The following is a 56,187-nucleotide window of genomic DNA, read 5'->3' as shown; positions in this document are numbered from 1 at the left end:
CTCGCCTTTTTCGCGGGCGAGAAACCGGAGGGCGGGCTGACGGAGGACGCCTTCGACCGAGAGAAACACGTCGAGGACCACGATGGGTGGAAGACCTACACGTACGACGTCTCTGAGATCGAGGGCGTCGGCACTCTCGCCGTCGGCATGAACGTCATCTGGGAAACCGAGGTCCGCCGGCTGTTCGACGACGTCCGGCTGGTCAGCGCAGACGACTGAGTACTGGCTGTTCCACCCCCGCACTGACACCTGACGACAGACCCACGTTGTAGCTGCGGTGGTTAGCGGCTGCGTGCCATCGACGGACCGCTTCGACGACGCAGGGTCTGAGATCACACTCGCAGCGAGCGGAATACCACCGAAACCGTTTTGTTCCGCCTCTGAGTTCCCGAACGAACATGATTCTGGGTATCGTGGCGGGGTTCGTCGGGCTCGTCCTGGTCGTGCTGTTGGCCGCGTACGTCGTCAGCATCTACAATCAGCTCGTCAGCCTCCGCGAGCGCGTCGACCAGGCGAAACAGAACATCGACGTACTGTTGAAACAGCGCCAGGACGAACTGCGGAAGCTCATCGACGCCGCCAAGGAGTTCATGGACCACGAGGAGCAGGTCCTGACCCAACTCACCGAGGCGCGCGAGGCTGCCGAGCAGGCCGAATCGCCCGCCGAGCAGGCCGCAGCAGACCAGCAGGTCCGCCAGGCGATGCTCGACTTCGAGGCCCGCGCCGAGGCCTACCCCGAGCTCCGCTCGCAGACGAACATGCTCCAGTTCCAGGAGCGCATCTCCGAGATCGAGTCCCAGATCGCGGACCGCCGGGAGTTTTACAACGAGGCCGTCACGCAGAACAACACCCGGATCGCGCAGTTTCCCTACGTGCTCGTCGCTCGCCAGTTCGGGTTCGAGGAGCGCGAGCTCTTCGAGGCCACCGCGGCGGAGACGGCGGACGTCGACGTCGGGTCGGCATTCGACGACAACTGAGGATGGTCCCGACGATCTCATCGCTGGCGCCGGCGATCGACGCGAGCGCCGCGGCCGCGTGGCTGCTCCAGTCAGGCTCCAGCGGCGACAGCGGCGAACTGTTCGTCTTCCTCCTGATCGGGTTCTTCGGTGGCCTCTACCTCGTCTACGACGGCTTCGGTACCTGGCAGCTCTCCCGGCTCGTCCAGGACACGCCGACCTCGCGGGTCCGGTCGATGTCCGTCGGGCGCGTCGAACTCGAAGGGATCGCACGCACCCACGAGGACAGCGTCACCCCACCGCTGGCCGACGAGGAGTGCGTCTACGTTGACTGGGAGGCCGAGAAGCGCGAGCGCCGCGTCGACGACGACGGCGACGTCCACTACGAGTGGGTGACGACCGCCCGTGGCACACGCGCGCTGGCCTTCGAGCTCGACGACGACACCGGCTCGGTTCTCGTTCGTGGCGATCGGGACGACCCGGAGTTCGACCTCAACGAGGAAGGCAACCGCCGTACGCAGACGTACGGCAGCGGCGAGCCAGCGCCCGAGGACGTCCGGCGATTCGTGTCGGCGAAGGGCGATCCCTCGGCTACCGGGGCGAGGGACCGATCTGCCGACGAGGCGGAGACCGACGGACTCCTCGACGATATCACCGGGTTCGCTGCCGATCTCGCGACCGACTCGCTCGACGATACCAGCAACAGGCGACGGTACAGCGAAACCGTCCTTCCGCTCGGCCGTCACGTGTACGTCTTCGGTAGCGCCGACTCTCGCGAGGACGCACGGATGGAGACCTCGGAAGCGGACCTGCTGGAGATCCGCCGCGATCCCGGAACCGACGAGTTCCTGATCTCCGACTCGACGGAGGGACGGCTGCAGGAGAGCTACGGCCGATGGGGCCCGATCGAGGCGATCGTCGGACTCGCGATCAGTGCCGCATCGCTGTTCGTCCTCCTCAACACGTACCAGCTCCACGAACTGCTGGGCTGAGACGCGCGCTACAGCAACAGCGTGAGGATGGCGAGGACGACGAAGATGATCACCAGCCACTTCGCGATCGCCATCGAGACGCCAGCGACGTTCCCCGCTCCCAGCACCGCAGCGACGATTGCGAGGACGAAAAACAGGATCGCGTACTCGAGGAAATCGCCGGTGAGCTGTGCTGGAACCGCGTCGAACGCGATCGCCTGTATCGTGGCCGGGAGGGTCAGGGCCATGCCGACGGCTTCGCAGTGGAGTCCTTTAGTTACAGAGGCCGTTCGAGTGGCGGTTCGGTGGCGGTCTCTGCGCCACACCGCCGGCTAGCGGTTGCCTACTCGCCGTCGGCGTCGATCGCACGCTGGAACGACGCGGTGGCGTCCCGCCATGCCTCGATCAGCTCGTCGTCGGCCTCGCTGTCCCAGGGATCGACGTCGTCGTGCTCGTCGAGCCACTCGACGGTCCGCCGGACGCCCTCTTCGAAGCCGATGGTGTACTCGAAGCCGAGGTCGCGGCGGGCTTTCGCGTTGTCGAACACCGTCGAGAACCGGAAGTGGTCCATGAGCATGTCCGTGCGGTCCGGCATGGCCGCTCGGAGCTGATCGACGGGAACGTGGACGAGATCGGGCTCGGGCGCGTCGATTGCGGCGGCGACGGTCTCGTGGTACTGATTCCAGGTGATGACCTCCTCGCTGGTGACGTGGTAGGCCTCGCCGTAGGCGTCGGCGTTGCCCACGGCACCGACGAACGCCCCGGCGACGTCGTCGCGGTGGCAGGGGCCCCACAGCGACTGGCCGGAGCCGTGGACGAGAATCGGCTTGCCCTTCCGAATCCGGTCGACGTAGTACGTGCCGACGCCGAGGCTGTGGAGGACGGGGCCGCCCTCTCCGTAGGTGCTCCAGGGGCGGATCACGGTCGTCGAAAAGGCGCCGTCCTCGTGGGCCTCCATGAAGACGTCCTCCGCGGCAGCCTTGTTGGCGCCGTACTCGCTGACGGCGGGCTCGCGCGGTGCGTCCTCCTGGACGGGGTTGGTCGCAAGCGGGCGATGGTAGACGTCGACGGTCGAGCAGAAGACGTACTGCTCGACGTCGCCGCCGAAGACGTCGACGGCCTCCCGGGCGGTGTCGGGATCGAAGAGGATCATATCGATCACGACGTCGGGATCGATCTCGTCGCGGGCCATCGCGAGCTCGTCGGGATTCGAGCGATCGCCGTGGACGAACTCGACGGTTTCGGGGACCTGCGCGTCGCTCTCGCCGCGGGTGAAACACGCCACGTCGTGCTCGGACTCCACGAGCTGGCGCGTGATGCCGGTGCTGATGAGCCCGGTGCCACCGAGGAGAAGTACCTGCATAACCGTTGGCGGATCGCACGCTACAAAACACCCGCGCCCCCGGCAGTGTAGCCGCAGCAAGTGGAAGCGGGAAAGAAAGCCAGTCGCTCGTGGATCGAACGTACGGAAAGGGGCAGGCGCGGAGTGGGCCGGGACGATGTCAGTTGCCGTCCGGGAGCGGCAACGTGACGGGTGCGAGCGCCTCGCGTTTGCTGCCGGTTCGACGTGAAAAGCGCCGTGTACCGGCATTTACAGGTAGTGCCTCTCGATACTTAAAGGGTGGCACCGGAACGGGTGCCAGTAGCGTCAATACCGGTGCAACTACTGCCGAGCGGCGCCGTTCCCGTCGCAAAACGGGCCAGTTTACCGTCCGCCGTGTGTCCTCTGCCGTTCACTGTCCGCTGTGTGCCCCTCTCCCGTTTGCCATCTGTGCTCACCGTCGGCTACGATCTGCGATCGTCCAGTACCGGGAACTCCTCTCGAACCTCGGCCACCCGCTCCGGATCGACGGACGCGGTGACGATCGTCGGTTCGGGTCCGGCGGCCGCGATCGGCGTTCCCCACGGGTCGTACACCGTCGAGCGGCCGACGAGTTCGGGTGCCTCGCGGTCGACACCCGCACCGTTGACTGCCGCAACGTAGAGCTGGTTCTCGATCGCGCGGGCCCGCGGGAGCGTCTTCCAGTGCTCGACGCGGGGCTGGGGCCACGCAGAGGGGACGAGTACAAGCTCCGCTCCGGCGTCGACCAGTTCGCGGTAGCGTTCGGGGAACCGCAGATCGTAGCAGGTCGTGACGCCGATCTCCATCCCGGCGACTGCCGCAGTCTCGAGCCGCTCGCCAGCCACCAGGAGCTCGGCCTCCTGTGACTCGTAGCCGAAGAGGTGGTGTTTGCGGTAGACGAGCCGGCGCTCGCCCGCCGAATCGAGGAGAACCGCGGTGTTTGCGAGCCCCGACTCCGCCGGCGTCGGAGCCGCCGTCTCCGCGGCGGTGGCGCTCAGGTCCTCGACGATCGTTCCGGCGAGCACCGCCACGTCGTGCTCCTGGGCGGCCTCGGCGAGCGTTCCGATCGTCGGCCCGTCGACCGATTCGGCGGCTCGCTCGTAGGCCTCGAAGGCAAAATAGCCGAGATTGAATATCTCCGGGAGCGCGACGAGATCGGCGCCCCGGGTTGCCGCGGTTTCGACGGCCTCCACGGCCCGATCGACGTTCGCGTCGACGGCCCCGTCCTCGATCGCGAGCTGTGCGAGCGCGAGCTTCATGACTCGGCCCACCGGCCACGCGCCCAGATCGCACCGCGATGTATCGAGCGCCGTTGCACAGTTGACGGTCGTCGCGGAGCAGCCAAAGACGTTCCGGCGCTCCGGCTAGTCGCCGGGAGAACGACTCTCGTAGCGACGGAACGTTGAAGTAGCGCTCAGTCCTCGTCTCCGGCAGTTCCGATGCCCGCCGTGCTGTAATCCGGCCTGGATAAAGCAGGCCCACGATCGGTCGCCTCGACCGACAGCAGCGGCGACGCGGCGCGACCGACCGTTCCGACCGACGGCGACACCCGATGGTTCCGACCGACGGCGCCACGTGCCCGGTCGGTTCGCTGGCCTGCCTCTCCTTTCTGATCCACGTACGGCGAATCGCCAGAGCAGCCGACGAACCACAGCCGGAGCTGCAGACGCACCATCGCCAGAGTCGCCCTCCCACCGATCTCCATCGAATGCGCACGTCCGAACGCACACCTTCCGATCGACCGCACGCCAGTGGCCAGTCGCCCACCGTTCCGGGCGAACGGCCACACTACATGTCGAATAGCGACGAAGCTAGCTCGAGCAGTCACGCAACTGAGGCGGGCACCACGTGACAGACGAGACCACCGACCGATCGAGCCGGTTCACCGAGGGGCCGATCGTCTGGCCGCTGCTCGCTCTGGCCGGGCCGCTGACGATGACGCAGCTTCTGCAGGTGGCCTACAACCTGACCGATACGTTCTGGGTCGGCCGCCTCGGTACGGATCCGGTGACAGCCCTGTCGTTCGCGTGGCCGATCGTCTTCCTGCTGGTCAGCCTCGGTGCCGGGATGACCAACGCGGGGACGATCCTGGTGGCCCAGCATGCCGGCGCCGGCAACGACGATCGGCTCGGTCACGTCACCGGGCAGACGATGGCGTTCAACGCAGCGCTCTCCGTCGTCGTCGCGGCGTTCGGCTTTGCGTTCGCTCCACAGCTGTTGCAGGCAATTGGCGCCACGCCGGGCACTGCGGTCCACGATCAGGCGACGACGTACCTCAGAATCATCGTGCTCGGGATGCCCTTCACCTTCGGCTTCCACGTGTTCATGGCCATTCTCCGGGGCTGGGGCGATACGAAGACGCCGATGTACCTGATGGTGTTCAGCGTCGGACTGAACGTCCTCCTCGATCCGTTCTTCGTGCTCGGGTTCGCCGGAAACCCACTCTTTGGCTGGCTCGGCCTCGGCGGACTCCAGGCGACGCTCTACGGCGCGACTGGTTTCGGTGGCCTCGGGGTCGCTGGCGCTGCGTTCGCGACGGTTCTCTCTCGGGGACTGGCCGCGATCGCCGGTGCGTGGCTGCTGTTCGGCGGCCACGTCGGACTCCGGATTGCTGTCGCCGACCTCTTGCCAGACCGTGCGACGATCGAGACGATCGTTCGGATCGGCACGCCGGGCGCGATCGATCAGAGTACCCAGTCGATCGCGGCGATCGTCATGACGGCGCTCGTCGCGACCGTCGGCGCGGACGCCGTCGCCGCCTACGGCATCGGCAATCGGTTCGTCTCCCTGGTCTGGCTCCCGATGGCAGCGATGGGAATGTCCGTCGAGACGGTCGTGGGCCAGAATCTCGGTGGTGGGCAGCGAGATCGCGCAAAGCGGACGGTCTACGTCGCGATCGCGATCCTGGGCGCAGTCTTCGTCGTCGCGAGCGGCCTGACGGTCGTCTTCGCGGAGAGGATCGTCGACGTGTTCATCACCGGCGAGGGATCGGACGCAGTGGTCGACTACGGCGCGACCTTCCTCCGGATCGTCGCGCCGACCTGGGCGATCATGGCCGTCTACCACATGATGAACGGAGCGTTCTACGGTTCGGGCTCGACCCGTCTGGCGATGATCGTCGGCGTGACCACGCTCTGGGGCGTTCGCGCCGTGGCGGCCGTTCTGTTCGTCCTCGTCCTCGGCGTGGGAGCAACTGGTGTGTGGGGTGCGATCGCGCTATCGAACGTCACCGCGGCGATCGCCGGTTCGTACGTCTTCTTCGAGGGCTGGTGGCTCGGCGACGTGATCGGTGGCGCATCGACGTCGGACGAAGCGGCTGCATCCGATGCGGACGATGTGATTGATCCCGACGCGGACGGTGTGAGTGCCCCCGACGCGGACGATGCGAGCGCCCCCGACACGGACGGTGCGAGTGATCCCGACGCTGACGAGTTCGACTGATACGGGCGGAGCGGGAGTGGCTCCGCTTCGGCGCTCGTCAGAACGCTTAACCCACGGAACGGCGTACGTATGAGCGGTAGAGAGAGTCCGGCTCCCGCGCGTCGCAGACGCGACCGTGAGGAAAGTCCCCCCACCGATCGGGCAGGCGACCGGGGACAACCCCGGGGCGGGAGACCGCCGGCGCTGGAACAGAAACGACACGTCTCCGCGTGACCGATGAGGTGCGCGACCCCGAAGCGAGCAAGTCGCGGTCCGGACGTGGGGTGACCCGCGTGCGGCCGTCGGCGATTCAAGCGACCGGCAGTGAACCCACCGAGGTGCGACCGCGGAGGATCGATGGAACGGCGAATCCTCGCCGGTGCAAGTCGACGGCCCGATGGTAGCCCGGACTCCCGTGAGGGCGGTCGTCGACGCCGAGCCGAATGCCGGAAAAACAGAAGGGGGCTTACTCCTCTCTGCCGTACTTATTCGCCGAGCGACGGCACCGCCCGACACTCTGAGACGTCCTGAGCGACGCTACTGCCGTACAGTTCCACTCGTCAGCCCAGCCAGCGTGCCCGTGCGGGTCCACGCCGGCGTTTCCAGCCTCAGCACGCTCTCGGCGTCGACGTCGACGAACCGGAAGGAGACCTCGAAGCTGCCGTCGGCGGCGACCTTCGCGGGCTCGAGCTGGCCGGTCGACTCGTGGCTGAGATTCACGAACTCGCCGGCGTAGGACGGATCGACGGCGCCGGTGACGAACCGCTGCTCGGCGAGGGACACCGCGCCGCTGGAGCTTCGCATCGGGTACTCCCGCTCGAACCACTCACCGAACCCCTCGTCCAGCGCGAACACCGCCTCGTGGCCGTTCGCGATCAGGCTCGAAGCCCGCTGGGAGGAGAGGTGGTGCGGACAGCCACAGTAGGTGACGATGCGTTCGGCCTCCGGCCAGGCGTCGGTAGGGTCGGCGTCCTCGTACCCCTTCGGCGCCGGGCTGAACACGGCGCCAGCGACGTGGGATTGCTCGTATTGTGCCATCGACTTCCGCGCGTCGACGAACCGAGCGTCGCGGCGGCGATACCAGTCGTATGCGGCGTCGATCGGGAGCAACGGGACCGCTTCGGCGTTGGCAGTGTTCGTCTCGAGCTCGTCGACCTCGACGCCCGGTGCGGCAACGTCCCCGGTTTCGGGGGCGAGCCCGGCTTCGGTGACGGATGGATCGGGTGCAGTGCCGATCTCGACGTCTGCCTCCGCGTTGCCGCCGTCACCCTGGCCGCCGACGCAGCCTGCCAGAAGTCCAGCGCTCGTAGCGACTCCCGTCGCGAGGAACGACCGTCGGTTCATGGAAGATTCTGGGGGTCGCGCTGCAAAACGGTGCCGGAACCGTCTCTATGTGACCGCCGCCCTGCACGGCCCGATGGCCGACCCGCGTTGCAGATCTCTCGACCGACGGAGGGTGCACCAGTGGTCGACGTGAATGACGCCGCGAGGCAAGATCGTTGTGCCCCAGATTAGGGGTCTGCGCGAACGGGTTCCCCTCCCGACGATTCCCCCAGATCCGGGAGGTGAACGATCACCTCGGCGCCGTCAGAGTCGGTCGCTGTGAACTCGAGCCGTCCGCCGAGCTTCGTGACCGCCCAGCGAACGAGCCAGAGGCCGATGCCGCTCCCGTGAGCAACGGGCGTCTCCGCACCATCGAGCAACACGCGCTGTTCGTGCTCGGGGATCCCGGGACCGTCGTCGCGAACCGCCAGCGTCCCACCAGTTCCAGTGGTATCGACGGCGATCCTGACCGACGGCTCGTCCCGGTGGCTATGCTCCAGCGCGTTGTCGACCAGCTCGTCCAGCACCAGCCGGACGAGCTCCGGGTCGGTGTGTAGCGCCGCTGGGCCATCAGCCGCGGTCGCGACGGTCGTCTCGTCGTGAGGCCGGGCCGCAGATTCGGCGAGGGTGCAGAGATCGCACCGTTCGACGGTCAACGGAGCGTCCGACAGCACGCGACCGGATCGCTCGACGGCGCTCGACAGCTCCACGAGATCCGTCGCCAGGTGCTCGATTCGCTCGAACTGGTCACTGGCGTCGTCGGGATCGACTGCGCCGTCCCGGATCGGCTCAGCGAATCCTCGTATCGCGTCGAGGTCGTTGCGGAGGTTGTGGCGCATGAGTCGGTTGAGGACCGAGAGTCGCTGTTCGCGAGTTTGTCGGTCCGTCACGTCGTGAAATCGGTACGTGACGCCCAGTGGGGCGTCGTTCGCGTCGTCGATTGCGTTCCGACTGACCGCGAACTCCCGGCGGCCAGCCGTCGTCCGGATCGACACGGTGCCTTCGAGTTCGGTGTCCTCGGTGACTCCGGCGACCTCCGACAGTCGCTGATCACGAACGTCCGAGCGGTCGACGTCGAAGGTCGCCGTCGCGGCCGCGTTCGCGTCCAGGATCCGATGGTTGCGATCCGTTACGATCACTGGGTCGGACAGCGTCTCGAGGACGGTCTCTCGAGCGAGGTGTCCCGCGGTCGGTGCCTGCTCGAATAGTCCTCCGGACCGTTGCAGGACGCCACATAGGGCAACGATGCCTCCGAGCTGCACGAACGCGATAGAGAACGTCGTTCCTTCGCCGAGCTGTTGCCCGATCTGGACCGAGAACGGGAGCGTCGTGACGAGGAGGCCGACCGCGGCGAGCGGTCCACCGTGACGAGCAGGCAGATCGTCGTAGGTCACCGTTGCGTGTGCGATCGACACTACCCCGAGCAGGCCCAGTGAAAACACGGCTATCTGCAGGAGGAACGTGGTGAGGTAGGAGGCCGTGCCGACTGTTCCGACGTCGATCCGTCCGATCTCCTGCAACCACGTGATCGTCGTGCTCGCGACCGTCGTACAGCCCAGAAGTACGAGGACAGCAGCGCGAGTGCGGGAGATCCTCGGCCCACGCCCAGTGTACTCCGCGACGAACGCGAACCAGCACAGCGACGCGAAGACGAATGCACCGAGTAGCGCCATCCTCGCCGTCCCATCTCCGACACCGGTCGCGGTCGTTTGGGCGATCGAAGCACCCGCAGCGACCGTTCCCAGGAGCACCACCAACAGGATTGCGGGGCGTCTCGCCTGATGCCCCTCACTCCCGTCGAGGTCGCGGGCAACGGCCACCGATCCGGCCGCGACGAGGAGCCCCGCGAGGGGCCAGGCGATGGTCACGATTCGTCCTCCACGGTCGGAGAGTGATCTCCGGTTTCCGGTGTCCCGTCGCACGCCGACGCAGTCCGGTCACCTGTCCACGTGGTCCTGTCTGGCGTGGCCGTGCGGTCGTTTCGAGGGGCGCTGTCGACCCACCCCGCGTCGGTGTCCACAGGTGGAAGCTCGATCGTGACGCATCGGTGGGTGTCGTCCCGCTCGGTCGTCGAAACCGTTCCGCCGGCGTGTTCCACGGCCAGTCGCGTCACTGGTATCTCCCGACTCTCGCTGCGGCCTGCTACGGTCGTCGCATCGCCCTGGTATCGGTCGTCACATACCCGAATCGTCGGCGGGTCGCCCGTCACGGCGGTGATGGTTATCTGCTCCCGTGCCTGCTGGCGTGCGTCCTCGAGCAGCGTTCTGAGAACGGTCTCGAGCAGCGGCTGTGAAACCCCCGTTCGAAGACGGGACTCGGGGAGATCGACGGCCACCGCGGGCGCGTTCTCCTCGGTGGCTGCGTCGGCAACGGTACGAATCGTGTCCCGGAGATCGGCCTCGCTCGGCCGTTCGGTCTCCCCCGTCGTTTGCCCTATCGCACGTTCGACGTCCCGGGCGCTTGCCACGAGCGTCGCCAGTGTCGTCGAGCTAGTCCAGATGCGGTTCGCTCGCGCTGCGGGATCCCTGTCGTCGTCCTCTCCCGTTCCGCTGGCTGCGGATGTGGCGACCTCGTCCATGCGAGTTCCCACGGTGTCGACGACGAACCGACGAAGGATCTCGAGGCGTTCCTCCCTGCTCCGCCGGTCTGTCACGTCGGTACACACCACCAGCGTCCCGAACGATCGGCCTCCGTGCCCCTCGATGGGGCTCCCCGTCAGTTCGAGCGTCGTCCCTCGTTCCGTGGTGAGTGTCGCGGGATCGCCGGCCGCTGCGACCTCTTTGGAACCGACTTCGATCCCGGGGAGGGTTCCGAACGGTTCGCCGAGAACGGCTTCGGCGTCTACGCCAAAGAGCGACGCTGCTCGCTCGGTACAGTCCCGGATTCGATCGTCACGATCGGCGACGATTACCCCCGCTGAAAGCTCCTCGACGACGCGATCGCGCCCGGCGACGCGTGCGGCGGGGAGCGTATCGAACGTCGGGTATCGAACGACCGTGGCGAGGAAGGAACCGCTGGCCAGGGCTATCGTCGCAGGAAAGAGCCACGGCTGCTCGAGTAGTTGCGCCAGGAGGATCCCGGACAAGAGCGCGACGACACCGACGGACAGCAGGAGTGGCTCGACGCGCGGGAAGGCGTTCTGCTGGCCTGCCGCACGGAGGAGCAGCGAGACGCCGACGGACGCTATGAATGCCGTCACCGTGAGGATCGCCGCGATTCCATCGACAGTGGCCGATGAGAGCCCCACGTTCACGGCCCTGATCGCGAGAAAAGCAGCGCTACCGACGAGCAGTGCAACACCAGCTGCGAGCCCGGCGAAGAGCCCTCCACCCCTCCCAGTGTACTCGAAGGCAAACAGCGTCCACAGTCCAGCCGCCGTCACTGTCACGACTGCTCCTTGTATCACCCACCAACGATCGCCGGGGACCTGGCCGATCCGGTCGACTCCCAGAGCGATTCCCGCTGGATCGACGATCAACATGTGTCCGACGGCCCCGATCGTCAGCACGGCAGCAACGCCGAGCAGTGGACGCGCGGCCGCACGATCCCACCGTGGACTGAGATACGCGACGAGCACTGTTGACGCGCAGATGGCGATGAGGGCAACGGCGAGTCGGCTGGCCGTGACTATCTGATCCATCGTGCGTGTCTCTGGCGTTGATTGCTGTGGCGCCGGCCGCTGTCTCGCATCGAGGGGTTCCTCGGTCGGATCGTTCTGGCCGATTCTCGGCCCGCAGACGTTCGCGTACTCGCGGCGGAGTCCCGTTAATTCTGCGTAGTTCCTCCGCCTGCTATCTGTCAGTCGTTCAGCGTCGCGGCACCCCTGCCCCGGGCTGGCGATGGCGTGTGATCGGCGTCGACGGTCACGTCGAGGTCGTCGCCGAACGTGACCGAAACCGAGTCGACCACGAGATGGTACTCCTTGTGGTGGTGACCGTCGTCGGCGTCGATCCTGTGTTGCACCTCGAGAAGTCCGATATCGGCCAGATCGTTGAGTCGGCGGAACGCCGTCGGCTTCGACATCGACGTCGCGTCGGCGACCTCCGTGCCGCTCATCGGCTCGTTCCGGATCGCCTCCAGCACCGACCGCGTGTACTCGTCCCCGAGCACGTCGAGCAGGTCGTCCGGGGTCCGTTCCTCCAGCGTCTCCGCTCCTGGCCGGTTGAGGGGTGACTCTGGTCCGGCCGACCTCGTCCCTCCCGACCGATAGCGTTGCTTCGGCATGTGTGAGTGAACCCAGTGGCGCCCGTCCCGAAGCAGGGAACGCTAACTATCACGACGCACGGTCGAACGATCATCTAGCTATACAGATGGCGGCTGCGCGACGGGGTCGCTACCGTTCTGTCGGCCGATACGAGCGTGCCGTCGTGGTAGAGGAGTGGATGGGTGCATCGGTGCGGGACACGGCTACCGTCACGGAGGATGGCTATCGGTTGGGCGAGCTCATGGCACGCTGGGCGATAGCCTCAGCGTCGATGCAGTGTACCTGGGTCGAACCAGTGACGGGCACGCTGGAACGCGGAACGACAGCAATTATGCGAACGCATCACTGAAGGCCGGTAGGAACGATGGCCGAGGACCGCGACGACCGACCGGAGGGAGCACGTCCGCGCGCACTCGTCGTCGACGACGAGCGGGAAGTCGCGGACGCGTATGCGCTTCGCCTCCGAGAGCTCTACGACGTCGAGACGGCCTACGGCGGCGACGCAGCGCTCGAGGCCATCGACGAGGAGACGTTCGACGTCGTGTTGCTCGACCGTCACATGCCCAGAACCTCTGGCGACGACGTGCTGGCGACGCTCGAGGAGTCCGACTTCCCCGGTCGGGTCGTGATGGTTACCGCTATCGACCCGGGGTTCGACGTCATCGACATGCCGTTCGACGACTACCTCTGCAAACCGGTCGACCGCGAGGACCTCCGGGCGGCCATCGACCAGCAGTGTGAGATACTCGGCCACGAAATGATGGGTGAGTATTTCGGTATCGAAGCGAAGCGGCGGGTGATTGTGGCGGAACTCCCCGAATCCGAGCGCGCGGACCACGAGGAGTATCGGACGATCGAACGGCGTGCCAAGGAACGACGCCGGCGTGCGCAGCGGCTCCTCGACGATCCGGCGGAACTGCTCGACTCCTTCGACGGGATCGACCGCGAGCGAAACTAACCGCGGGTTCGTGAATCGATCCTCGGGCCCACGTGGTCTCACACTCTCCCTGGAACACCTGTCGTGGGGTCGGCTTCTGTATAGCTAGAGTTCACCCATTTATGGACCGTCTCCGAACGTGCAACCGGATTCAGAGATGACGGACGACGGTACCGACGTGCAGGCGATTTCGTTGCAGGAGTTGCCGTCGCCGGTCTGCCACGTCGCGTGGGATTCGGAGGCAGAGAGGTGCGGCGCCGACGAACAAGCGGTCGTAACGACGGTGAACGATTCGTTCGAGTCGGCCTTTGGACCGATCACGGCCGGCACGTCGGTCGTCGAAACCTTGCGGTCGGTGGGAATCGAGAGCGAGGCCATCCCGTCGGACGTCGGCGAGTTCGTCGACAGTAACGAGCGTCGACTCGTCCAGCGATCGATAGGGCAAGCGGGCGACCGAGCCACCGAACCGTATCTCCTGCGGGGAATTTCGTCCGACGACCGGACGGGTGGCTACGTCGTTCTGACGTCGCTTCCTGCACGCGGTCCGCGGCCTCGTCCGTCGTCGAACGTCGGGCTGGACGACGTGGCGAGTATCATCAGCCACGATCTCCGGAACCCACTCGACGTCGCGAAGGCGCGGCTTCGGGCCGGCCGGGAACTCGACGAGGACGAACAGTTCGACCACGTCGCACGGGCCCACGAGCGGATGGAGCGTATCATCGACGACGTGCTGACACTCGCCGACACCGCGAGCGCCGCGACGTTCGATTCCGCGAGCAATGCGCCGGCCGAACGAACGAGGGCTGTAGAGATCGATGACACCGTTCATCTCGGCGACGTCGCCAGCGCGGCCTGGGACACCGTCGAGACAGACGAGGCGTCCTTGCACACCGTCGCGGATCTTCCACCAGCGGTCGCCGACGAGGATCGTCTCCAGCGACTGTTCGAGAACCTTTTCAGAAACGCCATCGAGCACGGATCGACAGCCCCTGGCTCGCCGACTCGTCGGGACGCCGAGGAGTACGGTTCCACGAGTCCACCGGTGGACTCGCAGCATACCGTCGCCGAAGACGGCGCCAACAGCTCGCGAGCTGCAACTGCGGACGCCGATCGACCGCCCGCCGCCGAGAATACCACGGACGGTGCGGGCCTCAGCGTGACCGTCGGTCGGCTCGGCGGCGATCCGCCGGTGGGGTTCTACGTCGCCGACGACGGACGGGGAATCCCGGCCGACGAGCGCGAGCGGGTGTTCGATCCGGGCGTCAGTTCCACGGACCACGGCACCGGTCTCGGACTCGCGATCGTCGATCGCATCGCCGCTCGACACGGCTGGTCGCTCACCGTCACTGGCGCCGACGACGGCGGTGCCAGATTCGAAATCGACGGCGTCGAGTTTGCGACGACGTCGTAACCGACGACGAGGAACAAGCGTTTACAAAGACACCCTCTCCAATCAACGCCAATGGAAGAACCCCTCGAGCGTGCGCCAGTGGGCGTCGTGGAAGTCTCCACCGAGGGGTGCGTTCGATCGCTCAATTCAGCCGCGGCAACGCTGCTCTCGGTCGACCCGGACGCGAACGCCGGCGAACCAATCGACGACGTCGTCCCGCCGTCCGTCGACGATACCGTGCCGGGGGCGTTCGAGTCGCCGCCGGACACCGAACAGTCCATCGAGGAGTACTACCCGGGACTCGATCGATGGATCTCCGTGACGATCGTGCCGGGTGCGGAGGACGTCTATCTGTACCTGGAGGAGACGACCGAAGCCCACCGATCACGACGACGGCGGGACTCTCTGGACGACGAGGTGTCCAGGCTGACCGTGACGAACGAATGCATCGCGGACATTCTCGGGGCGCTCGTCGACGCTTCGACGCGGACCGAGATCGCGACGACGATCTGTGAACACCTCGGCACCACCGAGCTGTACGACTTCGCGTGGGTGGGCGAGCGCGAGCCCGGATCGGGAGACGTGGTCGTCAGTGCGGCTGCCGGAACCACCGACCGCACTATCGAAGCGATCGAGGCCGCTCTCGAGGAGGGCGCGAGCGTTCCGGAGCGTCGGGCGATCGAGAGCGGGGCGGTCGAGGTCGTCCAGTCACTGGGTGACGACGATTCGGTGCCGGAGTCGATCCGCCGGGCCGCCTTCGCCGACGGGCTCCAGTCCCTCCTCGCGATCCCGCTCAGGTACGGGTCCAGCGTCTACGGTGTCGTCGGTCTCTACACCTCCGAGCGCGGCGCGTTCACGGAGCGCGAACGGAGCAGCTTTCGCACGGTCGGGGAGATGGCCGGCTTCGCCGTCAACGCGACCCGGCACCGATCCTTGCTTCGCTCGAGCACAGTCGTCGAACTGACCTTTGCCCTGGAGGCGTCCGATACGCCGCTGTCCGCGGCCGCCGTCGAGACGGGCGCAGCACTGACCGTCGAGGGCGTCGTCGAGCGCGACGATCAGCTCCTCTGCTACGTGAGCGTCGAGGGGGAACCACCCGACGCTCTCGCTGCCGTGCTCGATGCACGCGAGGAAGTCGACGCCACGCGGATCGTCTCCGACGGCTCTGACGCCGGATCGATCGAACTAACGGTCGGGGGTGACACCCCGATGGGACTGGTCGCCTCGCAGGGCGTGACGCTCCAGTCGGCGGTCTTCCGCGAGGGACACCACCGAATCGTCGTCGTGCTCCCGCCAGATGAGGACGTTCGTCGTATCGCGACCGCCTTCACGCGACGGTTCGACGCCGACGTGGTCGCGAAGCGCGAGCGCGAGCGTGAGCGACGGTCCGACGTCGAGTTCGAGAGCGATCTCGCCGAGCGGTTGACCGACCACCAGACGGACGCCCTCAGAACTGCGCTGCTCGCCGACTACTTCGAGTCACCACGGGGGAGCACCGCCGAGGAGGTCGCGTCTGCGCTCGGGATCACCGGACCGACGCTCCTTCACCATCTTCGGGCGGGCCAGCGGAAGCTCCTCGGGGAGTTCTTCGAGGTGGACCGAGAGTGACCGTTGGGCGTCTCCCGGCAGACGACGGCGATGGCATCGTTTCAGACACTGAAACAGTGCGTGGCCCTCTCCTTGCATGGGCAGGTAGCCATCGGTGCCCGCGATGCGGATGGCGGGCACTGCGACCTGACTCTGACAACGTCACGATCCCCATCGGTTCCCCGATTGCTCGATTCGACCGTCGTCGCGGGAGGACGACCGCGTTCCGGCGCGGTCGTCCCTTCCGCCATTCCGCCGTCGACGCGGTTCTCCTCGGCCCATCTGGAATCGTCACGGCACCCAACCTGCCGCGTTCGACGGCGGCCCCATCCCCGCCGATCGCCGAACCACAGCCGCTTTTAGTACTATGAATCCGTACGTGGAGATACGACCGATGCCGGTATCGATCGACCGAATTATTTCGGGTCGCTTGGCGTCCACCGACCACGACAGATGACGTCGTTCGATCGCCGCAGCTTCCTCCGGCTCGGCGCCGCCCTCTCGGCCGCTGGCGTCGCCGGCTGTCTCGAGGGCGAGGAGGATCGGGAGGACGCTCCCTTCCAGAAATGGGTGCCAGCCGAGAGCGAGACGATCGTCGCCGCCCACGTCGATCTCGGCGTCGCCGAGGGTTCCGCAGACGAGACCGAGATCCTACCCTTGATCCTGCCATCTGGCGGAGACGGAGAACCAGTAGAGTACGCACCGCAGATCGAAGGACTCACCGAAATCGACGATCCGCTCCTGACGGTACCACTGGCGCTGGGCGGGCGGATCATGGCTGCAACGATCGGCTTCTATGCCGCCGGACTCGGCTATCTCGTCGATCCCGAGCAGTCGGTGGACGGTCCGTCGGATCTGTTCTACGTGAACGGGGTTGTGGGGGTGACCGGTGATCTGGACATCGATCGTGCCACGGAACAGCTCCGCTCCGGTACCGATGGGGCCGTGTTCCAGGATACATTCGAGCGGACGGGCGAGCACGGCGGGTTCGAGCTGTTCGAGCCTGTCAGCGATCGCAACGAGTCCGTCGTCGCGATCGAGAGCGCCGGGGCGCTCATGGCGACCACCCGGGCCGAGCTTCTGCCGGTGATCGACGTTGTCAGCGGCGACGCGGCCCGAGCGGTCGAGACGCGCGACCGGTTCGAGTGGCTCGTCGACACCGTCGGGGACGGTCATTTCTCCGTCGGCTGGGTCGACGACCCCGATCTCGAGCGGTTCATCTGGGGCAACGCCGACGAGCAGCTTCCCATCGAGTTCGTGACCGCCCACGATGCAATGTTCACGTCACTCACGTTCGATATGGACGACGGGACGAACACAGCACGCCTCGCAGCCCAGGGAATTTCCACCGACGCGGCGAGGGACCGTATCGAGGCGAGGCTCGGAGCAGCCAGCGACGATCTGGACGTCTCCTTCGAGGACGATCGCGTTTCGGCGACCGGAACCTACGGGAGCGACGCGCTCGACGTCGAGTTCAGCAAGCGGGGAGACGGCGACGACGGCGAGGCGGTGGATCCGGAGGTGGATCCGCCACAGGCCGTCTCGGACGCCGTTCCGGCGGACGCTTTCCGTTTCGAGCACGTTCCATCGGAGAACCTCGTCGAAGTCCACGTCGAGACGTCGTTCGAGGCGGACGAACTCACCGTCCGGACGACCGAGTCGGGCTCCGCCCGGTCGGTGTCGCCGGTCGAAAGCGTGCGCTACCTAACGGTCTACCTCGACCCGGATGGCGACCAGGTGGTCGTCTCCGTGACGGTTGGCGACGAGAGCGGTGTCGTCGCAGTGCGGGAGTTTCCGTAGCGATCGAGTGTACTCCCACGGCGCTATTCGTCGCGGCCGTCCGTTCGATTATCACAGGCAACCGATCGAGCATCGCCGGAGCACCCCTCGATCGTCATCGACCTGCTCAGGTCCGAACGACTGCAGTCCCACCGACGCGATCACCGAGCCGGTTCCTCTCCTCGGAGACGGCTATCAGCACGATCCCCAGCAGGTAGAACAGCGGGAGCCAGTCGACGATTCTGAGGAGGTTCCGGACCAGCGAGGACCCGAGTGAGAGCGACGTATCGTCCTCCTCGACTACTTTGATGCCAACGAGGTACTTCCCGAGGGTCTTCCCGGAACGCCACTCCAGCAGCGCGTGATAGCCGATGCCCAGTGAGAGCCAAACGAGCAGTCCCACAGTTCCCAACGTTCCCTCGAGCTCCGCGTTCGTTCCCTCTGGCGTCGTCTCGACCTGTCCAGTCGCCGCGGCGATGGCGTACGTCGAGACGAAAAACAGCGCGAACCAGACGACCGAATCGATCGCCATGGCCACGCCGCGAATGCCGATTCCACACCGTTTCAGCCTCTCTGTCTCGGTCATCGTAGCCCACTGTCAGACGAGCATCGAAAAAGATCGTTTGCGGTGTTTCAGTACGGGAAACTGTGGGCGGGCTTCAGGGCACATCGGCTCTTCGTTCCACTGGAGCCACCACGGCTTCGAACACACCATGAACGCAGAGGAGTTTTCTGCCGCGTACGAACCGACGGATAGCGACGCGCCGTTCCGGCGCGAGAACAGCTACGCGATCGCTGTGGACGTCGACGGAACGACGATGGCGAAGGCGGACTCGATGGTCGCCTACACCGGCGATCTGACCTTCAGCGGGAGGGCGTCGGTCGAGGGCGGCGTCACGGGCTACCTGAAAGACGCGGTCACCGGCGAAGGTACGCCCATCATGGAGATCGAAGGGCGGGGAACCGCCTACCTTGCGGACACGGGGAAGAAAGTCCAGCTTCTCGACCTCGACGCCGGCGATAGAATCACCGTCAACGGCGAGGACATCCTCGCCTTCGAGTCGGACCTCCACTACGAGATCACGACGATCGATAGCCTCAGCGGTGCGCTGGCAGGTGGGCTGACAAACGTCGAAATCGAAGGGCCCGGTCTCCTCGCGCTGACCACGCACTGCGACCCGATCGTCCTCGAACCGCCGGTGACGACCGATCCGAAAGCAACGGTCGCGTGGACCACCGCCGAGTCGCCCTCGATCGGGACGAACAAGAAACTCGAAATCGGTCAGACCTCCGGCGAGGCGATTCAGATGAAGTTCGACGGCGAGGATGGGTTCGTCGTCGTCCAGCCCTACGAGGAACACGGCGGAGCGTAGACGGGCTGAGTTTCAGCGTTTCGACGGGTCAAGATTCGAACGAACTGGAGGCGAGTCGATCCTCTGGAACTGACTCCACGACGAGGAGTCAACCGTGGAAAGTGGGCCCGCTGGGACCGATCGAATCCGCCGGATTCGCGAGGGTCAGCGGGCACACGACGAGGAGCGAAGCGACGAGGAGTGGGCCCGCTGGGATTCGAACCCAGGGCCACCCGGTGTCCCACGGTGCCGCCAGTGACGACGCCGATATGAGCCGGGCGCTATAACCGGACTAAGCTACGGGCCCTCGGGCGTGTGGTTTCGCTGGCCGACACATTAGGGTGTCGGGTCGATGGGCCGTGTCTCCAGTCCCGTCGTCGACGGTCGCGCGCGGTATTACCGCCGTTCCTCCAGCTCCGCCCGCAGATCCGCGAGCTCCATGTCGTGCATCGAGAGCAACACGAGCAGATGGTAGACGATATCTGCACTCTCGTGTGCGATCTCCTCGGTATCGTCGTCTTTCGCGGCGAGCACCAGCTCCGTCGTCTCCTCGCCGAGCTTCTCGAGTACGGCGTTCTGGCCCTTCTCGTGGGTGAACAGCGACGCCGTGTAGGAATCCTCGGGCAGCTCCGCCTTGCGATCCTCGATAACCGCGAACAGCTCGTCGAGCACCGGGTCGGTCATGGACAGGTGGAGGAGGGGAGGGGTCAAAAACGCCTCGCGTCGACCGCCGTCGTTTAGTTCATCGTATCGGCGAACTTGTCGCGTCGGAAAAGATCGATCTCGGAGACGCCCGAGCGTTCACGGGTCGCGGCGAACCGAATGGCCTCCGCTATCTCGATCGGTTCTGTGACGCTCCCCCGCTCGAACCGCTCCGCGAAGGACGCTCCCTCGGCGCCGCCGAACTCGGTGCGGACCTCCGAGGGATTCACGACGGAGACGGCGACGCCCTGATCGCCGACCTGTGCGCCGACGCTGTGGGCGAATCCGCGGACCCACCACTTCGTCGCGGCGTAGACCGGGTTGAACGGCCGAGGGTACTGTCCGGCGAAGCTCCCCACGAAGACCAGATGCCCCTCGCTCTCGACGAGATGTGGGAGCGCGGCGCGCGTGGCGAAAAACACGCCGTCTTCGTTGGTCTCGGTCATCGTGCGGTACTGTTCGGTCTCCAACTCGGCCACCTCGCCGCCCCGTGCCAGCCCGGCGTTGTTGACGAGGACGTCCAGTCCGCCGAAGCGCTCGACGGTGGCCTCGATCAGTGCGTCGACGGCGGCTTCGTCGCGCACGTCCGTGGGAACGGCGACGGCGTCGACGCCGTACTCCTCCTCGAGGTCGCCGGCGATCGATTCGAGGCGCTCCTCGCGTCTGGCCGCCAGTGCGATATCCAGCCCTTCGTCGGCCAGTTCGTGGGCGGTCGCTTCGCCGATGCCCGACGACGCGCCAGTGACGACCGCAGTTCGTGGCATGGCCGTTGTAACGGCAAGCGACGGCTTCGTCTTTTGGATTCTGGCCGGACAGTCGGCGGATGGTGAGCACCGGAGGGAATGGAGAGCCGATCGGCGCTGACGGCACCAGGACGTCACGACTCACGAACCGGCACCGCGTCGGATGCGGAGTCAATTCGTGTAATACTATTTATTGATGCGGTTACGAAGGGAATATAATCCGAAGGTATCTTCGCGGAGATATGGAGCGAAGGCGACTGTTGCGCGGGGTCGGCGCCCTGTGTGCGACGACGATCGCTGGATGTTCGTCACTGTCGGACGGCACCGGTGGCGACATGGGTGAACTCGGCGAGTGGGCGATTCCAGTTCCGGACGATCACGAGCAGTACAGCTACGGCGTCCACGAACTCTCACTCGATCGACTTCGAGAGATTCGCCACGCCAGCCTCGAGGAGACGACGCTTGGGCAACTGGACTGGGCCAGACGGCTCGGTCTCGACGATGCCGTGCTGCGGAGATTCGAGACGCAACTCTGGATCAGTTCGAATGCAGGGGACGATCACCGGAACTTCGTCGTCTACCAGGGTGACGTCGATCGGGACGAGGTCGTCGAGGCCATTGGGCGCCCCGAGCACGCAGACGCCGGGACTCTGGGATCGTACGAAATCATGCCCACGGATGCAGGCCCGTGGATGGCCGTACAGGACGGTACGATCGTGGCAAACAGGTCGGGGCTGAGGAGGAGCCCGCTGACCCCGAACCCGGAGACTGTGCGAGATGCGGTTCGCACCTCGACCGGCGACCTCGAGAGCCATTTCGACCGCGTGGACGGGTTCCTCAGCTTCGCCGAGGCGGTGCCGAGGGGAGCGGAGCGACTCCTCAGCGAGTATCGGAACGTCCCTGCAGAGAATCTTCCCGACGCGCTCACCGAACTCGATGGGATCGTGTTCATGGGTGAGAGTAGGGACCGCGAGGGGTCAAGCAGCGTTCGACGCGAGTACTACCAGTTCGAGACGGCGGGGGCCGTCGAGACGACGCCTTTCGACGCGTACGTCGAAACCGAGTCCCAGGAGTCGGACGGCTCGGTCGAGTACGACGTCGACGGCACAACGGTGGAAGTGACGAAACGATATCCAGTGGAGTAGTCCGACGGGCCCATCGAGCCCGCCCGAGTGACTCCGAACCACCTAACCCGCCTCACCGCCTCGCTTCGGCCATGCACGGCGAGCCAGAGGTGGCGGTGCTCCGACTCGGCCACCGCCCCGGTCGAGACGACCGGATGACGACCCACGTTGCGCTGACAGCTCGCGCGCTCGGCGCGGATCGCGTTCTGCTCCCCGACAATGCCACCGACGCCTACGACACCGCGACGGACGTTACCGGCCGGTTCGGCGGTCCCTTCGCCGTCGAGTCGACGGAGCGAACGGTCTCGCTCCTCGAGGAGTGGGAGGGATCGATCGCCCACCTCACGATGTACGGCGAGCCGGTCCAGACCGTCGAAGAGGACGTTCGTAGCGCCCATCGCGAGGAGCCGCTGCTGGTCGTCGTCGGCGCTGAGAAAGTCCAGTGGGACGTCTACGAACACGCCGACTGGAATCTCGGCGTGACGAACCAGCCCCATTCGGAGGTCGCGGCGCTGGCGGTGTTTCTCGATCGGCTGTTCGAGGGCCGGGAGCTCGACCGAGAGTGGGCGGACGCAGAGCGTGCCGTAGTGCCGAAAGCCGAAGGAAAACTCATCGAGGAGCTCGAGGACGAGGAGTCGTAGGAAGACTCGCCTGCCGGCGGCCCTGCCATCGTGACCGCTCCGGTGGGTTTAAACGACTCACGCCCCCAAAATCGACCAATGGCTTTTGAGGATCTACTCGAGGACCCGGTGATCCAGAAGTACCTCCACGAGCTGGTCGGTCCGAAGGGGATGCCCGTCGCCGCGGCACCGCCCGACGGCGAGGTGACCGACGAGGAGCTCGCCGAGGAGCTGGACATGGAGCTCAACGACGTCCGCCGCGCGCTGTTCATTCTCTACGAGAACGACCTCGCGACGTACCGTCGGCTCCGCGACGAGGACTCCGGCTGGCTGACCTACCTCTGGACGTTCCAGTACGACAACATCCCGGAGAACCTCGAGGAGGAGCTCTACCGACTCCACGACGTGCTCGATGAGCGCGAGGAGTACGAGCGCAACCACGAGTTCTACCTGTGTGAGGTCTGTTCGATCCGCTTCGAGTTCGGCGAGGCGATGGAGTTTGGCTTCGAGTGTCCGGAGTGTGGCTCCCCGCTGGAGACGATGGACAATGACCTCCTGATCCAGGCGATGCACGAGCGGATCGCGTCGCTCCGTGACGAGCTCCACATCGAGGGTTCGGACGCATAATGGCGGCGGTGGTCCTGGCCCGCAAGTGCTACGTCGCCGGTGACGCCCGGGAGCGAACGCTGCGCAGTCTCAGGGGGCTACTCGGCGACCGACTGAGCGATCTCGACGTCGACGTCGAGATCGAGCTTCGCGAGGACGACTTCCCCGTCGTCACGCTCGACGGCGAGGACGAGGTCGTCGCGCGGAACCTGCTCGCCGAGGAGTTCGGCGAGATTCCGGTCGCGACGGACGGAGACGGCGGCCCTGGCACGTTCGAGCCTGGCGAAACCTACGTCGGCACGCTCGAATCCTGGGACGAGGGCGGGTTCGTCCTCGACGCCGGACAGCCAGTGCGGATCCCGCCAGATGGCATCGACCTCGGCCCCGGGAACCCCGAGCAGATCGTCGAGCGGTTCGGCCTCGTCCAGCATCTCGCAATGGAGTTTGTGGTGCCAGAGTCCGATGCGGACGCCGACGATCGCGATGGTCAGATCGTCGCAGACCTCGCCGATTCCGAGCGCGACCGTCTCTACGACTGGCAGCGTGGATCCGGGCGCGTAACCGTCAACAGCGCGACGCGCTCGGAGGTCCGCGCGACGGTCAACCGCGCCGGACACGCACAGGACATCGTGACCGTCGAGCGCCTCGGGATGCTAGAGCAGTCGATCGTCTGCAAGGACGGAACGGACCCGCCGGGGCTGATCGCCTCGATCGGCGAGTATCTGCCGGCACAGCTTCGCGCCGTCGTGTAAGGATGACCTCGAACAGCTCGACTCGCCGCGTCCTCGTGCTCCTGGCCCTGCTGGGGCTGATCGCGCTCACGGGCTGTATCGGGCAGTTCGGCTCCGGAATCTCCCAGGACGAACTCGCTCAGAACAACACGTACCAGTGGGACCAGGACGCCACGATCGAGGAGTGGCCCTCGAACGTCACGGTACAAATCGAGATCAAGCAGGCCGGCTTCTTCGCCACCGACAACTACCGGGCGATCTACACCGGCAACGAGACGCAGTTCACGCTCTCCGAACGGGGGTTCACCCGACCGCACTCCATCGACATCCGCGCGGTCAAATACCAGTATCCTAACGGCACCATCGTCGGGCCGCAAGCGGTCGACGTCGATCAGAACGCCCGCCGCACGCGCGTCAGGCTGCCGGAGGGGCCGGGCCGCTTCGCGTTCACTGGCGATCGCCGAAACAAGGAGCTACACCTCCCCGCGTTCACGGGCGGCAACTACACCGTCACGCTCCCGACGGACCACAGCGTCGGCGACCTCTTCCTCTCGGACGTCTCGCCGCGCAGCTACAGTACGAGCACCGTCGACGGACACACCGTGCTCCGGTGGGAAGGCGTCAACGGTGACCAGACGATCCTCGTCCGGTTCTACCGTGACCGGGACTTCTTCCTCTTCTATGGACTCGCCGGAGTGCTTTCCGTCGCTGGCGCCGGGGTCTTCGTCTACTACAGACGCAAGATCCGCGAGATTCAGGCCTGGCGCGCCGCCCAGGGGCTGAATCTGGATCGCGACGACGATGACGACGATAACCGTCCCCCGCCGGGGATGGGATAGCGGAACGCGGTCAGCGGGTACCGGATCCCGCGACCCTTTTGCCCCCGCCAGCGCAAGAGCATGCATGAACGTCGCAGTGGTCACCGTCGGCGACGAGTTGCTCGCCGGCGATACGGCGAACACGAACGCCACCTGGCTCTGCGGCGAGCTGACCGACCGCGGCGTGGACGTCCGTCGGGTCATCACTCTCCCCGACGTCGTCGGTGACATCGCCCGCGTGGTCAACGAGTACCGCGCCGAGTACGACGCGGTCGTCATAACCGGCGGGCTCGGCCCGACGCACGACGATCTGACGATGGAGTCTGTCGCCGCGGCCTTCGGCCGTGAGGTCGCCCACGACCAGGCGGCCGAGGACTGGCTCGTCGAGCACAGCGGCTACGCGGCTGCTGACCTCGACCCCGGCACCACCGCGATTCCGCGCGGTGCCGACCCGCTGCACAACGAGGTCGGCGTCGCCCCGGGCTGTGTCCTCGAGAACGTCTACGTCCTCCCCGGGGTTCCGACGGAGATGAAAGCGATGTTCGCGGACGTCGCCGAGAATTTCAGTGGGCCACAGCGGTACGTTCGCCAGATCGCCGTCGACGAGCCCGAGAGCCACCTCGTCGATCGGTTCGACGACCTCAGGGAGCGCTTCGACGTGGCGGTGGGGAGCTACCCCGGTGACCACGTCCGGGTGAAGCTGTCCGGCACCGATCGCGACGCCGTGGACGCTGCGGCGGCGTGGCTCCGCGAGCGCGTCGACCTTCTCGAAGAGTAATTTCCACCGATCGCTGCCCTACCTCCGGTTGCTGCCCTTCCACCGATTGCTGCTCATCATCCGGTTGCTGCTCCTCCCTCCAATGGCTGTTTCTGCCGCTAGCTTCTGCTCCCTCGCCTACCGATTCAGAGTGTGAATGGCTTCCCCACGAGCGTTCTCGCAGGCCTCCATCACCGCTTCCGCGAGCGTCGGATGCGTGTGGATCGTCGACGCGACGTCCTCAAGCCGGGCGCCGAGCTCGATTCCGAGCGCGATCTCGGCGACGAGTTCGGAGGCGTCGGGGCCGACGATCTGCCCGCCGAGCAGGAACTCGGTCTCGGCGTCGGCCACGACGCGGACGAACCCGTCGGTCTCGTCGGCAGTCAGCGCCCGGCCGGACGCGCCGAAGGGAAACTCGCCGACGACGGGGTCGAACCCCTCCTCGACGGCCTCCTCCTCGGTGAGTCCGACGGTCGCGATTTCGGGCTCGGTGAACACCGCTGCGGGGATCGCCTGGTGGTCGAGCGCCGCGGGCTCGCCGGCGATCACCTCGGCAGCGACTTTCCCCTCCGCGGAGCCCTTGTGTGCGAGCATCGGCTCGCCGGCGACGTCGCCGACGGCGTAGACGTCGTCGACGGCCGTCTCGGCCCGATGGTCGGTCTCGAGGACGCCCTGCTCGGTGGGTTCGAGGCCGATCGCGTCGAGATCGAGCGTGTCGGTGACCGGCTCCCGGCCGATCGCGACGAGGACGGTTTCGGCGACGAACTGTTCGGATTCGGTGGCCTCGTCGGCTGCCTCGCCCGCTTCGGCCGCTTCGCCTCCGTCAGTGGCCGTCCCGCCGTCCTCGGGCGTCTCGCCGTTGGCAGCCGGTCCGCCGCCGTCCATCGCCGCCGCGGTGACGGTCACGGTGCCGTCGCCGTTGTCGGTCCACTCCTCTGCGCCGACGCCGAAGTGGAACTCCACTCCGTGGGACTCGAGACGCTTCTTCACTGGCCGAGCGAGTTCGTCGTCGTAGGCTGGCAACGCCGAGTCCAGCAGCTCGATGATCGTCACGTCGGTGCCGAGCTTCGCGAACACGCCTGCGAGCTCCATGCCGATGTAGCCCGCGCCGACCACCAGCATCGAGTCGGGCACCTCCTCGAGCGCCAGCGCCTGCCGGGCGTCGAGGATCGGCTCGTCGGCGAAGTCGAACCCTGGCAGCGACATCGCACGCGAGCCGGTCGCGACGATCGCGTGCTCGAAATCGATCGTCTCCGAGCCCTGCCCCTCGCCGCCGTGGGCGACGCGAGCGCGGCCCTCGCCGGCGAACGTCGCGGTCCCCTCGATCAGGTTCACGCCGTTAGCCTTGCAGAGCTTCTCGACGCCGCTGGTCAGCTGATCGACGACGCCGTCCTTCCACTCGGTCATCGCACCGAGATCGACCGCGGGATCGGCGTGGATCCCCATGTGCTCGGCGTCGCCCGCGCGCTCGGCGAGATCCGTCGCGGTGATGAGCGCCTTCGAGGGGATGCAGCCGTGGTTCAGACAGGTGCCACCGTAGGCTTCCTTCTCGACGAGCGTCACGTCGAGATCGAGCTGTCCCGCGCGGATCGCCGCGGTGTAGCCCGCGGGCCCGCCGCCAATGACCAGTACGTCCGTGCCTGTGGAGACGTCGCCGACGACCATGTTACTCCAACCGAGGGCGCCCGTCGTGATAAATGTCGCAGGAATTTCCGAGATTCCACTGGATTCGTGTGGCGCTCAGCGCCCGATGTTGTTCACTTCGGAACGTACGCGAACGGGTTGTGCCGCCACGCAGGATACCGATCGTCCTCGCCCGCCACCGACCAGACGCTCCGGGGCCAGGTGCCCAGCACGTCGTGGATTCGCTCGTGTGAGAGCAGGCTTTCGCCGTCGAGCACGGCCTCGAACCGGTCGGCGAATCGCTCTGGGTCCCACGGCGAGTCATCGTCGAGGTGTTCGTGTGGATCTGCGGCGATCTGCCGGAAGTGGGCCTGGGCCAGCGCGTTGTGGTACGTGAGAAGGAGGTTGCCGCCCGGCGCGACGGCGTCGTAGCCGCCGACGCTCACGTCCGGGTGGCGCTCGGCAACTGCAAAGGGGACGGTCCCCGTGCCACAGCCGACGTCTGCCAGTGATTCGACGCCGCTCCGGTCCTCCAGAAACGCGAGCAACGGTTTCAGCAGCAGCGTCTTACTCGGACTCGCGTCGGCTCGGTCGCGCTCGTCTGCGTCCGCCCAGTACTGCTCCCAGTCGATGGTCGCCTCGAACGCCCGGTCGGATCTCGGTTGCGTCATCGATGCAGGATCAGCGGAACAGCTCCAGGTCCTTTCCGGGGCCGCCCTTCGGCTGCTCGATTCCCGCGGGGAGTCCATCGAACCAGCCCGCACGCCAGCCGTCCGAGCCGGCTTCGGCACTGCGTTTGCACTCCTGAATCTCGCCACCCGTCGGCGACCCCCCGAATACGATCCCGTCGTTACTGGCGTGGGGGTCGGACTCGCCCTCGAGGACGTGGTCGATTTCGCGGACGTGCTTCACGTCGTCGAGGACGATCTCGATGCCGGTCTGGCCCTCAATCTCGCGGCGGGCGACGGCCGCCCAGTCCTCGCCGCCGTCGACGGTCCCGTGGGGAAGGAGTGCGATCCCGAGCTCGTCGTTGCAGAGTAGCAGGAGTTGGTCGTCAGCGTCGGTCACCCCGACGGCGATCCGGCCGGCGATATCGGTCGAGCAGTGATCGAGGCCTTCGTGCTCGACGGTGTGTGATGTAACCGGTACGTCCGCGCGCTCGTGGAGCGTCGCGGGGTCGGTAAGCGAGTCGATCGGGCCGTCGTGGGACGTCTCGTCCTGGTCTGCAGGTCGTGTCATGTATCAGATTGTTCGTCCGGTCACAGCAGTCGCTCGTCGTGAACGCCGATGTGAATACGGGTGGGAACGGTGTCGAGCGGACTGCTGGCTGTACTACTGTGGCGTTCGGAACGAGCGAGCCGCTACGGAAAAGAGTTATGCGAAATCCGTAACTTACTCTTCACTTACAAATTGGTTCGCCGGGGATAAAAACCTTCCTCCGGACTGCCGGGCTAGAGCGGCCTTCGCGACGGGCCGCGTGACCGATCCTGTAGCATGTCCACCAGTGCAGCCCGATTCGGCCCCTGCTCGAGCTCGCGCGCGGACGGTCCGTCCCTCAGTATGCGTCGAGAGTCAGCCCGTCGAACCGTTTGACGGCGTACCGGTAGCCGAGGACGCCGCTCGCGGCGAGCGTCGGGAGGAGGATCCCCCATCCGACCGCGAGCAGACGCGCCGACGACCCGCCGATCGTGGCGAGAACCAGCACGACGGCGACGCTGCCGAGGACCAGCGCTCCCAGCAGGAAGGGCATGGTCGCCATGCTCGAGGGCTGGATCGTCCCGCCGTCCTCGTTCGGCTCGTACGACGGGACGGCTGCCCCGAACCCGAGTGCGGTGCCGACGCTCGCGAGGAAGAGGACGGGTGCGAGAGCGAGGAACCCCGCCACGTCGAGGAAACGGCCGTCGAGGAGCCCGACGCCGAGACCGAGCGCCAGCACGACGCTCGCCAGGACCATGCCGGCGACGCCGCGGGCCCGCAAGAGCGGCCGAAGCGTCGGACTCGCCGTCAACACCAGCGAATGCTGGTCGCGATCGTCGCCGAGCGGGTTCAGGCAGTAGGCGCCGCCCGCGACCGCAGTTGCGAGCACGACCCCGACCTCCGGCGCGTACTGGATCAGGAGCGACGGGTTCGTGAGCGCCGAACCACCGACGCTGACCAGCATGATCAGCAAGAACATGAGGTGAGAGAACCGCGATGGGTTCCGAATCCCGAGTACGAGGTATCGCCAGCCGAGTCGGAGGCTCGGGCGCGAACCGATCGCTATCGGCACCGATCGGCTACCTGCGCTGGCGCTACGCTCGGGCCGCTCCCTCGCGTCGTGTGCGATCTCGACCCGGACGACGATCGCCGTCGTCGCCAGGACGGCGAGGAGGACGCCCAGCGCGAGCACCGCGTCGACCGGCGTCGCGGACACGCCGACCGGCACCAGCAGCGTCCGGGCGTAGGCCTGCAGCGGCCCGATCGACGTTATCGAGAGCAGGTTCGACGCGGCGTCCCCGATCCGCTGGGCTTCCACGACCTGCAGCCACCAGATCACGGCCCCGAGGGTCAGCCCGCCGATCACCAGGCCCCGCACGATCCGGGCGCCGGGCACGCGGCGATATGCGGTCTGGATCGTGAGCCCGGCGAGGTGGCCGACGAGCAGGCCTCCCCAGAGGAGCGGGAGCGCACCGACGACGAGCACCAGTGGTACCAGTGGAGTGGCCGCCCCGGCGCCGATTGCGAGGAGTGGGAGCGCGACCAGCCCGCCCAGCAGACCCAGCAGTTTCAGGTACTCCGCCAGAGTCTGGCCGAGGACGACGGACCGCGGGGCTACGGAGGTCAACAACAGTGGACGCACGCCCGCCGAGTCCGATCCCGTCGATAGCTGGTGGATCCCGCTATAGATGCCGACCGCGAGCAGCCCCGCGAACGCGCCTGCGACCGCCTCGATCGGTGGATCGCTGGCGACGAGCGACTCGCCGACGTCGAGCGCCTGCCAGACCGTCGTGATCTGCATCTGGACGACGAACAGCGCCATCAGTCCAAACGCGGCGAGCTGCCTGGTGTTGTCCAGGACCGCCCGGACGCCGGTCCGGATTTCCGTACGTGCGATCACCGCAGCAGGATGACTGGCGGATATCCAACCACGCGATCCGGTCAGGCGCGCCAGCCGATCCCGGATCATTGCGGCGCCGGGTCCGGCGTTCCGGTGATCGAGAGAAAGGCGTCCTCGAGGTCGCCGCCGACGTCTGTCGAGAGCTGTTCGGGCGGCCCCTCCGCGACGATCCGCCCCTCGTGGAGGACGCCCACGGTGTCGGCGACCTCTTCGACGAGCGAGAGAACGTGCGTCGAGAGGAACACGGTGCCGTCCTCTGCGTGATCGACGAGTAGCTCCCGGACCATCGCAGAGACGCGCGGATCGAGATTGCTCGTCGGTTCGTCGGCGAAGAGCACTGCGGGATCGTGCTGGAGCGCCTGCACGAGCGCGGCCTTCTGGCGCATTCCCTTCGAGTACTCCTCGATGCGCTGGTCGAGGTCGTCGCGGAGAGCGAGATCCGCACACAGCGACAGCGAACGGTCGGCGACGGTCTCCCAGTCGAGGCCGCGCAGGTCGGCCGCGAACTGCAGCTGCTCGCGGCCGGTCAGCTTTTCATAGAGCGGCGGCGTTTCGGGGAGCAGCCCGATCTCCTCGACCAGCCGCTCGCGATCGGTGCAGTCCACGCCGGCGACGTGGGCGGAGCCAGTCGACGGCGTGACGAGGCCGGTCAGCATGCGCATGGTCGTCGTCTTGCCCGCGCCGTTCGGTCCGAGAAAACCGTAGACGCAACCGGCGGGGACGTCCAGATCGACGCCGCGAACGGCCGTGGTCGAGCCGTACTGCTTGACCAGGCTGTCGGCGTATATCGCGGTGGAGGGTGGCATTCGTCGGCGTCTCGGTGCACGCGGGCGAAAAAGTTCTGATACGAAGCGGTCAGCGGGGATCTCCGGTTCCTCGACGCTGGGGTCGGCAGCCCGAAGCGGACGACGATCGCTCGAAGCGGGGTCGGTCGCTCGGAGAGGAGGACGGTCGCTCAGAGGGACGTCGACTGCTCGGGGCGGGTGGTCGCTTATTCGACGCGGGAGACGACGTTCTCGTACTGGCTAGCGACGTTGTCCCAGTCGACGACCTCAAAGAAGTTGTCGACGAAGTCGCCGCGGGCGGGGCCGTAGTCGTGGTAGTAGGAGTGCTCCCAGACGTCCAGCGCGAGGATGGGATGGGACCCCCAGAGCGCGCCCTGGTCGTGCTTGTCGACGACGAGATTTCGGAGCTGCTTGGCGACGGGATCGTAGACGAGGAGCGCCCAGCCGCCGGCGCCGGAGGCTGCGGCCTCGAACTCGCCTTTCCAGGCGTCGACGGAGCCGAAGTCCTCCTCGATGCGCTCGCGCAGGTCGCCGTCGGGTTCGCCACCGCCGTTGGGGTCCATGTTCTCCCAGAACAACGTGTGCAGGTAGTGGCCCGATCCGTTGTGGGTGACGTTGCGGATCGCTGCAGCAGAGCCGTCGAACTCGCCCGCTTCGCGGTTCTCGGCGAGGGTCTCCTCCGCGCTGTCGAGACCGTTCACGTAGCCCTGATGGTGGGTGTCGTGATGCCACGTGAGGACCTGCTCGGAGATGTGCGGTTCGAGTGCGTCGTAGTCGTAGGGAAGTGCCGGCAGTTCGGGATCTGATCGTTCGGCCATAGCATCTCCGTCGTTCGTACGAATAACGGATAACCGTTCCCTGAAGCGTGTTTTTGTAGGACTGCTGAGCATTCGAGACGTGAGCAGCGAGCAACAAATCGGGAACGGGCGCGGAACTACTCAAGCAGCAGGAGTTCGGGGTTCTCGAGGTACTCCATTACCTGATTCGTGAACCGCGCCGCGATCGCGCCGTCGACGATCCGGTGGTCGATCGAGAGGGATAGCGGGAGGATCGAGCGTGGTTCGATCGACTCCTCGGGAGCGCCGTCGCCACGTTCGCGTTCCACGACCCGCGGCTTCCGGCTGATCTGCCCGAGCGCGAGGATCCCGACCTCGGGGTAGTTGAGGATCGGCGTCGCGTACTCGCCGCCGATGGCGCCGACGTTCGTGACGGTGAACGTCGAGCCGCGAAGCTCCTCGGGGGAGATCGTCCGCTCGCGCGTCTTCTCGACCAGCTCGTCGAGCTCGGAGGCGATCTGGAGGATCCCCTTCTGGTCGACCGCCGGTAGCACCGGCACCATCAACCCGGCGTCGGTCGCGGTCGCGATGCCGAGATCGTAGTACTCCTTGTACACGATCTCCTCGCTCTCCTCGTCGAGCGCGGCGTTCATCATCGGGTACTCCTTCAGCGCCGCGGTGACGGCCTTCAGCACGAACGGCATGTAGGTCAGCTTGATCCCACGCTCCTCGGCGCGCTCGGCGAGGCGCTGCTTCGTCTCGACGAGATCGGTCACGTCGACCTCGTCGTGGTGCGTGACGTGGGGTGCGGTGTACTTCGACTCCGCCATCGCCTCGCCGATCGAGCGCCGGACGCCACGATATGGCTCGCGGTGTTCGGGCCGTTCACCGTCGCCCGTCGTGGGTGCGGCCGCGCCGCTGCTTGCGGATCCACCGGACGCAGCGCCGGTCCCGTCGGCGCTGGACTGGGCCTCGGCGCCACCGCCGGACTGGACGGCGTCCACGTCGGCGGACTGGGCTTCCTGCTGGCGTTGGGCGTACTCTCGGACGGCCTCCGGCGTGACGAACGGCTCGCCGTCGCGTTCCGTCGTCGCCGGGACGGCGTCGAGATCGACGCCTTCCTCCTCGGCGATCCGTCGCGTTGCTGGTGCGGCGAGCGTCCGCTCCCGATCGACGGACGCTCCTGCAGAGACCGCCGCGCCTGTCCCCTCCTCTGCCGAACTCGTCGCCGTCGACTGGTCTGCGACGCCTGCGTCGACGGCGGCCTCGATGCCACCTGATCCACCGCTCGACGCGTCCGCTGCGCCACCGGCCGCTTTGGCTGCTCCGCCATCGCCCTCCTCCGGCGCTGGCTCGGCCTGCGCGGCGGCGCTGACGTCCTGCTCCGTGACGCGACCGCCCGGGCCGGACCCCTCGATGCCGTGGATGTCGATGCCCAGCTCGCGGGCGAGCCGTCGGGCGGTCGGCGCGGCAAAGACGCGGCCGCTGTCGCCGGCGCTTGCGGCCTCGGCTGCTTCGGGCGACCCAGCGGGTGGGATGTCCGACTCGGACTCTCCGTCGCCGGTGTCGTCGCTTGCTGCCGTCGCCTCGGGTTCACCACCTGCCGAAGCGTCGGCACTTGCATCCGCGTCGCCGCCCTCGGTCTCGCCGGCTGCGATCGCGTCGTCGTCCTCGCCCTCGACGTTGAACACCACCAAGACGTCGCCAACTGGGACGACGTCGCCCTCCTCCCAGCGCAGCTCGCGCACGGTTCCATGAAACGGCGAGGGGACGTCGACGAGCGCCTTGTCGGTCTCGACCTTCGCGATCGGCTGATCCTCGGCGACGGTATCGCCGGGTTCGACCAGCCACTCGACCAGCTCGCCCTCGTGGACCCCTTCGCCGACGTCGGGAAGTGTGAACTCGCGGGGCATGATTAGAACTCGAAGGCCGTCCGGATACCGTCGGCGATGCGAGCGGCCTCCGGCAGGTAGTAGTCCTCCAGCGCGTACAGCGGGAACGGCGTGTCGAACCCGGTGATGCGCTCGACCGGCGCTTCCTGGTACATCAGCGCTTCCTCCTGGATCGTCGCGGCAATCTCACCGGCCAGCCCGCCGGATTTCGGCGCCTCGTGGACGACGGCGGCACGCCCCGTCTTCTTGAACGACTCGACGATGGCGTCGGTGTCCAGCGGCGAGACGGTTCGCAGATCGACGACCTCGACGTCGATTTCGCCCTCCAGGTCCTCCGCGGCCTGCAGGGTTCGCTGTGCCATCGCACCCCAGGTGAACACGGAGACGTCTGTCCCCTCTCGCCTGACGGCGGCTTCACCGATCGGAACCGTGTACTCCTCGGTCGGGACCGGCTCGCGGAACGCCCGGTAGATCAGCTTCGGCTCGAGGAAGAGCACGGGATCCGACGAGCGAATCGCGCTCGCGAGCAGCCCCTTCGCGTCGTACGGTGTCGATGGCATGACGACGTTGAGCCCCGGCTGGTGAGCGAACATCGCCTCCGTCGACTCGGAGTGGTGTTCCGGCGCGCGGATGCCGCCGCCGTAGGGCGCCCGAATCACGAGCGGTGCGGTGAACCGGCCGCGCGATCGCGTCCGGAGCCGTGCCGCGTGGGAGACGATCTGGTCGAAGGCAGGGTAGATGAACCCCATGAACTGGATCTCGGCGACGGGCCGGAGCCCGTAGGCCGCCATCCCGATCGAGGTGCCGACGATGCCCGATTCCGCAAGCGGCGTGTCGATGACGCGGTCCTCGCCGAACTCGTCGTAGAGCCCCTGCGTGGCGCGGAACACGCCGCCGTTCTCGCCGACGTCCTCGCCGAGGACGAGAACGCTGTCGTCTCGTTGCATCTCCGTCTCGAGACCGTCCTGGACGCCCTGGACGAGGGTGAGATCCTCCGTCTCGACGGTCTCGGGATCGGGGGATACCGTCCAGTTCGATCGGTCTGGGTCCTGTACGCCTGCGTCTGTCCCCTGGGCACCGTCGTCGGTCTCTGGGGTGGATGGGTCCGTAGCCATGGTCACTCGAGCAGCGTCTCGTCGCCGTGATCTGCGCGCAGTCGTTCGAGGTAGTCGAGCTGTTCCTGGAGTCGCTTCGGCATGTCGGCGTAGACGTCCGCGAACATCGCCTCGGGGTCGGGTCGCTCGACGGACTCGGCGGTCTCGATGGCCTCCGCGACGCGCTCCTCGACGCGGGCCTGGATGGCGTCGTCGCGCTCGTCGTCGAGCAGCCCGTGCTCGCGCAGGAACGACTCCATGCGCGGGATCGGATCCAGCTTCCGCCACTTCTCGACCTCCGCCTCGTCGCGGTAGACCGAGGGATCGTCCGCGGTCGTGTGGGCGCCGTAACGGTACTGGACCGCCTCGATCAGCGTCGGGCGGCGTGCGTCGCCGATCGCATCGGGGTCCGCGCCGTCGTCAGTTCCGCCGCTCCGGGGTTCGACGGACTCGGGGTCCTTCGCCTTCTTCACCGCGCGGCGGGTCTCCTGGTAGACCGCCAGCGGATCCATCCCGTCGACCTGCACGCCCTCGAACCCGTACGCCGTCGCCTTCTGGGCGAGCGTCGCGCTCGCGGTCTGGCGCTCTCTGGGGACCGAGATCGCCCACTGGTTGTTGTTACAGAAGAAGACGTTCGGTGTGTCGAACACCCCTGCGAAGTTGAGTCCCTCGTGGAAGTCACCCTCGCTCGTCGCGCCGTCGCCGAAGTAACAGAGGAAGGCACGATCCTCTTCGTCTTTCAACTTCGAGGCCCAGGCGGAACCGGTGGCGTGGGGGATCTGGGTCGCGATCGGGACCGCCGGGGTGAACACGTTCGCGTCCTCGGGCATCCTGCTCCCCCGCTCGCTACCCATCCAGAAGAGGAGGATGCGCTCGAGGGGCACGTCCCGAATCTCCAGCGTCGCGTGCTCGCGGTAGCTCGGGAAGATCCAGTCTTCGTCCTCGAGGGCGAACGCACTGCCGACCTGGGCGCCCTCCTGCCCCGACAGCGGCGGATAGGTACCCATCCGACCCTGGCGTTGCAGGCTCACCGCGCGCTCATCGAAGTGGCGCGCGAGCCGCAGGTGCTCGTACATCTCGACGAGCTGGTCGTCGCTCAGGTCGGGGACCTCCGCACCTTCGACCACCGACCCCGACTCGTCGATCACGCGTTTGCGATCGTCGGGCGTGGGCTGCAAGACGCTCAAAACGAATCCCTCCGAAGCATATCCGGTACGTCGGCCGCTCGGCTAATAGTGCTTTCGTCATCATTGTTCACGACGAACGCACGACGGCGGGTAGAGGGGGCTTCTGTGCCGTTGCTGCCGCCGGAATCGTACGTGCATAGTTCGAACTTGGTCTATGATGGACGAATGATTACACCGGTGCGAACGCCGAGCGGTCGATCGGCCTACGGTTCTCCGCCGATCGATGTCGCTTTCTTCGCTGTCCGACGTCGGTAGTGAGACTCTGCGTGTCAAGCACGTGCGTCACTCAGGTGGGCGCTCGATGCACACTCACAGCTACAAGTAGACCTCTCGTGACCTGGCCGCCGTCACTCTGCGCTACCGGACTGTGCCGCCCCGACCGCCGTTCCGTCGCGAGCGGCCGCTCGCGCCTCCTCGAGATCGACGTCCTCGCGCTGGAGCGCCTCGACGAACAGCTCGCCGGCCCGATAGGAGGAACGGACCATCGGCCCCGACGCACAGTAGAGGAATCCAAGCTCCGTCTCTGCGACCTGGCGCCAGGTATCGAACTGCTGCGGGTGGACGTACTCTCGAACTGGCAGGTGGTCGCGAGAGGGTCGGAGATACTGGCCGAGCGTGATCACGTCGACGCCCGCTTCCCGGCAGTCCGAGAGCGCCTGATACACCTCGTGATCGTACTCGCCGTGGCCGAGCATGATCGATGTCTTCGCGTGCGCGTCTGAGTCGCGGGCGACCTGTTCGAGCACGGCCAGGGACTGCTCGTAGCCGGCCCGCGGATCCCGGACCCGCGTCTGGAGGCGCTCGACGGTCTCGACGTTGTGCGCGATGACGTCGGGTCCGGCGTCGACGATCTTCCCGACCAGTTCTGGATCGCCCTGGAAATCTGGGATGAGAACCTCCACGAGCACACCCGGATCGCGACGTTTGAGCTCCCGGATCGTCTCCGCGAAGTGTGCCGCGCCCTGGCCGTCGAGGTCGTCGCGATCGACGGAGGTCAGGACGACGTACTCGAGCCCGATCTCGGCGACCGCGCTCGCGACGTTCGCCGGCTCATCGGGGTCGAGTGGCTGTCCGCCACCGGTGTCGACGTCACAGAAGCCACAGCTTCGCGTACACTGATCGCCCATCAGCATGAACGTCGCCGTGCCGCCGCGGTTGCCACCGGCCCCCGCTGCATCCGGACCGGCGGCCGCTCCGTTGCCGGTGGCGCCCGAGTCCGCGGCCGCGGGACCGCCACCCTCCGCGCCCGACCAGCACTCGCCGAGGTTCGGGCAGTTCGCCTCCTCACAAACGGTGGTGAGGTCGTGCTCGCGAAGCGTCGCCTTGACCCGGGTGAATTCCTCGCCCGTGGGGATCTGTGACCGGAGCCACTCGGGCTTCCGCGAGCGGGACATGTAGACGGCTCCGGGAGCCAGCGTGAAAACCGATGTGGTCGCGGGAATCACAGCCGCCGGTCCCCGTGAAACCCACCACGGCGATCGAAGAAAGGTCGCCGTACCACAGAATACGGCCGCTCTCCCCTCGACTACGCACGTCCTACTAATCCACCCCCGGACGCTGCTACGGGATACGCTCATGCAACAGCGATACGACGACGCCGTGTGGCTCGACGACGGCGACTGGGCGGCCGCCTTCGATCGTCTCGACCAGCAGGGTGGCGGCGTCATCCGCGTGCCCGCCGGAGTCACTGCCAGCGAACCGACCACGATCGACCTCGCAGAGTACGACGACCTCCAGAACAACGTCTCGATCCGCGGCGCCGGCCTGGCCGCGAGCGTCGTCGATTTCGGAAAGGGTCCCGGCGACGGGCTCTCGATCGTCGCGACCGACGGCGACGGGGAGGACGGTCGGGCACACGTGTTCTACACCGAGGTTACCGGCGTCGGATTCCAGGGCCATCGCGATGGAGTCCTCTTCCGGCTCGGCAGCGACGACTTTCAGGACGCGTTCAACAGCTGCGACCTCCGGTTCGCGACGAACAACGGCTCGCCGGACGCCACCGCAGCGTGTCGGTTGAACTTCGTCCTCAACAGCCGACATTACGGCGTGCACAACGCTCAAGCAGGTATCGCACTCGACCAGCGGCAGGTGCAGTTCGGCGGCCTGACGGGCTCGGTCTGTAGCAGGGAGGGCACGTCACTGCGCTTCGGGGGACAGTCATTCGCGAACGTCGTCGAGTGGCTGGACGTCGAGGCCTGCGAGGACGGCGTGCTGATCGCCGGCGACGAGGCGAACATCAACCGCTTCGGCATGCTCTACGGCGCGAACGTCCACGGCACGCTCTGGCGCCACGAGGCGCCGGTGCAGACGCGTATCGACGCGGCGTACGTCGGAGGCAACGTCGAGAACCAGGACCGCTCCACCGACGGCAGCTACTCCGTCGGGCTGACGAACAAGCCGTTCGAGACGGCGAATGAGGCGTGACCGCATCCGAGACTGTTCGACCGGTCCAATCGCGTCCGCTTCAGGATTCGATCTTCTCGGCGATCTCGGCGGCCTGCTCCTCCGCGGTGTCGACGTCGACGGGGGTCGGGATGAGGACGCTCTGTACGTCCCAGTCCGCGTTCCCGCTCTCGTCTCCCATCCGCACCTCCGCGTCCTCGACGACGGAGTCCCCCACGTTGGCGGCCCAGTCGGGCGTTCGGATTTCGTCGAACGCGTCGGGATCGCGAAAGCGGACGTGGACGAACTCGTCGGTCTGATCGATCTCCTCGACGGTGGGAGGCGCCATGCGATCGGATCGGTGGCCCAGCGGCGTTAGTAGGCGGGTCGTATCGCAGAATCAGTCTGCCCGAGACGACGAGGGTGTGGTTGCTGGCGGTCGCGTCGTCGTCAGCCGCTGGTCTGCGGCGAGAGCGCACCAGACTCGACCATCTCCTCGAGGGGGTTGTCCTCGATGTCGAGCGGGAGGTCGACGCGGCCGCGCCGACGGACGGACTCGTAGCCCGCGAAGATGATCTCCGTCGTGTTGAGCGCGTTCCGAGCGCAGAGTTCGGACTCTTCACTCGCCTCGTAGGCCTGGATGACTTCCTCGATCGCGCGGTCGATGCAGGATTCGTCGGACGCGAGGTCGTCGTACTCGCGTTCGATCGTCCGGCCGTCCGCGTAGGATCGGACCCGAACCGCGACCTCGTCGGTAAGGTGAACGTCCATCACGCCCTCCTCACCGACGAGTCGCCAGTCGCCGTCGGCGATCTCGGACGCCGGTCCAGTCGTCGCCATGCCGTAGACGCCGTTGTCGTACTCCCAGGAGGCGAGCATCTGATTCTCGTTGTGCGTCCCGAAGTAGACCTCCTCGTTTCGGTAGTCGAGCTGCCCGATCACCCAGGTCGCGGGCCGCTCGTCGTTGAAGTAGTTGCACATGTCGATGGCGTGCGTGCCGTTGTCGTAGAAGTTCCCCCAGCTGTACTCGATACGCTGGAGATCGCCGATCGCGCCGTCGTCGAGGAGCTGCTTCGCGTCGCGGAAGGGATCGCCGAACCGTCGCATGTGGTTGAACGTGAGTGCGACGCCCGCGCGCTCACACGTCGCGGCCATCCGTTTCGCACCGCCCCAGGTCATCGCCATCGGCTTCTCGCAGTGAATCGCGTCGACGACGCCGCTCTCGGCGCAGCCGACGACGAGATCCGAGTGGGTCGATGGCGGCGTACAGACGCTCACGACGTCCGGCTCGACGGCCGTCAGCATCTCCTCGTAGTCCTCGAAAACGCCCTCCTCGTCGATATCGTGGCGAACGGCGAACGCCTCGGCGTTCTCCCTGACGATGTCCGCACAGGCGACGAGTTCGCAGGAATCGAGTTTCTCGTAGGCAGCTGCGTGCTGGTACGCCATCGCAAACCCGTCGCTGGTGGGGTTTTCGGGGTCGGCGCCGGTGCCGACGAATGCGACGCGGTGTGTGGTCATCGCTGCTCACCCGCGGCGATAAGGGTGGCCTGTCTGGTCACTGCGCTTGGAAGTGAGTCCATACCTGCGGTGGTGGATCGATGGTCCATCGCTACTCCACGGTCCGGCCCAGGGGGTCATTCCCTTTTTTACGGGGTAGCCTGTCCTTTGTTCGTCCTGCCTGTCTGACTTCTGCCGAAACCCTGCTCGTTGCGAGCCAGATTACTCCGGGTGCCAGTCAGGTTACTCCGTTCGAGAGCCACCGACGACCCGGGCTAGGCCACTCCTTCCTGGAGCGACGACATTCTTACCAAAATCGCCCGGATAGAACGGGGTCGGCGTGCAGTAATCGTCGCTTTCTTCGTTCAGATCGGCCGTCTGAATCCTCGCCACCGAACTGACGCGCGCCGGCGATCCACCGCTCGCCGACGCCGATTCGCCAGGAGTAGCGGTACTGGTCTCTGGTCTCGCGCTCTCCGTCAGCCCCCGGAGTGAATCGCCAGAGAGTCCACCAGCGTCCGCTCGTCGACCCTCCTGTTCTTGCGAGCGGGATACGTTCGCTGGTGATCGACGTACGCCGGGCTTTGTCACCGACCGCCACCGGTAAGGTGCCATCGGGTACACGCCGGGCAGCACTTCAGAGTGAGTCCGGAGGCTGACCGACGGATACTCACAGGTGGCGTCGGGGTTCAGCGATCTTACTCTCGACAATGCGGCTCATTACAGTATGTTCCTGCTCCCACCATCGCATAGCGCGGTCACGTCCCGGGGTCACGACGGCGGGACGGGCCCCTCGCTACTCGACGGATCATGACACACCAACAGTCGACTGCAGACGAGCGGACGGCATCGCCAACTTGGGGATCGGACGTCTCGGTGACGGTGATCGCCACGCCAGGTGACGCCTCCTGTGGGATCGGTACGTACGGGCGCGATCTCCGGAACGCCCTCGACGCCCTGCAACCCGACGAGTCTTCGACGGACTCGGCGGATCGAGAACCGGGTGGTGATTTGGGGGCGACGACGAACGGCGACGTCCAGCGGGTAAGCGATGGTGGCACCGCAGCGAGCGGCGGCGAAACGTCGCCAACGAACCGGGCCGCTGTGACGACAGCGACCAGCGACGACCCGTCGACCGTCAGCGGGGCAGCCGATGCGACGACTGCCGACGCCGGAGCGACGACCGATTCGATCGAGTTGGAACAGGACGATCCGAGCGCGGCCCACTTCGTCTCCGTCGCACTCCGGGCCGCGGTTCGCGGCTCGGACGTGGTCCACGTCCAGCACGAGTACGGACTGTTCCGACGCCCTGGGAGCATCTATCCCGGAGTGCTCGGCCTCGTCTTCTTCCCCGTACTCTGGCTCGCGACGCGGATTCGCGGACAGTCGATCGTCGTAACGATGCACTCCGTTCTCACGCCCGCTCCCGAGGAAGCCAGCTTCGCCAAGCGACTCTACCTCTTCGTGATGCACGAACTGATCGCCAGGGTTGCCGACCACGTGATCTTCCTCTCAGAGGACTGCGAGGAACGGTTTCACGACCACGCGGCGCAGGAGCACGACGAGTATAGCGTGCTCCCTCACGGCGTCAACGTCGCGGACGCGAGCTCGGCCGATCGCGCGACCGCACGCGAGTACTTCGGCTTCGATCCCGCGGACGACGTCGTGGCGATCCCCGGCTTCGTTCGGCCGCCGAAGGGCCACGACGTCTTCGTGGAGGTCGCGAAGGAGCTGCCAGACGTCGAGTTCCTGATCGCCGGCGGCGCGCGGCCCAAGGGGTTCGACGAGTCCTTTTTCAGGGATCTCGAGTCGACGGCGCCGCCGAACGTGACGATCACTGGGGTTCTCGACGACGAGGAGTTCCCGCTCGCGCTCGCCACGCCAGACCTCGCATTGTTGCCCTACCGCGTCGTCACTCAGAGTGGGACTTTCAACTGGTGTGCGGCACAGGAGCTTCCCGTTCTCGCGAGCGACCAGTCCTACTTCCGGCGAATCGAGTCGGAGTGGGGCGCACTCGAAACCGTCCCGATCGACGACGTCGAGACGATCGCGGCCCGCGTCAGCGCACTGCTCCACGACGACGAGCGCCGCGGCGAACTCTCCGACAGCGTCCGGCGCTACAAGGAGGCGAACAGCTTCGAGACCGTCGCCGGCCACCACCTCCGGATCTACCGATCGCTCCTGGGTGCTGTATCCCTGAGTGCGAAGGATTCAGAAAGCGAGGACGCCACGCCTGCCGACGCAAGGCCCCAGCGCCTGGCAGCCTGCAGTGCGCAACGCGAGGCGACTGCCACCTCCGATTGATGCCCACTCGAAGCACCGGGTAGCCCCAGGGCTCCACAGGTTCAAGTACGATGCCGCGGCGACCCCGTGGCATGTCTCCAACCAGACGTGCCACGCTCGCCGCAATCGGCGCTGGCGTATCGAGCTGCGTCGGTCCGGTAGCCAGCGCGAGATCACCAGGCGGCGAAGCCAACTCTCCCGACTCCGCGCAATCAGACGGCGTGCAGATCGAGTGGGACCAACGGTACTCCGACGACCTCGGCTGGCGCGTTGAGGACGCCGCCCCAAACGGCAGCGGTGGCGTCGTTGCACTCTGTAATCTCCTGCAGGGACCCGACACATCTACCGCTGCCAGACTCGTCGAGATAACGCCCGACGGCTCCTCGAAAACGATTACGACGTTCGGCTATCCCCAACAGGACGCCACCCGCTACGGGTACAGAGCCGTCGAACCCGGAATCGACGGTGGATACGTCGTCGTGGGCGTCGAAATCGAGGTCGACTGGGCCGACAGCGTGACTGGGTTCGACGCTCCGATCGTGCACGTCTCCGACGACGGCGAACAGCAGTGGTCGGCGACGGTTCCGGGCATCGTCGGCACGACCGACTATCCGGATCCAACCAGCCTCGCCCAGGTCACCGGCGGGTATCTCGTCGCTGCGACGGATTATCTGAACGACGGCGGAACGGTCCTCGTACGGTACGATACCGACGGCAAACGACAGTACAAGCAGAGCTACGCGACGGCGGACGGCAGCATCTCGCCACTCGAACTCACGTCCGCGGACGACGGCGGTGCCTACTACCTTGGCTATCGAAACGTCGAGCAGTCCCCGAACGACGACGAGCCAGTACTCGCACAACTCGACGCCGATGGGAGCGAACTCTGGCAGGTCGATACCGGATTGAGCGGCCGCGTTCCCCTCGGGTTCACAGCCACAGAGGATCGGTATCTCGTGGTCGGCAGTGACGTCGGCGGCGGAGAGAGTACGAACGCCGGCTGGGCCATGGAGCTCAGCGGCGACCCGCCGACGATCGACTGGACCGGATCCGTCGACGGGTTCGGTACGGCACTTGCAGACGCTGCAGTCCCCCCGGGATCGGACGAGTGGGTGTTTTCGGGGAGGACAGCCGTCGAACCGGCCGAGGACGCTGCCGACGGGGATGGTGATGGAAACTCGGGCGGCACCGTAACGGGCCGGATCGTAGCGGGCACCGACCTCACGTCGCCATCTGTGACGCGGACCGTCGACGGAAGCAGCGTCTTCCTCGATATCGTCCCATCTGGGGACGGAGTGGCCTACGCGCTCGGCAGGGCTGGAACCGGTGCAGATTCGGAACTGGGCGTCGTGCGACTCTCGACGCCGCTCGACCCGAACGAGATCTCGACCTCGGTCACGCCTACGACGGTCTCTCCCGGCGATTCCGTCGACCTGTCCATCGACTCCGTGGGTGAGTACGATTCGACTCTCCTCGAGACGACGTGGTCGACGAACGGATCGTCGGTCGGTACAGGGAGCACGGCCGAGGCGAGTTACGACGATCCCGGTGAGCACGCTCTGACGGCAACGATCCGTACACAGGATGGGAGAACCACCACCGTCGAGCACGTGGTGACGGTCGGTGAGCCAGAGTCCAGCAATTCCAACGGCAGCGGTGACGGATCGCCCGGTTTCGGGATGCTCGCGGCTGGTGGCGGCCTCGCAGGCGCCGCCGCGCTCCAGCGACTCCGTGGCGGTGGATCGGACGGCCAAGCAGAGTAGCGTCCCCAATTCTACAACGCGAATCCGCCCCGGGGACACAGTTGTCTCAGTACGTTCGCGCGAAGTAGGCCGTCTCCAGCGCCTCGTCGCCACACATTGCACAGTCCTCGTGGATCGGCTCCTCGTCCTCGTCGAGGGGAACCATCACGATCTCCGCGGCGATCTCGTCCTTGATCACGGTCTCGCAGGCCTCGTCGCCACACCAGCCACACTTGACGTAGCCGCCGTGCTGGCCGATGGTGCCGAGGATCTGGTTGGGCTCGTCGGCCTCGCGGACGTTCATTTCGAGGTTCTCCTCGGCGGCGTCGTAGAGCTTCGCGTAGACGTCGTCGAGTGCATCGTCCACGTCGTCGACCGCCGTCTCGCGATCCGCGACGACGGATTCGCCGTCGGGCCGGTGAACGAGCGTCGCCTCACCGTCCTCGACCTCGTTGGGGCCGATCTCGATGCGGAGCGGTACTCCGTGGAGCTCGTGCTCGTTGAACTTGAAGCCGGGATTCCGCGTATCGCGGTCGTCGAGGTCGACGCGCAGGCCCGCGTCCTCGAGATCGGCGGCGAGTTCGTCAGCGTAGTCGAGGACCTCCTCGCGGGTGTCCTCTTGCCAGATGGGGACGATCGCGACCTGTGTGGGTGCGATCGCCGGGGGAAGGACGAGCCCCTGATCGTCGCTGTGGGTCATGATGAGCGCTCCGAGTGCGCGCCACGACAGGCCCCAGGAGGTCGTATGGGCGGTCGCCTCGGCCTCGTCCTCGTCGGTGTACGTGATGTCGAACGCTTCCGCGAAGGAGGTGCCCAGATCGTGGCTGGTGCCGCCCTGGACGGACTTGCCGTCGGGCATCAGCGCCTCGACGGTCGTCGTCGTCTCGGCACCCGGGAACTTGTCGTGGTCGGGCTTGCGCCCGCGGAGGACGGGCATGGCCAGCAGCTCCTCGTAGGTCTCCTCGTACTGGTCGAGGCGGAGCATCGTCTCCTCCCAGGCCTCCTCGGCGGTCTCGTGGGCGGTGTGGCCCTCCTGCCAGCAGAACTCCTTTGTCCGGAAGAACGGCTTCGTCTCCGTGGCCTCCCATCGGACGACCGAACACCACTGGTTCAGCCGCATCGGGAGGTCGCGATGCGAGCGCGTCCACTGGGCCATGAACGGCGCGATGATCGACTCGCTGGTGGGTCGCACGGCGAGGCGCTCCTCCAGCTCGTCGTGGCCACCGTGGGTCACCCAGGCGACCTCGGGGTCGAACCCCTCGACGACGTCCTTCTCCTTCTCGAGGTAGGACTCGGGGATGAACAGCGGGAAGTAGGCGTTGTCGACGCCGGTCGCCTTGAACTTCGCGTCGAGGTGGTCCTTCAGCGACTCCCAGAGCGCCCACCCGCGGGGCCGCGTGACGATGAACCCGCCCATCGGCGCGTAATCTGCGATGCCGGCCTTCTGGACGACCTCGGCGTACCAGTCGCCGGTGGCGTGCTCCTTCGATTCGGTGATGCCCAGCTCCTGGGCGTCCTCGTCGGTCATTAGGCGAATCGTGTGCGGTAGCGGGCATAAACGTCCCGAAGGTGTGTCGGGCGGTCGCGTGGCGATGGCGAGTCGGAGCGGCAGCTGCTCGGCGTAGAGTCGGTGAAGGAAGTAGTGACGAGCGTCTGTCCGTTACGGGCTCAGTCGTTGCCGGTCCGGCGAGACTCGCTCCGCTCGCCTCGCTGGCTCCCAACGACTTCGTCCTACGGGCTCAGACGCTGGCGATCCCGCGGGCATTGCGTCACGTCGCTTCGCTCGTGACGAATGCTCGTTCGCTCCCTACGGTCGCTCACGAGAACACCGAGAGACTCGCTCCACTCGTCTCTCGAGCTCCCGCTCGACGGACAACGGCGTCGCCTACGGCGACAGCCGTTGCCGGTCTCGCGGGAACAGAACCGTCTCCCGAATGTTGTCCAGATCCAGCATCGTCATCACGAGGCGCTCGGCACCGAGGCCGAAGCCGGCGTGAGGCGGCATGCCGTATTTGAACATCTTCGTGTAGTACTCGAACTGCGCGGGGTCGAGGCCCTGCTGCTCGAATCCCTCGACGAGCGCGTCGTGTCGGTGTTCGCGCTGCCCGCCGGAGACGAGCTCCATGACCGGGTGCATCAGGTCGAAGCCGGTGGACTCCTGTGGGTCCTCGTCGGTGTCCTTGATGTAGAACGGCTTGACCTCGCTTGGCCAGTTCGTGATGAAGTAGTGCTCGCCGACGGCCTCGCCGAGCGCGCGCTCGGCTTCCGTCGAGAGGTCGTCGCCCCAGACGAGCTGCTCGTCGAGCTCGCCGGTCGCGTTGACGCGCTCGATGGCCTCCTCGTAGGTGAGCCGGGGGAAGTCGCCATCGGGGGCGGCAAACTCGTCTGCGAGCTCGAGCTGTTCGAGCTCTCGCTGGCAGTTCTCGGCGACGGCCTCGTAGGCCGCCGTGACGATCGATTCTGCGACGTCCATTGCGTCGGGAGCGTCACAGAACGCGCCCTCGAAGTCGATCGATGTCGCCTCGTTGAGGTGTCGGGGCGTGTTGTGCTCCTCCGCGCGGAAGATCGGGCCGATCTCGAAGACGCGCTCGAAGCCGCCGCCGGAGGCGAGCTGCTTGAACAGCTGCGGGCTCTGGTTCATGAACGCTTCCTGCCCGAAGTAGGTGATCGGGAACAGCTCCGTCCCGCCCTCGGTGCCGGTCGCGACGATCTTCGGAGTCGTGATCTCCGTGCAGTGGAGGTCGCGGAACTCCTCGCGGACGGCCTCGAGGACCGTCGAACGGATCTCGAAGATCGCGCGGACCTCGGGCTTGCGGGTGTCCAGCGTGCGGTTGTCCAGTCGCGTCGAGAGGTCGGCGTCGACCTTGCCGGAGGGGTCGAGCGGGAGCTCGGGCTCGGCCTCGGCGACGACCTCGAAGGAATCGATCGTCATTTCGACGCCGGTCGGCGCGCGCTCCTCTTCCTCGACCGGTCCGGTCACGCGAACCACGCTCTCTCGCGTGACTTCGGTGGCCAGCTCCTCCAGGTCCTCGTCGATCTCGCCCTTCTCGACTTTCACCTGAATGCGGCCGGTCGCGTCCCGGACGATTACGAATGCGATGCCCCCGAGGTCGCGGACCTCGTGGACCCACCCGGCAACGGTGGCGGTCGTGCCGGGGTCGGCGTCAGCAGTGTAAGTACGGTCGTCCATACGGAGCGGTGCGACGGCCGGCCTGTAAACACCGTCGATTTGTCAGGGGATGGCCGTCGCGGTGACCGTCGCCGGAACACTCTGCAGAATCAGAACGCCTGCCCGTCCCGCGAGGCCTCACTGCCGTCGGCCAGCGTCGTCCCGCCCATCAGTTCGCCGACGCAGAAGCGACAGAACCGAAACTCGGCCGCGTTCTTGACGCCACAATGCGGGCACTGCACGATCCGGTCCCGTTCGATCGGCGGCAGTTCGCCGGATCCACCGCTGGGGCCGTCTCCGTCGGTGACCGCTCCGTGGCTGAGTTCGCGCGTCGGTCTCGACTCGCCGTCGCCGCGGCCCCGGATCTCGGCGTCGCTCGATTGCCCCGGTCCAGCCTCCGCCGAAAACTCCGGGGGCGCGTTCACTGACGGCTCGGAGCGTCCCACGTTCCCGCGCACGAAGTACGCCAGGACGAGCAGGTGACCGAGTGCGAATCCCGCTGCTGCCACCCACAGCCAGACGCCGGACTCCAGGCCCAGTGGCATTGGTACACACGGACTACCGTCTCTGGCCCAATAAAACGCGCGGCGGCACGGCATTGTGTCTGGTTGACACACCCGTCGAGTCCGGCCGACAGCTCGGGCTGGCAGTGCATGAGCGAGCGAGAAGCGGTGCGAAAGTGGGACCGACCGACGGACGCATAGCCTCTGGACCGATGCTGCTGGGCCTGGGCTGCCGATCAGCGTCAGTGTTCCGTCGCGTCTGGGAACGGCAGGTCGACCACGTCGCCGTCGTCGGGAACGAACGCCTCGCCCTCGAAGGCTGCCCTGGCCTCGGTTTCGTGGCCGGCAACGTCGTGGGCGTATCGCGAGGAGATGTGGGTCAAGGCGAGCTTCCGGACGTCGGCACGCGCCGCGATCTCGCCGGCCTCTCTGGCCGTCGAATGCCCGGTCTTTCGCGCCCGACCGGCGCGGTCGTCGGCGAACGTCGCGTCGTGAATCAGCAGGTCGGCACCGTCTGCGATCTCGACAGTCCGATCCTGCGGTCGCGTGTCGCCGGTGTAGACCAGCGTCCGTCCGGGCCGTGGCTCGCCGACGACCTGCTCGGGCTCGATCGTCCGGCCGTCGTCGAGTTCGACGGCCTGGCCGTCGTGGAGCTGGGAGAATGCGGGGCCGACGGGCACGCCGAGCTCCTCCGCGCGGTCGCGGTCGAATCGCCCCTTCCGATCGTCTTCGATCAGCGCGTACCCGACTGCCGTCGTGTGGTGATCGACGTCGAAGGATCGGATCTCGTACTCCTCGCGGCGCAGGACGACGCTCTCGGGCTGGACCGTCGAGAGCCGGAGCGGGAAGGAGGGGGTGCCGCCCAGTGCACCGAGGAACTTCCGGACGTCGCTCTTCGTGCCCGGTGGCACGTGGATCGTCAGAGCTGTTTCGCGATCGTTGAAATCGAGCGTCTCGAGCAGCCCTGGAAGTCCGTAGACGTGGTCGCCGTGGAGATGCGTGACGAAGATGTGCCCGACGTCGAACCCGGCACCGAAATGCATGAGCTGGCGCTGGGTCCCCTCGCCACAGTCGAAGAGATGGCGGTCGCCCTCACGGTTGACGAGGATCGAACTGGGGTTGCGCTCCGTCGTCGGCACCGCACCGCCGGTCCCCAGGAACGTCACGCGAAGCGTCATCCCGTCGTGCTCCGGACCGTGTGCCGAAAGGCGTATCGAAACCGCCGGGCGGGCGCTGTCGGCGGGGTCGAACGAGCGCTCCGTTTCGCTGGACGCCAGAGTCCAGCGCTTCGCCAGTCTGCGGCGGTTCGCCCCGAAACGGGACGCCGGTCGACGCTGCACGTCGGATCGTCGGTCTTAACCCCGAACCCGCCGAACCCGCTCGCGATGAGTGACGAGGTGCCCCGCTCGCGAAGCGTCGTCGTCGGGGCCGTGAAATACGCCATCGTTCGGGGCGAGTCGCGACTGTTCCGCAGCTACGCGGCGATCGGGAGCCTGCTCGCGCTGTTCGTCGGCATGGTGTTCGTCCTCGCGCTGCCGGTCTGGGTCGTCGAGATCGCCGACTCCGGCGGCGGGCCGCTCCAGCGGATCGGCATCGGGCTGCTTTGGCTCGTCGGTCTCGTCGTCGTGGCGACCATCGTGGTACCGATGTTGTTCGTCGTGCGCCGGCACCGCGAGGGCCGCCCGGAACGGCAGTTCGCGTTCGGCCTCGCCGGGTTCGTTTACGTCCTCTCCGTTTATCTCGCGCTGGTGGTCTCCGCGCCGGCGGACCTGCGCGAGTCGCCAAGCGGCGTGCTCGCCCCGGTCCTCGAGGCGCTGTACGGTCTCCCGCGTCTCTCCGGCATCGCGTTTCCCGTGCTGGGGACGATCCTGCTGTTCGCCATCGAATACGGGCTCGATCGGTAGCGCCGAGCGCGGCGCCGCAGGCGCCGAGACGAATCTGGACGGACTGCTGGTCGCTGGACGACCACTTTCTGGACGGAAGATTCCGAGACGGATCGGGGCTGATCGACCGACGTACGGCGCCCTGCGAGCGCCCCAATTTAAGTTACACCACACCATGGTCTGTCATAATGCTACGAACGACGATCGTCGCTGCCGCCGTCCTGCTCGCTGCTCTCGTGGGCGCAGCGGGGTTGGCGGCGGCAGGCAGCGGTGCGGCACAGGACTCCGAGGAGGTGACCATCGAACTCGTCGTCACGACGCCGGAGGGTGACGCCATCGGTGGCGCCGAGGCGACGGTCGAGGCGGGCGGAACCTCGCAGACGAAGACGACCACCGGCAACGGCCGTGTGTACTTCGACGTGGCCGCTGGCGCCGACGGCACGATCACACTCTCTCACGACGACTACGTCAAGAACGTCGTCCACGAGTTCAGCGACGCCTCGTCGGGTCAGACCGTCGAAACGACGATGTACGAGCCAGCGACCGGCGAGATCACCATCGTCGACACGAACGGCGAGCCCGTCGAGGGAGCGACGGTCCGGTTCCGGAAGAACGGGCAGAGCGCCGTCTCGGCCAAAGGCGATACCGACGCCGACGGCGTCTTCGCCTCCGACCAGGTAGAGGCCGGCACCTACACTATCAGCGTCAAAGAGCCGGGCTACTACGACACCGAGCAGAGTGTCGAACTCACTGGCACGACGAACGAGACCATCGAGATCGAAGCTGGCGAGGTGACGGTCGGTCTCGTCACCAGCGACCCGACGCCGGAAGGACCGGGGCAGGTGAGCGCGAACGTCGCGATCACGCTCGACGGTGAAACGGAAAAGAGCACGACGACGCGTACGGACGAGATCCGTTCGGTCATCCTCGACGTCAACCGGAACTACGACGTCGAGATCACGAAGGAGAACTACAGCACCGTCTCGACGAGCCTGAACACCGGCGAGAGCGACGAACAGGTGACCTTCAACGTCACCCGAGAGCCGTCGATCTCGCTCTCGCTCGGCAACGAGCGCGTCGTCGTCGGGGAGACCCTCCGCGTCGAAGTCACCGACGAGTACGACCGTCCCGTCGAGGGCGCGAGCGTCTCCGTCGCCGGTGAGAGCTCCGGCGAGACCGACGCTCAGGGCGTCGCGAACGTGGAGATCCCGAGCGAAGGCGATCTCGACGTCAGCGCCGAGTACGACGGTCTCAGCGCCGACTCCAAAACGGTCACCGGGATCGCGGGCTCTTCCGGCGACGGCGGCGGCAACGAGACAGGCAACGACAGCGACGACGGCGGTACCGGTGACGGCTCGCCCGGCTTCGGCGTCGTGGCAGCACTGCTCGGTGCACTCGCGGCGGTCGGGATCCTCTCCCGCCGACGCTGAGTGTCGACCGGCGACTCACTTTTCGGCCGTTTTTTGTCCAGACTTCTCAGCAGTAGCTCAGATCGGTCATTGCACGGCACGTAGCCAAACGGCGGCCTCGAGTCTCAGTCCCCGAGCTGAGCTGCCGTCTCGAGTCCACTCCGGAGTGCAGCATCGATCCGCGACTCGCCCTCGACCCAGTCGCCAGCGACGCGGAGGCCGGCGGCTGCCGGGTCACTCTGGACTCCCGGTGCGAGCCCGTCGTCGGTGAGCGCGTACCGCCACCGGACGACGTCCGTCCAGTCTGGGGACGCGAGGGCTGGCTCGTCGACGAGCTCGGCGACCAGAGCCGTGGCGTCCTCGGCCACCAGATCGTCGTCTGCTCGCCGGTACGTTCGCGACCACTCGGAGCTGGCTTGCAGGATCAGGAGCGATCCGCCGTCGACGTGGCCTGGCTTGCACTCTTCTCGGGCGACCCAGCCCAGATCCCGCGTCTTCGACACGTCGACGAGTGCGTAGTAGGGCCACTCCAGGGGTCGTTCGTATCTGGCGGCGACGGTCGTGATCGGTCGAAACTCCACGGAGCGAGCTGCCTCGCGGAGGCCGTCGGCAACGGGAACGTCAAGGAGGAGTTCGGCGGTCGTCGGCGCCGGTGGGGTGAGGACCACGCGATCGAATTCGGCCGATTCGGCCTCGACCGTCGCCAGCTCATCGGCCCCGTCGTCGTCCAACCGGGATCCTGTGGGCCCAGTCTCCAGCGTCCAGCGGCCGTCGTCCGATCGGTGAACGCCGACGACGTCGGTCTCCCAGTGGACCGTCGCGTCGGCGGATTGGAGGAGCGTACTCGCGATCGAGGCGACGCCGTCGCGCCCCGTCAGTTTCGGCTCGTCGGTGTCGCGCCCGGGAGAAACGTCGCCGTCCGCGTCGACGGTCCAGACCTCGCCGTCGACCGCGACCAGATCGTCGGCGAGCGGGCCGTCGACGAGCGTCTGCACTCGCTCGCTCTCCACGGAGAGATAGTTCGCGCCGACGTCGTAGACGCACTGCCCGCGACGACTGGTCGTTGCGCGGCCGCCGGCCTCGCGCCGTCGCTCGTAGAGCGTCACTGCGGCATCGGCGTCACGGAGTCCGTAGGCCGTCGCAGCGCCAGCGGCTCCGGCGCCGACGATGGCGACGCGTTCTGTCACGTTCTCTTCGTTCGGGAGTCCAGTGCAAAAGCCCCGCGTTCGGGGCGGCTGGGCGCCGTTCGATCGACGGCGACGAACCGGGCCCGCTTCGGGCGAGCTACACCCGTTCGGGAAGCCAACCACCGTCGACTTCGACGTTCTCGCCACTGACGTAGTCGCTCCCGGGATCGAGGAAGAAGTACAGTGCCTGGATCAGATCCTCGAACGCTGCGGGGCGATCCCGTGGAAGCGTCTCGGGAAACTCCTCGGAGTTCTCGATCACGTACGGCGAAATTGCGTTGACGGTGATGCCGTCGTCGCTGGTATCGGCGGCGAGCATCCGCGTGAACATCAACACGCTGGCCTTCGCCGCGAAGTACGGGAAGTTTTTCGGGCTGACCAGCCCCCTGTCAGCGGAGGCGTAGCCGATGTTGACGATCCGGCCGTACCCCTGCTCTCGCATGGCGGGGAGTGCGCGCTTCGAGCAGAGGTAGGTCGCGTCGACGTTCGTCGCGAAGACGTCTCGCCAGGTCTCGTAATCGATCTCCGACCAGTGGGTCGGCGCGAACGCGCCGACGTTGTTGACGAGCACGTCGACTGGGCCGAGCTCGGCCTCGACCCGCTCGAAGAGCACCGCGACCTCTTCGGGATCGGTGACGTCGCCCTGGACCCTAGTGACGCTACTGGCAGTACCCTCTGTAGCGCCGTCGAGGCTGGGTGCCGCGTCGCGAGCTTCCTCGGCGGCAGCCTCGGCCGCGTCTTCGCTCGTGTTGTAGTGGATCGCGACCGATGCGCCCTTCGCTGCGCAGGCGACCGCCATCGCACGGCCGAGTCCGCGGGCGCTTCCGGTCACAAGCACGGTTCGCCCGGAGAGGTCGACGTCGATCATGACAAACACGTCGGCTGCCAGGACTAAAGTGGCGCCGCTTCCCGGTGTCTCGCCTCTCGTGCGTGCTCGATCGTCTACGCCGGTCGGTTACTCGTCCCGCCGCTCCTTCCAGCGTTGTTCCTGCAATCGCTCCGCAACGTGGCGGTCTCCTGCGGCCAGTTCGTCCCGCGCCTCCCGCTCGAAGGCGCTCACGTCGGCGAGGAGTCCGTTCTGGAAGGATTCGACGAGGTCGTAGGACCACCGCTCGTCGTCGACGACGCCTCTCGGTAGCAGCCCGTCCCGTATCGCGTCGGCGAGTTCGGTGTGGCCTGCTGCCCGCAGGTGCTCCTCCGCCGCTGCGAGGTGGTCCATCCCGTGCCCAGTCGCGTGGTGGAACTGCAGCAAGTGGCCGTTGGCCCGCTGGAGCCACTCGCAGCCGAGCTCGACCTCGTGGAGCGCTGCCACCGTCCCCTCCTCAGGGCTCCCACCCGTCGATGTGTCGTGACCGGGGGCCATGGGTATCTGTAGCACACAACGGCGGTTAGTGTTTCCGCCGGCCGCGTGATCGACGATTCCTCGCTATCGAAAAGGAGCCTCTCTACGCTTCATAGTGGCGCTACGGCATTCTGAGAGACTGAGAGTGAAATCAGCAGGAATTTTATATACCTGGGGAGCGACGGTTTAGATTGCAATGCCGACAGGTACGGTCGACTTCTTCAACGATTCGGGCGGTTACGGGTTTATCGAAAGCGAGGACTCGGACGAGGACGTCTTCTTCCACATGGAGGACGTCGGCGGTCCCGACCTGGAGGAGGGTCAGGAGGTCGAGTTCGAGATCGTGCAGGCCGATAAAGGCCCGCGCGCGAAGGACCTGACTCGCCTGTAATCCCACGACGAGAGCGGCCCAGACACCGGGAGCGACCGACGCCCCGCGAAACGCGATCCTTCGTTTATTGCCTCGGTGAGCTACGGGTGTGGGATTCGGGGGCGTCGTACTGACCGCAACCGCAGCAACGACTGCCTCGAAAGCCCTAGACCGGCTCCGCTTCCGAGAGACGTTCCTGCTCGGCCTCCGGCCTGCGCGGGCTGCGACTCTCGACGTCTCGCTCGCTCCGCTCACGAGACTCGTGCGGCTCGCTGCGGTCCTCGCCTCGCTCACTTCGTTCGCTCGGCTGCGGTCCTTGCTTCACCGTGCTTCCCGGACCCGGCCTCGCCCTTTCAGTTTGCCAGAAGACAGAGTCTTCTGGCCGCCCGAAAATCTTCGATTTTCGCAGGCCGCCAGGGATGGTGGACTGACGGGATTGCGATACACGTGGGGAAGTCGGCCGAGCGCGATCCGTGGGCGTGCCGGCGGCCGCGCTCCCCCAGATCAGCGGAGCGGGGCAGCGCTGGATCGTGAGCGGTAAAAGCAGCCGCTGTCTGGGTCTCGTATGGACGACGTTACGGATCCTGATCTCTACCAGCGGACCCAGCGGCTCCTCGAACCGGGCGAGATCGAACTGGACGGGCTCATCGTCCACACCGATCTCCCCAGCGAGGACGACATCGAGATGCTCGACGAGACGCTCGCCGTCGGCGACGTAATCGCCGAGCACGCCGGCCACGATCCTTCCGAGACCTACGTCTACTCGGGCAACGACGACCCCGACTTCTCCTCGAATCAGCACCAGGGGCTGACCCTCGACGGCGACGAGTTCGTCTGGGAGTGCCAGCAGCTCCTTCGTTCGGGTAGCTACGACCTCGTCTTCTACTTCGAGGCCAGCGCCGATCGCGAGGCGATCGCGGAGGCGGCGGCCGAGCAGACCGGCTTCGCGACGACGGCCGTCGCGGGCCAGTAGACGGAGCTGGCAGGATCGCGTACTCCCCTCGCCCAGAGGCGTCTTCGGGGTCGTCCCAACCGAAAAACGCAAACGGGGGGCTGTGCTACCGATCCGCACATGGAGACGCGTCGGGTGCGTGCGGGCGTTGTGTTGTTGCTCGCAGTCGTTGCGCTCGGAGCGGCTGGTGCAGCCGTCGACAGTAGCGGTGGCGGAAGCGGATCCAGCGGTGCAGGTGGGGGAACGAGCTCCGGCGCCGGGGCCGACAAGGGCAGCGGCCTCGCGCCGATGATCGACCAGAGCGAGCCGCTGTTCCCGGGTGACCTTCTCACGATGCTGATCGGGATCATGGCCGCCGGCGGATTCCTCGTCGCCGTGGTCGCACTCGTGTTGGCGATCACGCGCTGGGACTGGCCGGACCTGTTCGCGTACGTTCAATCGAAGCTCCAGACGATCGCGTTCTTCGGACTGGGCCTCCTGGCCCTTTACTTTCTCTTCGAACTGCTGTCGCTGTCCGGCGGCGACGACACCCCGGGCGGCGTTACGTCGCAGGCGGAGGGAGCAAGCGACGTCGCCTCGGAGACCGGCGTCGAGCTGACTGCGGCGGTCGGTGTCGCCATCGTGATCGTGGCACTGGTGGTCCTGCTTCTGATCGCGCGGTCGGCCGAAGATGACGACGACGGTGCTGCGTCCCGCGCCGCTCCGGATTCCGGTGAGGGCGCCGTCACGTCGGGTGGATCGAACGTCGGTGGCGCGACCATCAGCAACCAGCCCGCCGACAACGAGGTCTACGAAGCGTGGCTCTCACTCGCCAGCGCGGCGAACGCCAACGCCCACCGGGACACGCCAGAGGAGGTCGCCGACAGCGCCGTCGATGCCGGCGTTGACGAGGCGGCCGCCCGGGAGATCACGTCGCTGTTCGAGTCGGTGCGGTATGGCGATCGCGAACCGACGAGCGGGATCGAGGAGCGCGCTGCGCGGGCCCGAGCCAAACTCTCGGGTGAACGATGAGCGCGGCGACCGACCGTCTTCCGCGTGTCGACCTCGTGACCGTCGGCATCGGAGTCGCGGCCATCGTCGCGATTCTGGGGATCGTCAGCGTGTTCACTAGCGCACTCGACCTGAGTAGCCTCGTGCAGAACCGGTTCCGGATCACCGTCGGCCTCGTCGGCGTCGGCCTCGGCGCAGTTATGGCGAAGGGGTGGATCGACGCCGAGGAAGACGGCTACCGTCCCCCCGACCGCGAGCGAGTCCTCCCCGTCTCCGTCCCCGGCGACGAGTTCGACGAACTGCTGTGGCTCCGGTCGGTCGCCACCTCTACGGAGTCGATCCGGTACTACCGATCCGAGAGCCGTGACGAACTGCTGGCCGTGGCGATCGAGGTCCTCGAACTCCACCGCGGCTACTCCGAGGACGACGCCCGGGAGCGACTCCGCGACGGTAGCTGGACCGACGACCCGGTCGCACGGGAGTTCTTCCAGTACGGCGGCGGGAGCGAGGTGAGCGAGCAGCTCTCGAACACGGTCCGCCGGTCCCGTGGTAGCGACCACCCCTACACCCGCCGTGCGCGCCGAACGATCGACGTCCTCGACGGCATCGTGGAGGGCGAACGATGACTGCCCAGAGCGTTCCGGCTGCGGCGCAGAACC

The 56,187-nt window shown here is 66.6% G+C and carries 55 protein-coding genes, 1 tRNA gene and 1 other RNA gene (2 of these 57 running past the window's edge); 26 read left to right on the top strand and 31 right to left on the bottom strand.

Annotation, left to right across the window (positions count from 1 at the left end; translation table 11 throughout):
• The 3 genes from MXF70_RS01180 to MXF70_RS01170 all read left to right on the top strand — a co-directional run.
• A protein-coding gene (locus tag MXF70_RS01180; protein ID WP_248516759.1) for a hypothetical protein crosses the window boundary here: on the top strand, positions 1-219 show its final stretch. Its footprint begins 477 nt before the window's first position; only the last 219 of its 696 coding nucleotides appear in the window; its start codon lies off the left edge, out of view; the stop codon is at positions 217-219.
• Positions 220-398: 179 nt separating this feature from the next.
• Complete coding sequence (locus MXF70_RS01175) at positions 399-977, top strand: LemA family protein (RefSeq protein ID WP_248516758.1); 579 nt, start codon at positions 399-401, stop codon at positions 975-977.
• A 2-nt stretch (positions 978-979) separates the two neighbouring features.
• A complete protein-coding gene (locus tag MXF70_RS01170; protein WP_248516757.1) occupies positions 980-1,948 on the top strand; it encodes a GIDE domain-containing protein in 969 nt (322 codons plus the stop codon).
• A gap of 8 nt (positions 1,949-1,956) precedes the next feature.
• On the opposite strand, the gene MXF70_RS01165 is transcribed toward MXF70_RS01170, so the two are convergent.
• The 4 genes from MXF70_RS01165 to MXF70_RS01150 all read right to left on the bottom strand — a co-directional run bounded on the left by MXF70_RS01165 (position 1,957) and on the right by MXF70_RS01150 (position 4,974).
• Positions 1,957-2,175, bottom strand: a complete 219-nt coding sequence (locus MXF70_RS01165) for a DUF1328 domain-containing protein (protein WP_248516756.1) — start codon at positions 2,173-2,175, stop codon at positions 1,957-1,959.
• A gap of 95 nt (positions 2,176-2,270) precedes the next feature.
• Positions 2,271-3,290, bottom strand: a complete 1,020-nt coding sequence (locus tag MXF70_RS01160; RefSeq protein ID WP_248516755.1) for an NAD-dependent epimerase/dehydratase family protein — start codon at positions 3,288-3,290, stop codon at positions 2,271-2,273.
• A gap of 422 nt (positions 3,291-3,712) precedes the next feature.
• Positions 3,713-4,528 carry a carbon-nitrogen family hydrolase gene (locus MXF70_RS01155; RefSeq protein WP_248516754.1) on the bottom strand — a complete coding sequence of 272 codons (816 nt, stop codon included), beginning with the start codon at positions 4,526-4,528 and terminating at the stop codon, positions 3,713-3,715.
• Positions 4,529-4,683: 155 nt separating this feature from the next.
• Entirely contained in the window at positions 4,684-4,974 is a 291-nt protein-coding gene (locus tag MXF70_RS01150) for a hypothetical protein (protein ID WP_248516753.1), read from the bottom strand.
• A 143-nt stretch (positions 4,975-5,117) separates the two neighbouring features.
• On the opposite strand from MXF70_RS01150, the gene MXF70_RS01145 reads away from it, so the two are divergent.
• Positions 5,118-6,710, top strand: coding sequence for an MATE family efflux transporter (locus MXF70_RS01145; RefSeq protein ID WP_248516752.1), 1,593 nt, complete (start codon positions 5,118-5,120; stop codon positions 6,708-6,710).
• A gap of 75 nt (positions 6,711-6,785) precedes the next feature.
• An RNA gene (gene rnpB / locus MXF70_RS01140) (RNase P RNA component) lies at positions 6,786-7,170 on the top strand.
• Between the two features lie 56 nt (positions 7,171-7,226).
• Here the strand turns inward: rnpB and MXF70_RS01135 are convergent.
• The 4 genes from MXF70_RS01135 to MXF70_RS01120 all read right to left on the bottom strand — a co-directional run bounded on the left by MXF70_RS01135 (position 7,227) and on the right by MXF70_RS01120 (position 12,236).
• A complete protein-coding gene (locus MXF70_RS01135; RefSeq protein WP_248516751.1) occupies positions 7,227-8,033 on the bottom strand; it encodes a rhodanese-like domain-containing protein in 807 nt (268 codons plus the stop codon).
• A gap of 167 nt (positions 8,034-8,200) precedes the next feature.
• The gene (locus tag MXF70_RS01130; RefSeq protein ID WP_248516750.1) at positions 8,201-9,880 is read right to left on the bottom strand and encodes an ATP-binding protein; all 1,680 of its coding nucleotides are present in this window, start codon (positions 9,878-9,880) and stop codon (positions 8,201-8,203) included.
• Entirely contained in the window at positions 9,877-11,652 is a 1,776-nt protein-coding gene (locus MXF70_RS01125; RefSeq protein ID WP_248516749.1) for a PAS domain-containing protein, read from the bottom strand. The genes MXF70_RS01130 and MXF70_RS01125 overlap by 4 nt, the downstream gene beginning before the upstream one ends.
• Before the next feature lie 158 nt (positions 11,653-11,810).
• Entirely contained in the window at positions 11,811-12,236 is a 426-nt protein-coding gene (locus MXF70_RS01120) for a winged helix-turn-helix domain-containing protein (protein ID WP_248516748.1), read from the bottom strand.
• Positions 12,237-12,580: 344 nt separating this feature from the next.
• On the opposite strand from MXF70_RS01120, the gene MXF70_RS01115 reads away from it, so the two are divergent.
• From MXF70_RS01115 to MXF70_RS01100, 4 genes are all read left to right on the top strand, one after another.
• Positions 12,581-13,174 carry a response regulator transcription factor gene (locus MXF70_RS01115; RefSeq protein WP_248516747.1) on the top strand — a complete coding sequence of 198 codons (594 nt, stop codon included), beginning with the start codon at positions 12,581-12,583 and terminating at the stop codon, positions 13,172-13,174.
• A gap of 118 nt (positions 13,175-13,292) precedes the next feature.
• Complete coding sequence (locus MXF70_RS01110; protein ID WP_248516746.1) at positions 13,293-14,564, top strand: sensor histidine kinase; 1,272 nt, start codon at positions 13,293-13,295, stop codon at positions 14,562-14,564.
• A 51-nt stretch (positions 14,565-14,615) separates the two neighbouring features.
• Positions 14,616-16,151, top strand: coding sequence for a bacterio-opsin activator domain-containing protein (locus MXF70_RS01105; protein WP_248516745.1), 1,536 nt, complete (start codon positions 14,616-14,618; stop codon positions 16,149-16,151).
• A gap of 432 nt (positions 16,152-16,583) precedes the next feature.
• Positions 16,584-17,930, top strand: coding sequence for a hypothetical protein (locus MXF70_RS01100; RefSeq protein WP_248516744.1), 1,347 nt, complete (start codon positions 16,584-16,586; stop codon positions 17,928-17,930).
• Positions 17,931-18,036: 106 nt separating this feature from the next.
• Here MXF70_RS01100 and MXF70_RS01095 read toward each other — a convergent pair whose 3' ends face one another.
• Positions 18,037-18,495 carry an RDD family protein gene (locus MXF70_RS01095; RefSeq protein ID WP_248516743.1) on the bottom strand — a complete coding sequence of 153 codons (459 nt, stop codon included), beginning with the start codon at positions 18,493-18,495 and terminating at the stop codon, positions 18,037-18,039.
• 127 nt (positions 18,496-18,622) lie between these two features.
• Between MXF70_RS01095 and MXF70_RS01090 the strand changes: the two genes are divergently transcribed.
• Positions 18,623-19,282 carry an AIM24 family protein gene (locus MXF70_RS01090; RefSeq protein WP_248516742.1) on the top strand — a complete coding sequence of 220 codons (660 nt, stop codon included), beginning with the start codon at positions 18,623-18,625 and terminating at the stop codon, positions 19,280-19,282.
• 181 nt (positions 19,283-19,463) lie between these two features.
• Here MXF70_RS01090 and MXF70_RS01085 read toward each other — a convergent pair.
• From MXF70_RS01085 to MXF70_RS01075, 3 genes are all read right to left on the bottom strand, one after another.
• Positions 19,464-19,568 (bottom strand) — tRNA-Ile (locus MXF70_RS01085).
• 89 nt (positions 19,569-19,657) lie between these two features.
• On the bottom strand, positions 19,658-19,945 hold the full coding sequence (gene hisE, locus MXF70_RS01080; RefSeq protein WP_248516741.1) for a phosphoribosyl-ATP diphosphatase: 288 nt from the start codon (positions 19,943-19,945) through the stop codon (positions 19,658-19,660).
• 53 nt (positions 19,946-19,998) lie between these two features.
• Entirely contained in the window at positions 19,999-20,727 is a 729-nt protein-coding gene (locus tag MXF70_RS01075; RefSeq protein WP_248516740.1) for an SDR family oxidoreductase, read from the bottom strand.
• Positions 20,728-20,948: 221 nt separating this feature from the next.
• On the opposite strand from MXF70_RS01075, the gene MXF70_RS01070 reads away from it, so the two are divergent.
• The 6 genes from MXF70_RS01070 (at position 20,949) to MXF70_RS01045 (ending at position 25,383) form a co-directional block, all read left to right on the top strand.
• Complete coding sequence (locus MXF70_RS01070) at positions 20,949-21,851, top strand: hypothetical protein (RefSeq protein WP_248516739.1); 903 nt, start codon at positions 20,949-20,951, stop codon at positions 21,849-21,851.
• Between the two features lie 71 nt (positions 21,852-21,922).
• A complete protein-coding gene (locus tag MXF70_RS01065; protein WP_248516738.1) occupies positions 21,923-22,471 on the top strand; it encodes a tRNA (cytidine(56)-2'-O)-methyltransferase in 549 nt (182 codons plus the stop codon).
• Positions 22,472-22,549: 78 nt separating this feature from the next.
• Positions 22,550-23,077 carry a transcription factor gene (locus MXF70_RS01060; protein ID WP_248516737.1) on the top strand — a complete coding sequence of 176 codons (528 nt, stop codon included), beginning with the start codon at positions 22,550-22,552 and terminating at the stop codon, positions 23,075-23,077.
• Positions 23,077-23,808, top strand: coding sequence for a DUF2110 family protein (locus tag MXF70_RS01055; protein WP_248516736.1), 732 nt, complete (start codon positions 23,077-23,079; stop codon positions 23,806-23,808). Before MXF70_RS01060 ends, MXF70_RS01055 begins: the two co-directional genes overlap by 1 nt.
• A gap of 2 nt (positions 23,809-23,810) precedes the next feature.
• Entirely contained in the window at positions 23,811-24,626 is an 816-nt protein-coding gene (locus tag MXF70_RS01050; RefSeq protein ID WP_248516735.1) for a DUF5803 family protein, read from the top strand.
• Between the two features lie 64 nt (positions 24,627-24,690).
• On the top strand, positions 24,691-25,383 hold the full coding sequence (locus MXF70_RS01045) for a competence/damage-inducible protein A (RefSeq protein ID WP_248516734.1): 693 nt from the start codon (positions 24,691-24,693) through the stop codon (positions 25,381-25,383).
• A gap of 117 nt (positions 25,384-25,500) precedes the next feature.
• Here the strand turns inward: MXF70_RS01045 and MXF70_RS01040 are convergent, their stop codons facing one another.
• The 10 genes from MXF70_RS01040 to lipA form a co-directional block, all read right to left on the bottom strand.
• Complete coding sequence (locus MXF70_RS01040) at positions 25,501-27,027, bottom strand: dihydrolipoyl dehydrogenase family protein (protein ID WP_248516733.1); 1,527 nt, start codon at positions 27,025-27,027, stop codon at positions 25,501-25,503.
• 92 nt (positions 27,028-27,119) lie between these two features.
• On the bottom strand, positions 27,120-27,656 hold the full coding sequence (locus MXF70_RS01035) for a class I SAM-dependent methyltransferase (protein ID WP_248516732.1): 537 nt from the start codon (positions 27,654-27,656) through the stop codon (positions 27,120-27,122).
• A 10-nt stretch (positions 27,657-27,666) separates the two neighbouring features.
• Positions 27,667-28,224 carry an NUDIX hydrolase gene (locus MXF70_RS01030; RefSeq protein ID WP_248516731.1) on the bottom strand — a complete coding sequence of 186 codons (558 nt, stop codon included), beginning with the start codon at positions 28,222-28,224 and terminating at the stop codon, positions 27,667-27,669.
• A gap of 316 nt (positions 28,225-28,540) precedes the next feature.
• A complete protein-coding gene (locus MXF70_RS01025) occupies positions 28,541-30,082 on the bottom strand; it encodes a hypothetical protein (protein WP_248516730.1) in 1,542 nt (513 codons plus the stop codon).
• 65 nt (positions 30,083-30,147) lie between these two features.
• Positions 30,148-30,888: an ABC transporter ATP-binding protein gene (locus MXF70_RS01020; RefSeq protein ID WP_248516729.1), complete on the bottom strand. Its 741-nt coding sequence runs from the start codon at positions 30,886-30,888 to the stop codon at positions 30,148-30,150.
• A gap of 185 nt (positions 30,889-31,073) precedes the next feature.
• On the bottom strand, positions 31,074-31,685 hold the full coding sequence (gene sod / locus MXF70_RS01015) for a superoxide dismutase [Mn] (protein ID WP_248516728.1): 612 nt from the start codon (positions 31,683-31,685) through the stop codon (positions 31,074-31,076).
• 116 nt (positions 31,686-31,801) lie between these two features.
• On the bottom strand, positions 31,802-33,556 hold the full coding sequence (locus tag MXF70_RS01010) for a dihydrolipoamide acetyltransferase family protein (RefSeq protein WP_248516727.1): 1,755 nt from the start codon (positions 33,554-33,556) through the stop codon (positions 31,802-31,804).
• A gap of 2 nt (positions 33,557-33,558) precedes the next feature.
• Entirely contained in the window at positions 33,559-34,650 is a 1,092-nt protein-coding gene (locus MXF70_RS01005) for an alpha-ketoacid dehydrogenase subunit beta (protein ID WP_259370379.1), read from the bottom strand.
• A gap of 2 nt (positions 34,651-34,652) precedes the next feature.
• The gene (locus tag MXF70_RS01000) at positions 34,653-35,816 is read right to left on the bottom strand and encodes a thiamine pyrophosphate-dependent dehydrogenase E1 component subunit alpha (RefSeq protein ID WP_248516726.1); all 1,164 of its coding nucleotides are present in this window, start codon (positions 35,814-35,816) and stop codon (positions 34,653-34,655) included.
• A gap of 347 nt (positions 35,817-36,163) precedes the next feature.
• Positions 36,164-37,210 (bottom strand): lipoyl synthase, encoded by a 1,047-nt coding sequence (gene lipA / locus MXF70_RS00995; protein ID WP_248516725.1) that lies wholly within the window; start codon positions 37,208-37,210, stop codon positions 36,164-36,166.
• A gap of 181 nt (positions 37,211-37,391) precedes the next feature.
• On the opposite strand from lipA, the gene MXF70_RS00990 reads away from it, so the two are divergent.
• Complete coding sequence (locus tag MXF70_RS00990; protein ID WP_248516724.1) at positions 37,392-38,240, top strand: hypothetical protein; 849 nt, start codon at positions 37,392-37,394, stop codon at positions 38,238-38,240.
• Between the two features lie 40 nt (positions 38,241-38,280).
• Here MXF70_RS00990 and MXF70_RS00985 read toward each other — a convergent pair whose 3' ends face one another.
• Positions 38,281-38,547 carry a hypothetical protein gene (locus MXF70_RS00985; protein WP_248516723.1) on the bottom strand — a complete coding sequence of 89 codons (267 nt, stop codon included), beginning with the start codon at positions 38,545-38,547 and terminating at the stop codon, positions 38,281-38,283.
• A gap of 101 nt (positions 38,548-38,648) precedes the next feature.
• Positions 38,649-39,719, bottom strand: a complete 1,071-nt coding sequence (locus MXF70_RS00980; protein WP_248516722.1) for a Gfo/Idh/MocA family protein — start codon at positions 39,717-39,719, stop codon at positions 38,649-38,651.
• Positions 39,720-40,508: 789 nt separating this feature from the next.
• On the opposite strand from MXF70_RS00980, the gene MXF70_RS00975 reads away from it, so the two are divergent.
• Positions 40,509-42,002: a glycosyltransferase family 4 protein gene (locus MXF70_RS00975; RefSeq protein WP_248516721.1), complete on the top strand. Its 1,494-nt coding sequence runs from the start codon at positions 40,509-40,511 to the stop codon at positions 42,000-42,002.
• A 71-nt stretch (positions 42,003-42,073) separates the two neighbouring features.
• Entirely contained in the window at positions 42,074-43,744 is a 1,671-nt protein-coding gene (locus MXF70_RS00970; RefSeq protein WP_248516720.1) for a hypothetical protein, read from the top strand.
• Positions 43,745-43,790: 46 nt separating this feature from the next.
• Here the strand turns inward: MXF70_RS00970 and proS are convergent, their stop codons facing one another.
• The 4 genes from proS to rnz all read right to left on the bottom strand — a co-directional run bounded on the left by proS (position 43,791) and on the right by rnz (position 48,573).
• Positions 43,791-45,251, bottom strand: a complete 1,461-nt coding sequence (proS, locus tag MXF70_RS00965) for a proline--tRNA ligase (RefSeq protein ID WP_248516719.1) — start codon at positions 45,249-45,251, stop codon at positions 43,791-43,793.
• Between the two features lie 357 nt (positions 45,252-45,608).
• Positions 45,609-46,913, bottom strand: a complete 1,305-nt coding sequence (gene aspS, locus MXF70_RS00960) for an aspartate--tRNA(Asn) ligase (protein WP_248516718.1) — start codon at positions 46,911-46,913, stop codon at positions 45,609-45,611.
• An 89-nt stretch (positions 46,914-47,002) separates the two neighbouring features.
• Positions 47,003-47,437: a DUF7577 domain-containing protein gene (locus MXF70_RS00955; RefSeq protein ID WP_248516717.1), complete on the bottom strand. Its 435-nt coding sequence runs from the start codon at positions 47,435-47,437 to the stop codon at positions 47,003-47,005.
• A 200-nt stretch (positions 47,438-47,637) separates the two neighbouring features.
• Complete coding sequence (rnz, locus tag MXF70_RS00950; protein WP_248516716.1) at positions 47,638-48,573, bottom strand: ribonuclease Z; 936 nt, start codon at positions 48,571-48,573, stop codon at positions 47,638-47,640.
• 207 nt (positions 48,574-48,780) lie between these two features.
• Here rnz and MXF70_RS00945 point away from each other — a divergent pair, with 207 nt between their 5' ends.
• The gene (locus MXF70_RS00945) at positions 48,781-49,299 is read left to right on the top strand and encodes a DUF8056 family protein (RefSeq protein ID WP_248516715.1); all 519 of its coding nucleotides are present in this window, start codon (positions 48,781-48,783) and stop codon (positions 49,297-49,299) included.
• A gap of 167 nt (positions 49,300-49,466) precedes the next feature.
• Complete coding sequence (locus MXF70_RS00940; protein WP_248516714.1) at positions 49,467-50,708, top strand: carboxypeptidase-like regulatory domain-containing protein; 1,242 nt, start codon at positions 49,467-49,469, stop codon at positions 50,706-50,708.
• Between the two features lie 104 nt (positions 50,709-50,812).
• Here MXF70_RS00940 and MXF70_RS00935 read toward each other — a convergent pair whose 3' ends face one another.
• The 3 genes from MXF70_RS00935 to MXF70_RS00925 all read right to left on the bottom strand — a co-directional run bounded on the left by MXF70_RS00935 (position 50,813) and on the right by MXF70_RS00925 (position 53,237).
• A complete protein-coding gene (locus tag MXF70_RS00935; RefSeq protein WP_248516713.1) occupies positions 50,813-51,874 on the bottom strand; it encodes an NAD(P)/FAD-dependent oxidoreductase in 1,062 nt (353 codons plus the stop codon).
• A 97-nt stretch (positions 51,875-51,971) separates the two neighbouring features.
• Positions 51,972-52,742, bottom strand: coding sequence for an SDR family NAD(P)-dependent oxidoreductase (locus MXF70_RS00930; protein ID WP_248516712.1), 771 nt, complete (start codon positions 52,740-52,742; stop codon positions 51,972-51,974).
• An 87-nt stretch (positions 52,743-52,829) separates the two neighbouring features.
• Positions 52,830-53,237, bottom strand: coding sequence for a hypothetical protein (locus MXF70_RS00925; RefSeq protein WP_248516711.1), 408 nt, complete (start codon positions 53,235-53,237; stop codon positions 52,830-52,832).
• A gap of 175 nt (positions 53,238-53,412) precedes the next feature.
• On the opposite strand from MXF70_RS00925, the gene MXF70_RS00920 reads away from it, so the two are divergent.
• From MXF70_RS00920 to MXF70_RS00900, 5 genes are all read left to right on the top strand, one after another.
• Positions 53,413-53,607 (top strand): cold-shock protein, encoded by a 195-nt coding sequence (locus MXF70_RS00920; RefSeq protein ID WP_248516710.1) that lies wholly within the window; start codon positions 53,413-53,415, stop codon positions 53,605-53,607.
• Between the two features lie 544 nt (positions 53,608-54,151).
• Entirely contained in the window at positions 54,152-54,559 is a 408-nt protein-coding gene (locus MXF70_RS00915) for a DUF5778 family protein (protein ID WP_248516709.1), read from the top strand.
• A gap of 99 nt (positions 54,560-54,658) precedes the next feature.
• Positions 54,659-55,549, top strand: a complete 891-nt coding sequence (locus MXF70_RS00910) for a DUF4129 domain-containing protein (RefSeq protein WP_248516708.1) — start codon at positions 54,659-54,661, stop codon at positions 55,547-55,549.
• Positions 55,546-56,154, top strand: a complete 609-nt coding sequence (locus tag MXF70_RS00905) for a DUF7269 family protein (protein WP_248516707.1) — start codon at positions 55,546-55,548, stop codon at positions 56,152-56,154. Before MXF70_RS00910 ends, MXF70_RS00905 begins: the two co-directional genes overlap by 4 nt.
• Positions 56,151-56,187: the 5' end (the start) of a DUF58 domain-containing protein gene (locus MXF70_RS00900; RefSeq protein WP_248516706.1), read on the top strand. 1,328 nt of this gene lie beyond the right edge of the window; 37 of the gene's 1,365 nt are visible here — the first part of the coding sequence; it begins with the start codon at positions 56,151-56,153; its stop codon lies off the right edge, out of view. The genes MXF70_RS00905 and MXF70_RS00900 overlap by 4 nt, the downstream gene beginning before the upstream one ends.

The sequence above is a fragment of the Salinarchaeum laminariae genome (assembly GCF_023204835.1).
Classification (GTDB): Archaea; Halobacteriota; Halobacteria; order Halobacteriales; family Salinarchaeaceae; genus Salinarchaeum; species Salinarchaeum laminariae.
The sequence above is the reverse complement of the archived record's forward strand: the minus strand, read 5'-3'. Positions and strand labels throughout refer to the sequence as shown.

Excerpts from the sequence above, each read along its gene's own strand:
- MXF70_RS01050 (WP_248516735.1), top strand. The coding sequence starts at position 23,811 with ATGACCTCGAACAGCTCGACTCGCCGCGTCCTCGTGCTCCTGGCCCTG.
- MXF70_RS01115 (WP_248516747.1), top strand. The coding sequence starts at position 12,581 with ATGGCCGAGGACCGCGACGACCGACCGGAGGGAGCACGTCCGCGCGCA.
- MXF70_RS00980 (WP_248516722.1), bottom strand. The coding sequence starts at position 39,719 with ATGACCACACACCGCGTCGCATTCGTCGGCACCGGCGCCGACCCCGAA.
- MXF70_RS01165 (WP_248516756.1), bottom strand. The coding sequence starts at position 2,175 with ATGGCCCTGACCCTCCCGGCCACGATACAGGCGATCGCGTTCGACGCG.
- MXF70_RS01175 (WP_248516758.1), top strand. The coding sequence starts at position 399 with ATGATTCTGGGTATCGTGGCGGGGTTCGTCGGGCTCGTCCTGGTCGTG.
- MXF70_RS00970 (WP_248516720.1), top strand. The coding sequence starts at position 42,074 with ATGTCTCCAACCAGACGTGCCACGCTCGCCGCAATCGGCGCTGGCGTA.
- MXF70_RS01105 (WP_248516745.1), top strand. The coding sequence starts at position 14,616 with ATGGAAGAACCCCTCGAGCGTGCGCCAGTGGGCGTCGTGGAAGTCTCC.
- MXF70_RS01125 (WP_248516749.1), bottom strand. The coding sequence starts at position 11,652 with ATGGATCAGATAGTCACGGCCAGCCGACTCGCCGTTGCCCTCATCGCC.
- proS (WP_248516719.1), bottom strand. The coding sequence starts at position 45,251 with ATGACCGACGAGGACGCCCAGGAGCTGGGCATCACCGAATCGAAGGAG.
- MXF70_RS01095 (WP_248516743.1), bottom strand. The coding sequence starts at position 18,495 with ATGACCGAGACAGAGAGGCTGAAACGGTGTGGAATCGGCATTCGCGGC.
- MXF70_RS00985 (WP_248516723.1), bottom strand. The coding sequence starts at position 38,547 with ATGGCGCCTCCCACCGTCGAGGAGATCGATCAGACCGACGAGTTCGTC.
- MXF70_RS01170 (WP_248516757.1), top strand. The coding sequence starts at position 980 with ATGGTCCCGACGATCTCATCGCTGGCGCCGGCGATCGACGCGAGCGCC.
- MXF70_RS01100 (WP_248516744.1), top strand. The coding sequence starts at position 16,584 with ATGACGTCGTTCGATCGCCGCAGCTTCCTCCGGCTCGGCGCCGCCCTC.
- MXF70_RS01040 (WP_248516733.1), bottom strand. The coding sequence starts at position 27,027 with ATGGTCGTCGGCGACGTCTCCACAGGCACGGACGTACTGGTCATTGGC.
- MXF70_RS00945 (WP_248516715.1), top strand. The coding sequence starts at position 48,781 with ATGAGTGACGAGGTGCCCCGCTCGCGAAGCGTCGTCGTCGGGGCCGTG.
- MXF70_RS00975 (WP_248516721.1), top strand. The coding sequence starts at position 40,509 with ATGACACACCAACAGTCGACTGCAGACGAGCGGACGGCATCGCCAACT.
- MXF70_RS01160 (WP_248516755.1), bottom strand. The coding sequence starts at position 3,290 with ATGCAGGTACTTCTCCTCGGTGGCACCGGGCTCATCAGCACCGGCATC.
- MXF70_RS01030 (WP_248516731.1), bottom strand. The coding sequence starts at position 28,224 with ATGACACGACCTGCAGACCAGGACGAGACGTCCCACGACGGCCCGATC.
- MXF70_RS01120 (WP_248516748.1), bottom strand. The coding sequence starts at position 12,236 with ATGCCGAAGCAACGCTATCGGTCGGGAGGGACGAGGTCGGCCGGACCA.
- MXF70_RS01090 (WP_248516742.1), top strand. The coding sequence starts at position 18,623 with ATGAACGCAGAGGAGTTTTCTGCCGCGTACGAACCGACGGATAGCGAC.
- MXF70_RS00940 (WP_248516714.1), top strand. The coding sequence starts at position 49,467 with ATGCTACGAACGACGATCGTCGCTGCCGCCGTCCTGCTCGCTGCTCTC.
- MXF70_RS01155 (WP_248516754.1), bottom strand. The coding sequence starts at position 4,528 with ATGAAGCTCGCGCTCGCACAGCTCGCGATCGAGGACGGGGCCGTCGAC.
- MXF70_RS01055 (WP_248516736.1), top strand. The coding sequence starts at position 23,077 with ATGGCGGCGGTGGTCCTGGCCCGCAAGTGCTACGTCGCCGGTGACGCC.
- MXF70_RS01065 (WP_248516738.1), top strand. The coding sequence starts at position 21,923 with ATGCACGGCGAGCCAGAGGTGGCGGTGCTCCGACTCGGCCACCGCCCC.
- MXF70_RS00915 (WP_248516709.1), top strand. The coding sequence starts at position 54,152 with ATGGACGACGTTACGGATCCTGATCTCTACCAGCGGACCCAGCGGCTC.
- MXF70_RS01135 (WP_248516751.1), bottom strand. The coding sequence starts at position 8,033 with ATGAACCGACGGTCGTTCCTCGCGACGGGAGTCGCTACGAGCGCTGGA.
- hisE (WP_248516741.1), bottom strand. The coding sequence starts at position 19,945 with ATGACCGACCCGGTGCTCGACGAGCTGTTCGCGGTTATCGAGGATCGC.
- MXF70_RS00955 (WP_248516717.1), bottom strand. The coding sequence starts at position 47,437 with ATGCCACTGGGCCTGGAGTCCGGCGTCTGGCTGTGGGTGGCAGCAGCG.
- MXF70_RS00925 (WP_248516711.1), bottom strand. The coding sequence starts at position 53,237 with ATGGCCCCCGGTCACGACACATCGACGGGTGGGAGCCCTGAGGAGGGG.
- MXF70_RS01060 (WP_248516737.1), top strand. The coding sequence starts at position 22,550 with ATGGCTTTTGAGGATCTACTCGAGGACCCGGTGATCCAGAAGTACCTC.
- MXF70_RS00905 (WP_248516707.1), top strand. The coding sequence starts at position 55,546 with ATGAGCGCGGCGACCGACCGTCTTCCGCGTGTCGACCTCGTGACCGTC.
- MXF70_RS01035 (WP_248516732.1), bottom strand. The coding sequence starts at position 27,656 with ATGACGCAACCGAGATCCGACCGGGCGTTCGAGGCGACCATCGACTGG.
- MXF70_RS00910 (WP_248516708.1), top strand. The coding sequence starts at position 54,659 with ATGGAGACGCGTCGGGTGCGTGCGGGCGTTGTGTTGTTGCTCGCAGTC.
- MXF70_RS01150 (WP_248516753.1), bottom strand. The coding sequence starts at position 4,974 with ATGGAGATCGGTGGGAGGGCGACTCTGGCGATGGTGCGTCTGCAGCTC.
- MXF70_RS01045 (WP_248516734.1), top strand. The coding sequence starts at position 24,691 with ATGAACGTCGCAGTGGTCACCGTCGGCGACGAGTTGCTCGCCGGCGAT.
- MXF70_RS00990 (WP_248516724.1), top strand. The coding sequence starts at position 37,392 with ATGCAACAGCGATACGACGACGCCGTGTGGCTCGACGACGGCGACTGG.
- MXF70_RS01010 (WP_248516727.1), bottom strand. The coding sequence starts at position 33,556 with ATGCCCCGCGAGTTCACACTTCCCGACGTCGGCGAAGGGGTCCACGAG.
- MXF70_RS01070 (WP_248516739.1), top strand. The coding sequence starts at position 20,949 with ATGGAGCGAAGGCGACTGTTGCGCGGGGTCGGCGCCCTGTGTGCGACG.
- sod (WP_248516728.1), bottom strand. The coding sequence starts at position 31,685 with ATGGCCGAACGATCAGATCCCGAACTGCCGGCACTTCCCTACGACTAC.
- MXF70_RS01005 (WP_259370379.1), bottom strand. The coding sequence starts at position 34,650 with ATGGCTACGGACCCATCCACCCCAGAGACCGACGACGGTGCCCAGGGG.
- aspS (WP_248516718.1), bottom strand. The coding sequence starts at position 46,913 with ATGGACGACCGTACTTACACTGCTGACGCCGACCCCGGCACGACCGCC.
- MXF70_RS01020 (WP_248516729.1), bottom strand. The coding sequence starts at position 30,888 with ATGCCACCCTCCACCGCGATATACGCCGACAGCCTGGTCAAGCAGTAC.
- MXF70_RS01075 (WP_248516740.1), bottom strand. The coding sequence starts at position 20,727 with ATGCCACGAACTGCGGTCGTCACTGGCGCGTCGTCGGGCATCGGCGAA.
- MXF70_RS00930 (WP_248516712.1), bottom strand. The coding sequence starts at position 52,742 with ATGATCGACGTCGACCTCTCCGGGCGAACCGTGCTTGTGACCGGAAGC.
- rnz (WP_248516716.1), bottom strand. The coding sequence starts at position 48,573 with ATGACGCTTCGCGTGACGTTCCTGGGGACCGGCGGTGCGGTGCCGACG.
- lipA (WP_248516725.1), bottom strand. The coding sequence starts at position 37,210 with ATGTCCCGCTCGCGGAAGCCCGAGTGGCTCCGGTCACAGATCCCCACG.
- MXF70_RS00920 (WP_248516710.1), top strand. The coding sequence starts at position 53,413 with ATGCCGACAGGTACGGTCGACTTCTTCAACGATTCGGGCGGTTACGGG.